This is a genomic window from Azohydromonas australica DSM 1124 (genome assembly GCF_000430725.1).
Lineage (GTDB): Bacteria > Pseudomonadota > Gammaproteobacteria > Burkholderiales > Burkholderiaceae_C > Azohydromonas > Azohydromonas australica.
Genome location: NZ_KE387214.1, coordinates 111,382 through 168,178 on the forward strand (window position 1 = coordinate 111,382; position 56,797 = coordinate 168,178).

Here is a 56,797-nt window from a genome sequence, read left to right on the forward strand (position 1 = left end):
ATGCCGCGCTTGCCCTCGATGCTCTCCAGCATCGCCGTCTCCTCGCCGCAGACGTAGGCACCGGCGGCCTTGCGCGTCTCCAGGTGGAAGCGCCGGCCGCTGCCCAGCACGTCGTCGCCCAGGAACCCGGCCGCCGTGGCGCGTGCGATGGCCTCGTCCATCGTCGCCAGCGCATGCGGGTACTCCGAGCGGATGTAGATGTAGCCCTGGCTCGCGCCCACGGCCAGCGCGGCGATCGCCATGCCCTCGATGAGCATGTACGGGTCGCCTTCCATCGTCATGCGGTCGGAGAAGGTGCCCGAGTCGCCCTCGTCGGCATTGCACACCACGTACTTCTGAGCTGCTTGCGCCTGCAGCACCGTGCGCCACTTGATGCCCGCCGGGAAGGCCGCGCCGCCGCGGCCGCGCAGGCCCGAGTCCAGCACCGCCTGCACGACGGCCGCGGCGTCCAGGTCCAGCGCCCGGCGCAGGCCGGCCCAGCCGCCGTGCGCGGCGTAGTCCTCCAGCGACACGGGGTCGGTCACGCCCATGCGCGCGAAGGTCAGGCGCTCCTGGCGCGCGAGGTACGGAATGCGTTCCGTGAGCCCGTGGCACAGCGCATGGGCGCCGCCTTCGGGCAGCCCGGCATCGAGCAGCGCGGGCACGTCCTCCTCGCCGACCGGGCCGTAGGCCACGCGGCCGGCGGGTGTTTCCACCTCCACCAGCGGCTCCAGCCAGAACAGGCCGCGCGAGCCGTTGCGCACAATCTCGACGGCCTGCCCGCGGCGCGCGCATTCGGACAACAGCGCGGCGGCCACCTCGTCGGCGCCGGCGGCCAGCGCGGCCGAGTCGCGCGGCACGTAGAGCTTCACCGGCTTCATCGCGCGATCTCCAGGGCTTGCGCCAGGCGCTGCAGCTTGGCGGGCGTGACGCGTGCGTGCAGCTTCTCGCCGATCTGCACCGCCGGCGAGGACGCGCACAGCCCCAGGCAGTACACCGGCTCCAGCGTGACGGCGCCGTCGCTACGCGTCGAATGCGACTTGCAGCCCAGCAGCGCTTCGGCCTGCGCCAGCAGCTCGTCGGCGCCGCAGGCCTGGCAGGCCTCGGCGCGGCAGACCTGCACCACGTGGCGCCCGGCCGGCTCGCTGCGGAAGTGGTGGTAGTAGCTGACGACGCCATGCACCTCGGCGCGCGAGAGGTTCAGCGCGGCGGCGATGCGCGGCACGGTATCGGCCGGGATGCAGCCCAGCGCGTCCTGCACCGCGTGCAGCAGCGGCAGCAGCGCGCCGGGCCGGTGCCGGTGCGCCTCGATCAGCGCGTCGATGCGCGCCGCATCGGTCTTATCGGGAGATGGAGTCGTGTTCATGAGCCCGCCATGGCCTGTCAGCGCCTGCCTCTCTCGGCAGGCCGCGGTGCGTCGCTCCCTGGTTGAAAGCGCATCCGTACCGCTGTTGGGAGCGCATGGTCCCGGCTCTTCGTTACGCTCGCAATATGAGGCGAGACGCCCTATGCATCGGAGCTTCGCCTCCTAAGCACGGACCCTTATGAAAGACATTGCAATACGTCCCGCGTGGACGATCCAGGATGCCGACGGTGTGGCGCTGTCCATGCGGCTGATCGAACTGCTGGTGCAGGTGCATGCCCAGGGCAGCCTGCTCATGGCCGCCAAGCGGCTGGGCTTGTCCTACCGGCATGCGTGGGACCTGGTGCGGCAAGGCGAGGCGCAGTTCGGCGCCCCGCTGCTGCACATGGAGCGCGGCAAGGGCTCCACGCTCACGGAGCTGGGCGAGAAGATCGTCTGGGCCGACCACCGCATCCACGCCCGGCTCAAGCCCTCGCTGGACACGCTGGCCTCGGAGCTGGCGGCCGAGCTGGGCCGTGCGCTGCGCGAGTCCACGCCACTGCTGCGCCTGCATGCCAGCCATGGCTTCGCGGTGGAGCGGCTGGTGGAGCGGCTGCGCGTGGACGGGCTGCGCACCGAGCTGACCTACGGCAACTGCTCGACGGCCGCGGCGGCGGTGCACGACGGCGAGTGCGACCTCGCGGGCTTCCACCTGCCCATCGGGCCGATGCAGGACGTGGTGCTGGCGCACTACGCGCAGTGGCTGGGCGGCGAGGACCTGGCCGTGATCGACATCGCCACGCGGCGCCAGGGCCTGATGGTGCGCGCCGGCAATCCCAAGGAAGTCTTCTCGCTGGCGGACCTGCAGCGCGAGGACGTGCGCTTCATCAACCGCCAGGCGGGCTCGGGCACGCGGCTGCTGCTGGAGGCGCTGCTCAAGGCGGGCGGCTTCCCCACGGCGGCCATCGCCGGCTTCGAGCATGGCGAGTACACGCACGCCGCGGTGGCGGCCTACGTGGCCAGCGGCATGGCCGACGTGGGCTTTGGCGTGGAAACGCCGGCGCGCCAGTTCAAGCTGGACTTCGTGCCGCTGGCCAGCGAGCGCTACTTCCTGCTGTGCCGCAGCCCGCTGGTGGACACGCCGGCGGTGCAGCAGGTGCTCGCCGCGCTGCGCGACCCGGCTTTCAGGCAACTGCTGGACGCGCTGCCGGGCTACGACGCGGCCATCGCCGGACAGGTGCTGAAGCTGGAGGAGGCGTTTGCGGCGTTGAACGGGCCGGGCTTTGGTGAGGGGACGCTGGCATCAGGGATTCGGCAAGCGAATCGCGGCGCCTGAGCGCCGGCAAAGCGCGGCCTTGGCCTATCCCCAGTGCACCGCCATGTCCGCCACGACCTTCCCGTCCGCGGCACGCCGCACTTGCGTCCAGCTCCAGTGCCCGCGCCCGCGCCCGGCCGGCCGGTGTGCCAGCAGCCGCAGCTCCAGCGTCTCGCCGACGTTGAGGTTGCCGTGGAAGACGATCTGCCGCTCCCGCACGGAGGCGCGCCCGTCCGCCAGTCCCCATGCCCCGTGCGCGCGGTCCGCCAGCGCCTGGAAGCTGGCGAAGTACAGCAGCCCGGCACCGTTGAAATCGCCATACGGGCACGGCCGCACCGCCTGCACCGCCAGCGCCTCAGCCTCGGGCCCGACGCCAAAGCGCTCGCTCCACGTCCCGCCGCGCACCGCGCGCGCGGCCTCGGCACAGGCCGCGGCCTCCTCTGAGAAGGCCGCGTCGGCAGCGCCGCCGGCCTCGGCCATGGGCACCCGCACCACGGAATGGTTGTCGCCCGCGCGCTCGCGCACCACGAACACCGACAGCAGCTCCAGCCGCGCCAGGCTGCCCTCGGGCCCCATCAGTGCCAACCGGCTGTAGTGCTGCGAGCGGCCCACCGGCGTGCCGCGCAGCTGGAATTGCAGCCGCTGGTCCTCCCGCGCCAGCGGCAGCCGCGCGTCGCGCAGGTGTACTTGCGTGAAGGCGGCATAGACGCGGCGCCCGGCGGCGTCGCGCAGGTCGCCGGGCCGGCTGCCCAGGCGGGCCGCCAGGTGGCGCCAGTGCCGGTCGCCGGCTTCCTTGAGCAGCCAGTTCTCCGACAGGCCCAGGCTGTTCATCTGCGGCATGCCGACCACGACCTCCGCCGGCGCCAACGCGCACGCGGCGGCCGCGGCCGGCCACTGGAGAGCGATCGCGCTGCCCGTCATGGCGGCCCCCGCCTCAGGCCGCCACCGCCTGCGCGGCCTCGGTGTTCACGCCCTCCCGCGCGTCGCCCAGCCGCTGCCGGATCACGTCCACCAGGTGCCGTGCGTCGTCCGCCACGCCCAGGAAGCGCCCTGAACCCCAGGTGTTCAGCCACGGCAGCCCCAGGAAATACAGCCCCGGCACGGGCGACACGCCGCGCGTGAAGCGCGGGTGGCCCCGGCCGTCGAAGGCGGGCAGGTCGATCCAGCGGTAGTCGGCGCGGAAGCCGATGGCCCAGACGATGCTCGTGATGCCCGCGGCCTGCAGGTCCAGCTGCTCCGGATCGCCCTGCGGCACCCACGCCTTGTGGAACGGCGCTTCCTCGGGTGCCTCGATGCCCGCGCGCGCGATGTAGGCGTCGATGTCGCGCCGGATGCTGCAGTACACCTCGTCGGCCTCGTCGAGGTTGCGCGTGAGGTCGGCCTTGAAGCCCACCACGCCGCCGCGGATGTCGGCGAGCGTGCCGTAGAGCTTCACGCCTTCGAGCGCGAAGCGGCGCAGGTCGATCTCGTGCCCGCCGTCGCGGCCCGTCATGTAGTGGTTCGTCTTGTGGCGCGCCTCGTCGCCCAGCGGATGCCGGTCCACGGTCAGCTCGTAGAAGCCCATCTCGTGCAGCCACTCGGTGGCCTCGCGCCCGCGGTACACGCGCGGCGAGCGCGGCGCCGAACCGACCGCCAGGTGCACCTTGCGCCCGGCCAGGTGCAGGTCTTCCATGATCTGCACGCCCGACTGTCCCGAGCCCACCACCAGCACCTCCCCCGGCGGCAGCTGTGCCGGGTTGCGGTAGGCCACCGAGTGCACCTGCGTGATGCTGTCCGGCAGCCCGTGGGCGCAGGGCGGCACGATGGGGATGTCATAGCCGCCGGTGGCCACCACCACGTGGTCCGCCAGGCAGCGGCCGATGGAGGTGTCCACCTCGAAGGCGCCCGACACGTGGCGGCTCACGCGCGTCACGGCCACGCCCTCGATCAGCGGCGGCTGCACCCGGGCGGCGAAGGCCTCCAGGTAGGCCACGATCTGGTCGCGCAGCATGAAGCCCTGGGGCTCCGGGCCGGCGTAGGGGAAGTCGGGCAGCCGGCACTGCCAGTTGGGCGTCACCAGGCAGAAGCTGTCCCAACGCTCGCTGCGCCAGGAATGCCCGACGCGGCGCTTCTCCAGCACGACGTGCGCGATGCCTTGCTGCTTGAGGTAGTGGCTGGTGGACAGGCCGGCCTGCCCGCCGCCGACCACGACGACGGGGTAGTGCGGGGCCAGCTCGGCCGGGGCGGGGGAAGGGGTGGTGCTCATGGTTGCGGTCTCGGTTGCGGACTCGGAAACGGGAAAACGGGAGAGGGAGGAGCGTCAGTGCGCCGGGCCGAAGGCGAGGACCGCGACGCGGGCGTCCTCGTGGCTGGTCCAGCGCCGCACCTGGTCTTCGAGCAAGGCCAGCTGGTCGCCGGCGCGCGAGCACACGAAGCCGAACTTCGCCTGCACGCGCTCGTTGGCGATGGCTGTGGCCTCGCGCAGGCGCTGGATGAAGTCGTCCAGGGGGTAGGCCTGGCCGACCTGGAAGTAGTCCTGGATCACCAGCGAGGGCGAGTAGCAGGTGCTTTCGCTGGCGTCGGGCCAGCGCAGCGTGTAGTGCATGGCGGGCATGCGCGTCCTTTCAGGAGGTGGAGAGAGCGGGGAGGAGGTCGGCGGGCGCTGCAGCTCCGGCCAGCACCTCGCGGTACCAGGCCTCGTGCAGCGCGGCGCTGCGGGCCCAGGCGTGGTCCAGGCACACCGGCGGCGGCGTGGCGGGACGCGGCAGGGCCGCCGCCTGGCGCAGGCCCTGGGCGATGGAGAGCTCGTCTTCCGGGTCGCACCAGGCCACGGCCGGGCAGCCGGCCAGGTGCTCGGTGAAAGGCGGGCGGCGCGACACCAGCACCGGCGTGCCGCAGGCCAGCGCCTCCAGCGCCACCAGTCCGAAGCCCTCGACCAGCGATGGCATGGCGAGCACCTGCGCGCGGCGCATGAGCGCGGGCAGGGTTGCATCCGGCAGCGGGCCTGTGCGCCACACCGCCGCGCCGGGGCCCTCGTCCAGGCCCAGCTCGCGCAGGGCGGTGCTCCAGCCGCGCAGCGCTGGGCCGTGGTCCAGCAGGCTGGCGCCGCCGGCCATCACGAGCCGGGCCTCGGCCCAGTCCGGGTGCGACGACCGCAGCCGCGCGAAGGCGCGCAGCAGGCGTGGGCTGTTCTTGCGCTGCTCGATGCCGCCCACGGCCAGGCACAGCGGCGCGCCGTCGCCGGGCAGCCCCAGCGCCTGGAGCGCGCGGGCGTCCTCCGGCGTGGCCTGCGGATGGAAGCGCTGCAGGTTCACGCCGTTGAACACGCGCCGGGCGACCGCGCCGTGCTCGCGCCGCAGTCGCTCGCACCAGGTGTCGCTCACGCAGGCGACGGCGTGCGCGGCGCGCCACGCGCGCGCCTGCCAGGCGGCGAGCTGCGGCTGCGTGAAATCGTCCAGGTGGTGCACGGTGCGCACCCAGGGCGGCAGGCCGGCGTCGCGCGACGCCAGCGTGGCCAGCGCGTTGCCGCTGAGGCTGTCCTGCGCGTGCAGCAGGTCGAAGCGGCCGGCCGCCAGCAGCGCGGGCAGGCCCGACTCCAGGCCGGCGATGCGCTGCGCCACCTGCGCCACCAGGTCGCCCGAGACGGGTTGCAGCGGCACTAGCGCCACCGGGCAGGCGACGCGGCGAAAGAGCTGCTGGCCAGGCTCGGCCGGCGCGATGACGGTGACGGCGTGGCCGCGCGCGGCCAGCGCCTCGGCCAGCTCCAGCGTGTGCACCACGCCGCCGCGCGGCAGCACCGAGTGCGTCAGCAGGGCGATGCGCAGCACAGCGCTCATGCCGCCCTCCGCCCGGTCATGAAGCCCTCGCCGGCCAGGTTCCACAGCTCGGCCTCGCGCGGCGCGCTGCCTGCAGGATCGGCCAGGGACAGCAGCACGCGCCGGCTTGCGGTGACCTCACCGACGTCCTCGCAGGCGATGCCGCGCTCGGTAAAACGCCGGGCCACCGCGGCGGCGTGTTCCGGCCGCACGCTCAGCAGGTAGCCGAAGCTGGGAAAGGCGCTCAGCCAGCGCAGCCGCGCCCCCTCAGCCGCTTCGCCGCCGGCGCGCCAGGGCGGCACCTCGGCCGGGCGCGGCAGCCGGTCCAGTGCGATGCGCGCCCCGACGCCGGAGCACTCCAGCAGCATCAGCGCGGTGCCGAGCGCGCCGGCCATGCTGATGTCCTTGCCGGCGTCGCACAGGCCGTCCTCGGCCAGGGCGGGCAGCAGGGCCAGGTCCTCGCGCAGGCGGATAGGCGGGGCTTCGGTGGAGGCGTTCCAGAAGGGATACGCGCCGTGCCAGTGGCCGCGCAGGTCCACCGCCATCAGCAGCCGGTCGCCGGGGCGGGCGGCGAAGCTGGAGATCAGCCGGCGCGCGTGGCCCAGCACGGCGACCGCCAGCTGCGCGCCGGTGCTGCGCAGGTTGGTGTGGCCGCCCACCAGCGGCACGGCGTAGCGCTCGCAGGCGGCGCGCATGCCGGCGATGACGTCGGCGGCCTGCGCTTCGTCGCTGCTCCACAGCGCATCCACGACAGCCACGGGGCGCCCGCCCATGGCCGCCACGTCGCTGAGGTTGACCATCACGGCGCTGTAGCCGGCGAACCAGGGCGAGGCCTGGACGAAGTCCTGCACCAGGCCCTCGATGGCCAGCAGCTGGTAGCCGCCGGCGCCGTCGGGCAGCACGGCGCAGTCGTCGCCGTTGGGCACGGTGGTGGGTGCGCCGGGGGTGGGCTGCTCCAGCCGGCGCAGTACGGCAGCGATGTCGCCCTTGTGCTGGAAGCCGCGGCTGGCGCGCAGGGCGGCGACCAGGGCCTGGAGCTCAGCCATGCCGCGCTCCCCGGATGGCGCCCTGCGCCAGCACGAAGCCCGCGTAGGGCGTGGCGCAGGGCGGGTAGTGCGCGAGGTCCGCGCGCATGAGCGCGTGGGCGCAGCCGTGCAGCGTCAGCTCCTCCCGCACCTGCCAGCGCAGCCGGCGGAACAGGGGGACGTTCTGGGCCTGCACGTGGGCCAGGAACTCGCTGCAGCCGCAGGCGTGCGCGCTGCTGACCGCCAGGCGGATGAGCGTGCTGCCCAAGGCCCCGTGCCGGCGCCAGTCGTGCCGCACCGCCAGGCGCGAGCCCCACCAGCGGCCCGGCGCTTCCTCGTGGATGCGCACCGTGCCGACCACCTCGTCGGGCTGCCCGCCCCAGCACGAGAGCGCCACCAGCAGCCGCGCGCTGCGCTCGTGCAGGTCGATGGCGTCCAGGTCGTCGCCGCTGAACAGGCGCTGCTCCTCGCAGAACACCTGGCGCCGCAGCGCCAGCGCCTGGGCCTGCATCCAGGGCCCGCTGGCCCACTGGACGCGGAACTCCTGCGGCTCGAAGGCGGTGGGCAGTTCGCACCAGGGCGGCAGCGCCGCGGCGGCGGGAGCGGGGAACGTGGCGAGGCTCATGCACGTGCTCCCGGTTCAGGCCGCCAGCGGCGCCTCGTAGCGCGACAGCGTGGAGCAGGCGGCGCAGCGCCCGCAGCCGGCCTTGATGTCGCCGGCGCTCAGGCCCGCCTCCGCCACCAGGCGGCCCAGCGGCTCCAGCACGCTGCGCATAAACTCGGCCGGTGGCGCGGGGTAGTCCTCCAGCGGCGTGCCGCTGATGGGCACGAACGGCACCACGAAGGGATAGACGCCCAGCTTCAGCAACCGCTCGCTGGTGGCCAGCAGCGTCTCGGCCGAGTCGCCCAGGCCGGCGAGCAGGTACGTGGACACCTGCCCGCGCCCGAACACCGCCACGGCCGCCTCGAAGGCGTCCCAGTAGCGCTGCAGCGGCACCTCGGCCTTGCCGGGCATCAGGCGCTGGCGCAGGGCTTCGCCGACGACCTCCAGGTGCATGCCCAGCGTGTCCACGCCCGCGTCCTTCAGGCGCTGGAACCAGGCGTCGGTGTCGGGCGGCTCGCACTGGGCCTGCAGCGGCAGCTCCACCGCGGCCTTCACCGCCTGCGCGCTCTCGCACAGCACGCGCGCGCCGCGGTCCGGCGTGGGCGGCGTGCCGGTGGTCATCACCATGTGCTTCACGCCGTCCAGCTCCACGGCCGCCTGGGCGACCTCGGCCAGCTGCTGCGGCGTCTTGCGGGCGATGGTGCGTCCCGCCGCCAGCGACTGGCCGATGGCGCAGAAGCGGCAGGCCTTGCGCCGGCTCTCGTAGCGGATGCAGGTCTGCAGCACCGTGGTGGCGAGCACGTCGGCGCCGTGCAGCGTGGCGATGTGGCTGTACGGAATGCCGTCGGCCGTGCTGCGGGCGTAGAAGCGCGGCAACGTGGGGAAGGCGATGCTGGCGATCGGGATGTGGCCGCGGCGCAGGGTGCTGCGTCCGTCGGGCCCGGGCGCGTCGGCGACGAAGGGAGACGAGAACGCGGTGGCGGTGTGCACCGGCACCATGAGCGTCACGCCGTCCACCGTGACGGCCTTGTGGTCCGAAGGCCCGGCGCCGCCGCGGCGGCTGGGCGCGCCGCTGCCCGGATCGAGCAGCCGCAGGCCCTGCGACTGCAGTTCCGTCATCAGGCGGCGCGTGGCGGCAGGGTCCTGGGGGGCGGCGGGCGTGACAAGGGCGAGCTCGGTCATGGCGAGTCCTTGGGTGTCGGTGGGGAGTCAGGCCACCCGCCGCAGCGCGTCGGCCGGGGCGAGGGGCAGGGCGGAAGGCGATTCATCCGGCGCCGTTGCGCCCACAACCTGGGGCGTCGGCGGATGCAGCGGCTGCGTGGTGGCGGCCGGCTCGCGGTGGATGGCCAGGCTCAGCAGCTCGGGGCGGGCGTAGTGGCCCACCGAGTCCATCATCCGCTTGCGCTTGGCGATGAGCGCCAGGTCCAGGTCGGCGATCACCAGCCCCTCGCCCTCGGTCAGCGGTTCGGCCAGGTACTTGCCTTCGGGCGAGACGATGGCGCTGTGGCAGCCGCCGCGCAGCGCGCCCTGCAGCTTCTCGTCCGGCGTGATGGCGCGCACCTGGTCGTCGCGCAGCCAGCCCGTGGCGTTGACCACGAAACAGCCCGACTCCAGCGCGTGGTGCCGGATCGTCACACCCATCTGGTCCGCAAAGATCGGGCCGACGAGGGAGCCCGGGAACTGCGCGCAGTGGATCTCCTCGTGCTCGGCCATGAGCGCGTAGCGCGCCAGCGGGTTGTAGTGCTCCCAGCAGGCCAGCGCGCCCACGCGGCCCACGCGCGTGTCCACGGCCTTGAGCCCGCTGCCGTCGCCCTGGCCCCAGACCATGCGCTCGTGGTAGGTGGGCGTGAGCTTGCGGCGCTTGAGCAGCAGCGCGCCGTCGGCGTCGAAGACCAGCTGCGTGTTGTAGAGGCTGCCGTGGTCGCGCTCGTTCACGCCCAGCACCACCACCATGCCGGCCTCGCGCGCGGCGGCCGAGACGGCATCCGCCATCGGCCCCGGCACGGTGGGCGCGCGCTCCATCAGTTGCAGGTGCGCCGGGCCCTGCAGCACGGGCGGCCACACGAAGGAGAAGTAGGGGTAGTAGGGGACGAAGGTCTCGGGGAAGACGATCAGCTCCACCCCCTGGCGCGCGGCGTCGCGGAGGGTCTCCAGCACGCGCGCGGTGGTTCCGTCGGCGCTGTCCAGGTCGGGGGCGATCTGGGCCGCGGCGGCCCGCACCGACTTGCGCTTCGTGTCAGCCATGCCGGTGCTCCGCTTACAGGGTCCAGGTGTCGAGGATGAAGGCGCCGGCCTTGCGATGCAGCAGCACCAGGTCCAGCACGTCCAGCGGGTTGATGGGGCGGATGCCCTCGATCAGCGCACCCTCGCCGTGGCCGTACAGCGCCTGCAGCGCGAAGCGGCAGGCGTAGACCTTGCCGCCCTCGGCGATGAACTTCGTGATCTGGTTGTTGAAGTTCTGGTGGCCGGGGAAGGCCTCGTCGCCCAGCTTCGGGAAGCCGCGCTTGACCCCCAGCGTCACGCCCGGGCCGTAGAGGAGGACGGATGTCTCGAAGCCCTTGCGCTGCAGCCGCGTGGCTTGCAGGAGGTTCACCAGGCCGATGGAGCCCTCGAAGGCCACGGTGTGGAAGGTCACCAGCGCCTTCTCGCCGGGCTCGGCCTTCACGTCCTCGAACACCTTCTCTTCGTAATCGACCAGGAAATCGCCCTTCTGGGCGGCGGGATGGGTGACCTTGGGCATGGTGTTCCTCGTTGGGTTGTGAACCGGGTGGCGGGCCGGACATCGGCCTCTTCCCGTCGTGCCCGGCGCGGGCCGGACGCTGGAACCCATTGCGACGCGCATGCCACGGCCGGCGGCGCGCATGCAACCAAGGTGCAATCAACACGGGGAAACGGCGCCGGCGCGGTCCGACCGGCGCACCGGGCCCGCCGCGGGCGCGCGCACCAGGAGCGGACGCGCGCCGATGCAATCAATGCATCCGATCAAGGGCGCGCATGCACCGCGATTGACCAGCCTCAAGGCGGGCCGGCGCTGCGATCAGGCGCTGCAACCGGCATGCTTCCTGCGGATATGAAGTCCCGCCCATCCGGCCCGCGCGGCCCTGTCGTCATGCCGTTCACCCATTGGCTTGCGCGCCTGCGGGGCAGCACGCTGCCCGCCTACCAACTCATTCCGGAGCTGATTGCCGAGGACCTGCAGCAGGGCCGGCTGGCGCCGCGCGAGCGGCTGCCGCCGCTGCGCGACCTGGCGCTGAAGCTGGAGCTCAACTACACGACCGTGGTGCGCGGCTTCGCCGAGGCGCGCCAGCGCGGGCTGGTCGCCTCGCGGCCTGGGCTGGGCTCCTACGTGCGCGGCTCCTTCATCGGGCTGCCGCTGCGCGCGGGCACCGGCGCCGAGATGACGATGAACCTGCCGCCGGAGATCGAGGAGCACCCGGCGTTGCGGGCGCTGCAGGACAGCGCCGCCGCCGCCATCGCCGCCACGCCGCTGCACGACCTGATGCGCTACCAGGACTTCGGCGGCACGGCGCGCGACCGCTCGCTGGCCGCGGCGTGGCTGCGCCAGTGGGTGCCCGAGGCCGCGGCCGAGCGCGTGCTGGTGGCGCCGGGCATCCATGCGGTGCTGCTGGCGCTGGTGTCGCTGCTGGTGAAGAAGGGGCAGAGCCTGTGCGTGGAGCCGCTGGTCTATCCGGGGCTGAAGGCCATCGCGGCGCACCTCAACGTGCAGCTGCACCCGCTGGAGATGGACGAGCAGGGCCTGCGCCCCGAGTCCTTCGAGGCCGCCTGCCGCAGCGCGCCGGTGGGGGCGCTGTACCTGTGCCCGAACCTGCACAACCCCACCACCGCGACGCTGCCCATCCGCCGCCGCGAGCGGCTGGCCGACATCGCGCTGCGCTACAGCGTGCCGGTGATCGAGGACGACGCCTACGGCATGCTGCCCGCGGCCACGCCGCCGCCGCTGGCCGAGCTGGCGCCGGAACTCACGTACTACATCAGCGGCTTCTCGAAGTGGCTGGGAGCCGGGCTGCGCACGGCGCAGGTGCTCGCGCCCACGGTGGCGACGGCGCAGCGCCTGGCCGGCGCGCTGCGCGCCACCACGGTGATGGCCTCGCCCTTCATCAACGCGGTGGTGGCCGACTGGCTGGAGCAGGGGCATGGCGCGGAGGTGCTGCTGGCGATCCGCGCCGAGTGCGCGTGGCGCAGTGCGCTGATGCGCGAGCGGCTGGGCGCGCTGGGCGTGTGCACGCAGCCCAACGGCTTTCACGCCTGGCTGCCGCTGGCACCGGCCGAGGACGGCCGCTGCGTCGCGGCGGGGCTGGCGGCCTCGCTGCAGTCGCTGGGCGTGGCGGCGGTGGCGGCCAGCGCCTTCTCCACCGACCGCCAGCCACCCGAGGGACTGCGGCTGTGCCTGGGCGGCGCGCTCACGCGCGACGACTGCGGGCGGGCGCTGCAGGCGGTGGCGGAGGCGGTTCAAGCCGATGCCTGAATATTCCCGCTGCCGTCGCGAGCCTGCCGGGCGACAACCGGCTCAACCGCCGGATGGACATCAACGACCGGCGCGGGATGGCGCTTTGCGCGATGGCCGCCGCGGTTATGAAAGTCGCGCGGATCGGGAATATCAAGGCGCTTGCGTCAGGAAATAATTGGATTGTTACCAGGGCGCTCGGTGGATTAATCGTCCTCGATTCCGCCCTGCCAGCTAATGCAGGTGGCCGAGGAGGCGCCGCACGACTCCGTGCGCGAAATGTTGTTGGGCAGACGTTGCATGTGGTTGTCCGCCTCGCCAATGGCCGGCCCATGATTTCCTTGCCCGTACGCGCAAGGCCAATGGGTACGGTTCATTTTTACCAGCCAAGCCACCGGAGAATGCCATGAATGCTCGACACGCCGTGTTGGCCGCAATGGTCATGGTTGCAGCCAATTCCGGCATTTCTTTCGCACAAAAACCTGAGTCACCGGAGCCGCAGGTCTTCGACGTGCCGGCAGGCCTGGGTTGCGAGTTTGAACTGCGGATCGCCCAGACGGGAGGCAACCTGATTCTCAAGGAGTTTTACGACCGGGATGGAAACAAGCTCAGGATTTTGCAGGCCGGCAAGGGATTCGACCTGGTTTTAACGAACCTGGATACGGGCAAGCGGCTCACGCTGCCCACGCCCGGGTCCGTCATGTCCACCAGATTGAACGCGGATGGCACCCAGACCGTGAGCTCGACCGGGCACAACCTGGTCGTGCTGTTTCCGACCGACGTGCCTGCCGGGCCCTCGACAGTGCTGTATATCGGCAGGCTCGTATATCTCGTCAATACCTCGGGCGCATTCATCGTCCAAAGCTTCAACGGGAGGACCAGGGATATTTGTGCCGAATTGAGGGGGTGATGCAAAAGGCCAATTCAACAGGCCGACGGCTGCCACTTTTCCATGCGGCGCGGCGCCTTCACGCCAACTCCATGCGATGGGGAGTTCGCCGCCATGGGCGCGCCAGGCCCCGGCGCCGCGCTCCCGCGCGGCCCGGGGCGCCGGTCAGGTCAGCGCAGCAGTCCCTGCACCTGGCAGCTGACCGTGTTGGCCTTGTAGGGGTAGCTCAGGTCGGAGTCGACGCTGCGCGTCTGGCGGCCGACGTTGCAGCCCAGCGAGACGTTGTGGGTGACGGCCCAGTTCACGCCGACGCTGGCCAGGCGGGTCTTGTCGCTGCCGGTGCGGGTCTGCGGCGTTCCCACGGCGCTGAGCACGGGGTTGACCAGCTTGCGGTCGCTGTAGCGGTAGTTCGCGTTGAGGCTGACCTTGGCGGTGGCGTTCCAGGTGCCTTCCAGGAGCAGCGAGTTCGTGACGCGCGAGCCCGCGGCTGTCAGGTCGGTGCCGGTGGCCGGGAGCAGGCGGTCCGTGTCGTCCGCGTCGCGCACCAGCGAGGTGGTGAACATCAGCTTGCCCGTGGGCTGCCAGCGCCAGCGCAGCAGGCCGTTGAAGCCGTTGAAATCGGGCCGCGAGCCCGCGTCGTAGCTTCGCTTCTCGTAGCCGAGGCGGCCGTTGAGGCTGCTGGCGCCGCTGATCGTCCAGTCGCCCAGCAGGTCGATGCCGTGGCTCTTGTACTCGTCGGAGCCGATCACGCCGCCTGGCAGGAAGGAGTTCGGGTACTTGCCCCGGGCCTCGGCCAGCGCCACGCCCAGCATCAGCCGGTCGCTGGGACGCCAGCGCAAGCCGGCGCGCAGGCCATGGCGGGTGTTGTCGCGGAACTGGAAGGCCGTGGCCGAGTAGTCGGTGTTGCGGTAGGTGTAGGCGGCGAAGGGCTGCAGCGTGTTGGCCATCGTGCCGCGCTGCGCGCTGAGCTCGAAGGTGCGCTCCTTGAGGATGTTGCGCTGGCGCTGCACGGTGGGGTCCGTGACGAAGGGCGAGCCGTAGCTGGCCAGCGACTTCTCGGCGCCGAACTTCAGGTTGCCCGACATCTGCCCGACCGTTTCCCAGTCCACGCCGGCATTGACGCCGTAGCCGTTGTTGTCCAGCTCGGACAGGTGCTGGAAGTCCTGCCTGCGCAGCGCCACGTCGGCGAACAGGCGCTGGCGGCCGATGGGCTGGTCCAGGCCGGCCAGGAGGCTGGCCGTGGTGTAGGAATCGCTCACCGGCCCCAGCGCCTCGGGCAGGCGGTAGACGTTGGAGTCATGCGCCCGGGCCAGCGAGGCGCCGAGGTACCAGGGCGAGGAGAACTCCGAGTTCGGGCCGGTGCCATTGGGTTGCGCCTGGGCCGCTGAAGCGACCGACAACAGCGCAAAACCGGCCATGCGCAAATACGGCCCTTGCGAGGTGCGAGGCATCACGAATCTCCCTCTGTGGATGCTTGCGGCACGAACCTTCGATGGAGTGAGGTTCAGATGCCGCGTGACTTGAGTGGTCCGTGCCAACGACGGTAAGGCCGATCGTAGAACACCCGCGCGGGCCAACCGGCGCGGGTGTCGCTTTCGCGCCGCGACGCGGCCGGCCCGGGAGGCCTCGCGGGCGCCCTTCGCGGCGCGCCACTCATGAGCGGAAACGGCGGCACGGCAGGGAGCGGCCGTGGCGCGGTGCGGGCCAGGTAACGATTCGTCGTCAAGCGCAACGATCGCTTTGCAACGGCCCGGTTCGACGGGCGCCTGGGCCCGGCGCGGGGCCCGCTTATCGGCGCAGGCCGGTGCCGGGCAGGGGCGGCGCGTTCCAGTCGCGCCGCTGCTCCGGCAGGGCGCGTGCCGTAGCGCCCGGCCAGACGACGGGTTGCTTGAGCGGGCGGGGCGGAACCTGAGGCTCCGGCGCTTTCTTCCAGCGCCCGTAGTCCGCATCCAGCGGCCGGTAGAAGTGGGTGGGCAACTGGCTGAGTTCCGCGGATGCCGCGATGGCTTCAACCTGGGACTGGGGAGATACGAGCTGCGCGAAAGGGTTCACAGGCTTGCTCTCGTAGATGCAACTTCCTGAATGTATCTACCGCAAGCAAAGTTTCCGCGAACACACCCCGATTCGAAGGGTCGGCGGCGCCGCCCAGAGGCCGCCGGGCCACGGCGCGAGACCCGTGCCGTGGACGGCGGGAGTAGCGTTCAGCCCTGGGCGGCGGCCTCGCTCGCCGGTGCCGTCAAGCGGGTTGCCAGCGCGCGCAACAGTGCGCCGGCGTCGCCGTGCCAGGCGCTGCCGTGCATGCAGGCCAGCGTGTGCGGCATCTGGTCCGCCAGCCGCTGCAGCGTCGTGGCGGTCTGGGGCGCATGGGCGAAGTAGTCCATGGCCTGCCGGAAGGCTTCGCTGGGGCCGAGGATGTCGCTCTCGCACAGCGGCAGGTCGCCCGTGCCGGGCTGGGTGAAGAGGTCGCCGCAGAAGAAGGTGCGGGTGGTGGTGTCGAGCATCAGGCCGCATTCCCAGCCGTGGGGCGTGTGCGGGGTGTCGAACCAGCGCACGGCGTGCCGGCCCAGCGACAGCGTCTCGCCATCGGCCAGCGCGTGTGCCGGCCGGTCCGCCAGGTCGTTCACGGACACGAGGGCCGCCACCTGGCCGCACAGCGGCGTGGCCTGGGGTGCCGCCGCAAGGAACTCGTTCATGGCCCCGCACTCGTCGGCTTCGACGTGCGACAGGCCGATCCAGCGCAGCCGCTGCAGCGGCAGCACGCGGGCGATGGCTTCGCTGACCAGCGGGAACATCTTGCGCGGCCCGGTGTGGAACAGCAGCGCGTCGTCGTCCACCAGCAGGTACTGGTTGAAGCTGAAGGCTTGCCCGCCGGGCAGCTGGACCGGCGTGTGGATGCGGTAGATGTCCGGCGCGATCTCGTCGATGCGGGTGCCTTGCTGGGAATCGGTGACCATGGGGCCTCCTGTGAGTGACTGCAGGAAGTGGCGCGAGGCGGGCGGACGTTACACCCTCTTTTGAGGGGGCCGTGCGCTCGCTATGCTGGCCTTCATGGACGCACGGGAGCACGAAGACGGCGTCGAGGCGCTGCTGGCGCGGCAGATTGCCGCGTCGCCGCCGGGCGCGGCGGCGCAGGCGGAGGGCGAACTCTACCGCCGGCTGGCGCCGCGGGTGCGCCGCTACGGGCTGCGCCACCTGCGTGACGACCACGCCGCGGCGGACCTGATGCAGCACGTGATGGCGCTGACCATCGAGCAGTTGCGCGGGGGTGCGGTGCGCGAGCCCGAGCGCGTGGTGTCCTTCGTGCTCGGCGCGTGCCGCATGACGGTGCTGGAGCTGCGCCGCGGCACGCACCGGCGCGAGCAGCTGCTGCAGCGCCACGGCGCGGAGCTGGAGATCGCCGACATCGCCGAGGCGCCGCGCCTGGACCAGGAACGCCTGGCCGACTGCCTGCAGCGGCTGGCCGAGCGCGAGCGCGCCGTGCTGCTGCTGAGCTTCTACGAGGAGCGGCCCGCGCAGGAGGTGGGGGCGCAGCTGGGTCTGAGCGCGGGCAACGTGCGCGTGATCCGCCATCGCGGCATCGGCCGGCTGCGCGCCTGCGTCGAAGCCGGCAGGAGCGCGGCATGACGGCTTCGAATCCGGCCGGCGCCCACCCGGGCCTGGAGCGGCTGCTCGACTACTGGTTCGGCGACACGGACGACGCGGCCACGGACGCCATCGACGCGCACCTGCTGCGCTGCGACGCCTGCGGTGAGGCACTCGACGGCGTCGTGGCCCTGGTGCGCGGCGTGCGCGGGCTGTTCGCCGGCGGGCAGGTCGGCGCCGTGGTGGGGGCCGGCTTCGTCGACCGGCTCGTCGAGAAGGGGCTGCGGGTGCGCCGCTACGAGGTGCCGTGCAACGGCAGCGTCGCGTGCAGCGTCGCGCCGGAGGACGAGGTGCTGGTGGGCACGCTGCGGGCACCGCTGGCGGGCGTGCCGCAGCTGGACCTGGCGGCGGACTTCAGCTTCGGCGGCGACACCCTCTGGCTGCGCGACGTGCCTTTCGATCCCGGCAGCGGCGTCGTGGTGTGGGTGTCGCCGGTGGCCGCCGTGCGCCGGCTGCCGACGCACCGCATGCGCGTGCGGCTGCTGGCCGTGCAGGGCGAGGACGCGCGGGAGATCGGCCATTACACCTTCCATCACAGCGCCGCCGGGGACGCGGCGGGCGCCTGAGGCCCGGCTGCACGCCGGTCGCTATCCAGTGGGCCCGCCTGGGTCTTGGCGAGGGCGACTTACACTTCCGCCCCCGGGTTTCCACGCCCGGTGTCGTTCACATCCGAGGCGCCGACAGGCGCCTCGTCAATTTCCACATCCCATTTCCGCATGAATTCCGCACTCAAGCTTTCCGCCGTGGCCGCGCTGGCCTGTGTCGCCCAGGCCACGCTGGCCCAGGATCTGGTGGTCAAGATCGGCCACGTGGCCGCCACCAGCGGCCCCGCCGCCCACCTGGGCAAGGACAACGAGAACGGCGTGCGCATGGCGATCGACGAGCTCAACGCCAAGGGCGTGAGCATCGGCGGCAAGAAGGCCCGCTTCGAGCTGCTGGCCGAGGACGACGCCGGCGATCCCAAGCAGGGCACCGCCGCGGCGCAGAAGCTGGTGGACTCCAAGGTCAACGGCGTGGTGGGCCACCTCAACTCCGGCACGGCGATCCCCGCGTCCCGCATCTACAGCGATGCCGGCATCCCGCAGATCGCCCCGTCGGTGACCAACCCCCGCTACACCGCCCAGGGCTACAAGACCGCCTTCCGCGTGGTGGCCAACGACGCGCAGCTCGGCGGCACGCTGGGCCGCTACGCGGTGGAGCAGCTCAAGGCCAAGACCATCGTCGTGATCGACGACCGCACCGCCTATGGCCAGGGCGTGGCCAACGAGTTCGAGAAGAGCGCCAAGGCGGCCGGCGCCAACATCGCCAAGCACGAGTTCACCAACGACAAGGCCACCGACTTCACCGCCATCCTGACCTCCGTCAAGGCGGCCAAGCCGGACGTGGTCTTCTTCGGCGGCATGGACGCGGTGGGCGGCCCGATGCTGCGCCAGATGAAGCAGTTGGGCATCAACGCCAAGTTCATGGGCGGCGACGGCGTGTGCACCGCCGAGCTGCCCAAGCTGGCCGCCGGCTCGCTGGGCGACAACGTGGTGACCTGCGCCGTCGCCGGCGGCGTGGACGCTTCGCAGAAGGCGACCATGGACAAGTTCCGCGCCGACTACAAGAAGAAGTTCGGCACCGAGGTGCAGATCTACGCGCCCTACACCTATGACGCCACGATGGTGATGGCCGAAGCCATGGTCAAGGCCGGCTCGGCTGAGCCGGCCAAGTACCTGCCGGTGCTGGCGGGCATCTCTCACAAGGGCGTGACCGGCAACATCGCCTTCGACGCCAAGGGCGACGTCAAGAACGGCGCGCTGACGCTTTACACCTACCGCGGCGGCGAGCGCGCCGAGCTGGGCGTGGTGCGCTGACAGCAGGACGGGACCGCGCCGGAGATCGACCGCCGGCGCGGTCATTTTTCCCGCGCAGGGTCCTGTCGCTGTTGGCGCTTCAATAACACTTATGTCAACTGATGGCGACGGGCGTGTGACGTTGCTTCCTGTGCCTGTGGGCTGGACGCCGCGTCTTTGAAGGCGCCCACGGCGGTACGGCGTCCCGGTCTCGAATTGAATGCGGCCGCCCGGCCGGCGGCATACCAGTAGGGCACCGGGAAGCTGGAAAACAACATACGCGATTCGTCCAGAACGGTCCGCACAAGCGCACTCCTCCGTTCTTGCCACGCGGTATTTCTGGATCTTCCTAGATCCCATCTCCCGTTCCCTTCCACGGCGCGCCCCAGAAAAAACGCCCCGCATAGGCAGGGCGATCAAACGAAGCGGAGAGCACTCGGAGAATCGTTGGGATCGCGTATGTTGTACCGCGATGCCAACGAAGAGACGCGGAGCCGTGCGCGGCTTGGCCCCGCGTCAACGACTTCAGAACGAGTGGCGCATGCCCACCATGAAGGCGTTCTGCGAGCCGCCGGCCAGCGGGTTGCTGCCGGGCTGGCCGGAGCTCACCGAGATGGCCAGCCGCGCGCCGTTGCTGATGTGCGCCGCCTGCACGTAGGCCATGGTGCGCTTGGAGAAGCTGTAGGAGCCGCGCAGCGCGGTCAGCGTGGACTGGTCGCCGCCGTTCTTGAAGTCCAGGCGCTGGATCTGGCCGTCCAGCACGAAGGCCTGCGAGAAGCTGTAGGCGCCGCCGATCCAGTACAGGTTGCTGCGCGCGCTCGCGCCGTTGACGGCCGACAGCGGCGCCGCGCCGTCGTTGTCGCGCCGGATCACGCCGGCCGTGACCTTCACCGGGCCAAACTTCGCGTAGCCGTTGAGGGTGACGCGCTGGTCCTTGAACGCGCTGTTGGTCAGCCCGGCGAAGGCGCCGGCGCCGCCACGCAGCTCGTCGGCCGCCAGCGCCACGCCCCACACCGGCGAGTCGTACTTGACCATCGCCGACCACTCGCGGCAGGCGCTCTTGTCCGCGGCGTTCTCGCCCGCGCAGTTGGTGCCCGCGGGGCTCGGCCCGGCGTTGACCGTGTCGCGGCCCAGGCTGTAGCCCGCTCCCACCGACACGCCGCTGAAGCTGCCGCGGTAGGTGATGGCGTTGTCGGTGCGCGCGTTGGGGATGTAGCTGTCCAGCGAGCCCAGGCCGTAGACGTTGGGGCCGAGCTGGTCGGCGTCCAGCAGCGACCAGAACAGCATCGTGTACTGCCGGCCCAGCGAGACCGTGCCCCAGCCGCCGGACAGGCCCACCAGCGCCTGGCGGCCGAACAGCCGCCCGCCCTGCCCGGACGCGCCGTTGTCCGGCCCGAAGCCGGACTCCAGCGTGAACACCGCGCGCAGCCCGCCGCCCAGGTCCTCGTTGCCGCGCAGGCCCCAGCGCGAGGGCAGCGTGCCGGAGATGTTGGGCATGCGCGTGAGGCTGCCGCCGGTGGCGCCGACGTTGGTGATGCGCTCCACGCCGGTGTCGATCAGGCCGTAGAGCTGCACGCTGGGTGCGGGAGCCTGCGCGTGGGCCACGCCGGCGGCCGCGAGGGCCGCGGCGATCAAGGTCTTCTTCATGTTGATGTCTCCTCCTGAGGGACCGCGCCGGGCGGACGTCTTGCCCGGCGCGTGATGGACGGTGCCTGGCAACGCAGGCACCGTGTCGTTCACTTGCAGCTGAAGCTGTCGGCCGACTCCAGGCTGCCGCTGCCGTTGTAGCGGGCGACCTGCGGATACGGGCACAGCGGACGGGTGCGGTTCGGCGCCCAAGTCGTGGGCACGTCGGCGTTGACGCCGCCCGCGTTGCCCGCGCCGCGGGCCGAGGCCACGATGCGCTCGGGCGCCTGGCCCTTTTCCACCCAGTTGACGATGGCCGAGAGCGCATCGAACTGGTCCGTGGCGGGGCCGCCGCGCGAGTGGCCCATGCCCGGGACGCGGAAGAAGCGGGTGAACTCGGCGGCCCTGCCGCCGTACTGCGTGTTCAGGCCCTCGTACCACGCGGTCGTGTCATCCACCGAGAACACCGGATCCGAGTTGCCGTGGATGACGATCATCTTGGCGCCGCGGTCGCGCAGGGTGTCGAGCTTCGTCGGGTTGGGCGGCGTCATGAACGACATCGCGCTCTCGGCGTACACGCCGCTGGTGGCGAAGATCTTCGGCGCGTCCGTGTCCATGTTGAAGTTCAGCGCGTAGCTCAGCGTGTCGCTGAGCACGCTCGGGCTCGCGGGCGGCGAGGAGAAGATGAACGCCACGGCCAACGGGTCGCGCGTGTTGCCCACCGAGTTGCGGAACTTCCAGTCCGCCCAGCCCGTGGCAGCCATGCCGGGGTCGAAGGGCCAGCGCGAATACAGCGCCTCACCCTTGCTGTTGCGCGCCCCCGCATACACGCTTTGCACCGCGGACTTCTGCGCCGGCGTGAGGCAGGTGCCGTCGCGCGCGGCGATGCAGGTCGGCACGTCGCGCACCACGTCGAAGGCCGTGCGGCACGCCTCCACGTCCTGCACCAGCCCGTCGGCGGCACCGTCGAGCGCGTCGCACTTGGCCAGGATCGCGTTGGCGACCAGCTGGCGCTCGTTCTGCGGCAGCGCCGTTTCCAGGTTCTTGACGTCGGTCGCCACCTTGGCCCACTGCTGCGCACCGTAGAGCTGCGCCACGGCGGCCTTGGGCAAGTTGAAGCCGGGCGACAGCGCCACGAAGCCGTCGTACTGGTCCGCATAGCGCGCGGCGGCCACCATGGTGTGCCGCCCGCCGTTGGACGTGCCGCCGATGTAGGAGCGGTCCGGTCCCTTGCCGTAGGCCGCCTTGATGAGCGCCTTGGCCATCGGCGTGAGCGCGCCCACGGCCTGGTAGCCGTAGTCCAGCCGGGCCTGGGGATCGAGGCCGAACAGCACCTGGGAGCCGTTGTGCCCGGCATCGGAGCTGATCACGGCGAAGCCCTGCTGCAGCCCGTTCTGCAGCGGGCCGCCGCCGCTGAAGCCGCCGACGGCCGGCGCCACCGCCCCGTCGGTACCGCCATTGCCCTGGTAGAGGAAGCGTCCGCTCCAGTCCTTGGGCAGGCGCATCTCGAAGCCGATGGCGTAGGTCTGCCCATCCACGGCGCTGACGCGCTCGTTCATCTTGCCGGTCACGACGCAGTGCTCGCCCACGGGGCTGCCGGCGTTGGTGAGCGTGCCCACGGGCGCCACCGTGGCACCGGTGATCGTGGTGCCCGGGAAGGAAAAGGCCGTGGCCAGCGCCGTGCACGACTGCAGCGTCGCCGACTGCGCGGCGGACAGTTGTACCGGCGCGGGATCGTCGCCGCCGCCACAGGCGGCCAGCGACAGCAAGGCCAAGGTGCCCAGCCCCAAGGGCAGCGCGGGTCCGGTTGTGAAACGCATGAAGGATGTCTCCTGTACTTCTGGAAGCGCCGTGTGTCCGCCGCGTGGTCCCTCACCACCGCTTCGGACCCCGGCACTTGGTTAATGGTATTAAACGTTTTTCATGTTCAACATCGGGATTGCCCTGAGCCGCATCAAGACGAAACGTGCATCAACGGAGGCACCCGGGAAAACACCAAGGGTCTTCGACCTCTATTTGCTTAATAGTCTTAACCATCAACACGCCCCTCCCAACCATGCAAACCGACTTCACTCCCGCCACCGGCCTGCTGGCCGAACTCGATCTGCTGCGTGTCGAGGTGTCCGGCCCGGTGCTGCACCTGCGCCTGACGCGCCCGGCCAAGCGCAACGCCATCAACGACCCGCTGATCCAGCAGTTGCACACCGCCTTCGTGAACCTGCCGGCCGAGACCCGCGCCGTGGTGGTCAGCGGCGAGGGCGAGCACTTCTGTGCCGGGCTGGACCTGTCGGAGCTGGTGGCGCGCGACATCGGCGACGGCGTGCTGCATTCGCGCATGTGGCATGCCGCCTTCGACGCGGTGCAGTTCGGCCGCGTGCCCGTCATCGCGGCGCTGCACGGCGCGGTGGTGGGCGGCGGGCTGGAGCTGGCGTCCGCCTGCCACATCCGCGTGGCGGAGGACTCGGCCTACTTCGGGCTGCCCGAGGGGCAGCGCGGCATCTTCGTCGGCGGCGGCGGCTCGGTGCGCATCCCGCGCCTGATCGGCGTCTCGCGCATGAGCGACCTGATGCTCACCGGCCGCGTCTACGACGCCGACGAGGGCTTCAATGCCGGCCTGGTGCAGTACCGCGTGCGTGACGGCGAGAGCCTGTCCAAGGCCGTGGAGCTGGCGCGGCGCATCGCCACCAACGCCCCCATGAGCAACTACGCCGTGATGCACGCGCTGCCGCGCATCGCCGACCAGGCGCAGTCCGAGGGCCTGTTCACCGAGAGCCTGATGGCCGCCGTGGCCGAGAGCACGCCCGACGCCCAGGACCGGCTGCGCGCCTTCCTGGAAAAGCGCGCCGGCAAGGTCGTCAAGTCCTGACGTTTTGCGCTGCCACCATCGAGGACACGAGGAGACATTCATGAGCATCCTGGCCAAGTACCGGGCGGCGCGTGTCGGGGGCTGCCTGGCCGCGACGATCGAGGAGGGCTCCGGCGGCGTGCTGGTCATGCACTCCACCGAGGCACTGCAGCCCTACCCGGCGCGACTCACCGACCGCCTGGAGCGCTGGGCCCGCGTGGCCCCGAACCGCACCTTCGTCGCCAAGCGCGATCCGGCCCTCGGCGGCGACTGGCGCCGCATCAGCTACGCGCAGATGCTGGAGCTGGCGCAGCGCGTGGGCCAGGCGCTGGCCACGCGGCCGCTGTCGGTGGACCGCCCCATCGCCATCCTGTCGGACAACGACCTGGAGCACTTCATCCTGACGATGGCCGCGCAGTGGGTAGGCGTGCCCTACGTGCCCATCTCCCCGGCGTACTCGCTGGTGGCCACCGACTACGCCAAGCTGCGCCACATCTTCAACGTCACGACGCCGGGCCTGGTGTTCGCGTCGGACGCGCGCTTCGCCAAGGCCATCGAGGCCGTGGCCGGCCCGGACGTGGAAGTGGTGCTGACCGAGGGCAGCCTGGAAAGCGGCCCCGTGACCTCCTTCGCGGAGCTGGCGGCCACCGAGCCCGGCACCCGCGAAGAAATTGCGCATGCAACGGTCGGCCCGGACACGGTCGTGAAGTTCCTGTTCACCTCGGGCTCGACCAAGGCGCCCAAGGGCGTGGTCAACACCCAGCGCATGATGTGCGCCAACCTGCAGATGGCCACGCAGGCCTACCCGTTCCTGCAGGACGAGCCGCCGGTGCTGGTGGACTGGCTGCCCTGGAACCACACCTTCGGCGGCAACCACAACGTCGGCATCACGCTCTACCACGGCGGCACGCTCTACATCGACGACGGCCGCCCCACGCCGGCGGGCATGGCCGAGACGCTGCGCAACCTGCGCGAGATCTCGCCCACGATCTACTTCAACGTGCCGCGCGGCTTCGACGAGATCGCCGCCGCGATGGACAGCGACGAGCAGCTGCGCAAGACGCTGTTCGCCCGCGTGAAGATGTTCAAGTACGCCGGTGCCGTGCTGTCGCAGGCGACCCTCGACAAGCTGCACGCGCATGCCGAAGCGACCATCGGCGAGCGCATCCTGATGATCACGGGCCTCGGGATGACCGAGACCGCGCCCTCCTGCACCTTCGCGCTCAACAAGGAGCTGCAGACCGGCCACGTCGGCCTGCCCTGCCCCGGCGTGGACGTGAAGCTGGTGCCGGTGGCGGACAAGGTGGAGATCCGCTTCCGCGGCCCCAACGTCATGCCCGGCTACTGGCGCAACCCGGAGCAGACGGCCGAGGCCTTCGACGACGAAGGCTTCTACTGCACCGGCGACGCCGTGAAGTTCGTCGACCCCACCGACCCGCAGAAGGGCCTGCTCTTCGACGGCCGCATCGCCGAGGACTTCAAGCTCAACACCGGCACCTTCGTGAGCGTCGGGCCGCTGCGCACCAAGGTGCTGCTGGCCGGCGCGCCCTGCGTGCAGGACGCGGTGGTGACGGGCATCAACCGCGGCGAGGTCGGGCTGATGGTGTTCCCGCGGCTGGACGAGTGCCGCCGCCTGGCGGGCCTGGCGCCGCGCACGCCCGCGCCCGAGGTGCTGCACCACCCGGCGGTGCGCGAGTTCTTCCAGCAGCTCGCCGACAAGCTCTGGGCCGAGGGCACCGGCAGCGCCAACCGCGTGGCGCGCCTGCACGTGCTGGCCGAGCCGCCCTCGCTGGACAAGGGCGAGGTCACCGACAAGGGCTCCATCAACCAGCGGGCCGTGCTCACCAGCCGAAACGCGCTGGTGGAGGCCATGTACGACGGCTCGGACCCCTGGCTGATCCTGCCGCGTCGCGCCTGAACGCAAGCACACAAGGAAACCGCATGGACATCCACGGACAAGCAGCCCTCGTCACCGGCGGCGGCTCTGGGCTCGGCGAGGCCACCGCGCGCGAGCTGGCGCGGCTGGGCGCGCAGGTGGCGGTGCTGGACGTGAACGAGGCCGGCGCCAAGCGCGTGGCGGCCGAGATCCACGGCCTGGCGCTGCACTGCGACATCACGGACGAGGCCAGCGTCACGAAGGCGCTGACCATGGCGACCGAGGCGTTCGGGCCGGCGCGCATCCTGATGAACGTGGCCGGCATCGGCGGCGCCAAGCGCGTGATCCAGCGCGACGGCTCGCCCGCCCCGCTGGCCGACTTCGAGCGCACGGTGCGCGTGAACCTCATCGGCACCTACAACGTCATCCGCCTCTTCGCCGCGCAGGCCGCGAAGCTGGCGCCGGTGAACGCGGCCGGCGAGCGCGGCGTGATCGTCAACACCGCCAGCGTCGCGGCCTTCGACGGCCAGGTGGGCCAGGAGGCCTACGCCGCCTCCAAGGGCGGCATCACTGCCATGACGCTGCCGCTGGCGCGCGACCTGGCGCAGTGGGGCATCCGCGTGATGACCATCGCGCCGGGGCTGTTCAGCACGCCGCTGCTGCAGGAGCTGCCGGCCGAGGTGCAGCAGTCGCTGGCCGCGGCCATCCCGTTCCCGAAGCAGCTGGGCCAGCCGCAGGAGTTCGCGCAGCTGGCGGCGCACATCGCCAGCAACGGCCACCTCAACGGCGAAGTCATCCGCATCGACGGCGCGCTGCGGCTGGCGCCGCGCTGACGACCTTCCGGTACGCCAAAGATCACACAACACAGGCCGCAGCAGCGGCCGGCAACACCACTCAGGAGACCACCACCATGACGCTCGATCGCAGACAGTTCCTGGCCGCCACCGGCGGCGCGTTCGCCACTTCCAGCCTGTTCGGCGGCTTGGCCGGGCTGCCGGGCCTGGCCTCGGCGCAGACGCTGGTGGAGCAGACGCGCGTGCTGTGCGGCTTCCCGGCCGGCGGCACCACGGACGCCGTGTCGCGCCGCGTGGCGGAGAAGCTGCGCGGCAGCTTCGCCAAGATGGCGCTGGTGGAGAACAAGGCCGGCGTGGGCGGGCGCCTGGCGGTGGAGGAGCTCAAGCGCAGCGCCCCGGACGGCAGCACGCTGCTGATGACGCCGGCGGCCATGATCACGCTCTACCCGCACATCTACCGCAGCATCAACTACGGCATCGAGGACGTCACGCCGGTGTCCACCGCCGCCATCGTGCAGTTCGCGCTGGCCGTGGGCCCGGCGGTGCCGGAGAGCGTGAAGACGCTCAAGGACTTCCTGGCCTGGTGCAAGGCCAACCCGGCCAAGGCCAACTACGCCACGCCGGGCGCGGGCTCGCCGAACCACTTCGTGGCGGCGCTGCTGTCCAAGGAGAGCGGCGTGGAGCTCAACCACGTGCCCTACCGCGGCTCGGCCCCGGGCGTGACGGACCTGGTGGGCGGCCAGATCGCCTCCATGAGCTCGCCCATCGGCGACCACCTCCCGCACCTCAAGAGCGGCAAGGTGCGCGTGCTGGCCACCTCGGGCCCGCAGCGCTCGCGCTTCCTGCCCGACGTGCCGACCTACGCCGAGCAGGGCTTCAAGACGCTGACCATGCAGGAGTGGTACGGCTTCTTCCTGCCGCCCAAGGCGCCGGCGGAGCTGGTCAACCGCGCCGCCGCGGCGATCAAGGCCGCCGTGTCCACGCAGGAGACCGCCGACGCCTTCGCCCAGCTCGGCTTGGAAACCTCGTCCATCGGACCGGCGGAGCTGCAGAAGATGGTGCGCGAGGAGAACGCCGCCTGGGGGCCGATCGTGAAGAAGGTGGGCTTCACGCCGGAGGGCTGAGCCCACGGTGTGAGGGCATCCACGCGCGCCGGGACGCCGCCCGGCCAGCGTGGACACCCGCCTGCGCGGGTGTGACGGATTCCAACGAGAAAGAAAGAGCGCCATGAGCCAGGACGCCCTGCGCGACACCCGCTTCGTGCTGCAGCAGCTGCTGCAGGCCCCCGCCGTGCTGGCCGGCTTGCCGGCCTTTGCCGAGGTCGATGCCGAGCTCATCGACCAGGTGGCCGAGGCGGCCCATGACTTCGCCGAGGGACTGCTGGCGCCGCTCAACGCCGCCGGCGACCGCGAGGGCTGCCGCCTGGTGGACGGCGAGGTGCACGCGCCCACCGGCTTCGCCTGGGCCTGGAGCGAGTTCGTGGAGGGCGGCTGGCCGCTGCTGGCCTGCCATCCGGAGGACGGCGGCCAGGGCCTGCCGCACGTGGTGGACGCCGTGCTGCACGAGGCCATCAGCGCCGCCAACCCGGGCTGGGGCATGTACTTCGGCATCCTGCACGGCGGCTACGCCTGCCTGCGCGCGCACGGCAGCGACGACCTCAAGGCCCGCTACCTCGGCGACCTGGCCAGCGGCAAGTCGCTGGTCACGATGGCGCTGACCGAGCCCCAGGCCGGCAGCGACCTCGGCGGCTGCCGCACCCGCGCCACGCCGCGCGGCGACGGCAGCGTGGCGGTCGAGGGCACCAAGATCTTCATCTCCGGCGGCGACCACGACCTCACGCACCAGATCGTGCACCTGGTGCTGGCGCGGCTGCCCGACGCGCCGGCGGGCTCGCGCGGGCTGTCGCTGTTCCTGGTGCCCAAGTGGCTGCCCGACGGCGCGCGCAACGCGGTGGTGGTCGAGCGCCTGGAAGAGAAGATGGGCCTGCACGCCAGTCCCACCTGCGTGCTGCGCTTCGACGGCGCCACGGGCTGGCTGATCGGCGAGCCCGGACGCGGCCTCAACGCCATGTTTGTGATGATGAACGCGGCGCGCATCAACGTCGGCCTGCAGGGCGTGGGCGCGGCTGCCGCCGCGCTGGCGCAAGCGCAGGACTACGCGGCCGAGCGCATCCAGGGCGGCGCGCCGATCCTGCGCCACGCGCCCGTGCAGCGGCTGCTGGCCCACACGCGCGCCTGGACCGAGGGCGGGCGCATGCTGGCCCTCTGGACCGCGCTGCGACTGGACGAGGCGCACGCGCATCCGGACACGGCCGAGCGCGAGCGCGCGCTGCGCGAGGCCTCGCTGCTGACGCCGATCGTCAAGGCGCTGCTGACGGCGCAGGGCTTCGACTCGGTCAGCGACGCGCTGCAGGTCTTCGGCGGCCACGGCTACGTGGGCGAATGGGGCATCGAGCAGCGGCTGCGCGACCTGCGCGTGTCGATGCTGTACGAGGGCACCAACGAGATCCAGGCGCTGGACCTGTGGCAGCGCAAGCTGCTGCCCGACCACGCGCAGGTCCTGGCGCGGCTGCTGGCACGCCTGCTCGACGGCGTGGACTCGCCCTGGACGGCGCCCGCCGCGCAGGCCGCCGAGCGGCTGCTGGGCGGCCTGCGCGGCGCGATGGACGCCGACACGCCCGCCGGCCTGGCCGCGCCGGCCGCGCTGCGCGCCTGCGGGCTGGTGCTGCTGGCCGCGCTGTGGGCCCGCGCCGACGCGGCGGCGGGCATCGCCGATGCCGACGACTTCACCCGCCGCAAGCGCGCCACCGCGGCGGTGTACTTCACGCGGCTGCTGCCGGAGCTGGAAGCGCTGCTGGCGCAGCTCGACACGCTGCGCCGCGACCCGCGCGAGGCGGCCGGGCTGCTGGCGCAGGCCGCCGGGCTGCCGGAGCCGGCCATGGCAGAGTAAGCGCCGCAGTGCCCCCGGCCGGTCGGGGTGAGAGGAGACAAGCGACATGCAGGCATGGACCCTGGGCGCCCCGCGCCCGACCCCGGCGCAGGCCGCGCTGGACAGCGTGATCGGCGCCGTCGCCCGCCCGCACTTCGCCGCCGCCGCGCTGGCGGCGCTGGAGGGCGCCGTGGGCGCCGCCTCCTGGGCCGTGTACCGGCTGCGCCCGCAACGCCCGCCCACCATGCACCTGTCGGCCAGCCGCGGCGTGCCCGACACCACCGGCGAGTGCTTCGCCATCTACCGCGACGCGGGCCTCTACCACCGCGACCGCAGCTTCGACGCCGTGCGCGCCCACGGCGGCCCGGGCAGCGCGGTGATGCTGCGCATGCATGCCGACGAGGCTCCCAGCGCCGACCATCGCCAGGCCATCTACCTGCGCCACGGCATGGTGGAGCGGCTGTCGGTGGCGCGGCTGGAAAGCGACGGCTCGCTGCTGGCCGTCAACCTGTACCGCCACGCGCCCCAGGGCCGCTTCGGCGACGCGCAGCTCGACCACTTCGGCCAGCTCGCGCAGCCGCTGCTGGCCGCGGTGGCGCGCCACGCCGAGTGGCAGCAGGAGCAGGCGGCGCCCTCCCCTGCACCCTCGGACCACCGCCAGGCGCTGCGCCGGCGCTGTGACGCGCTGACCGAGCGCGAGCTCGACGTGCTGGAGCGGCTGCTTCGCGGCATGACCTACGACGGCATCGCCGCCGACCTGGGCTTGAGCCTGGCGACCGTCAAGACCTACCGCGCCCGCGCCTTCGAGCGGCTGGACATCCGCTTCAAGAGCGAGCTGTTCGCGGCGTTCATGCCCGGCGCCAGCTGTACGCCCCAGCCGCAGGCCCTGCCGGGCATACCGGATTTCGCGCCGACGCAGCGGTGAGGCCGCGCTTCGGCGCCGTGGCGGGCGGCACGCCGCGCTGCCCGTCCCGCGGCGCTGAGCCGGCCCGCGGCCTGCCCAGGCCCGCCCCCCATGCCGAATGACCTGACCCCGGGCCTGGCCCCCGGCGAAGCCGCCGAGCGGCTGCGCCGGGACGGTCCCAACGAGCTGGGCACCAGCCGGCGCCGCACGCTGCCGGACATCGTGGGCGAGGTCGTGCGCGAGCCGATGTTCCTGCTGCTGCTGGGCGCCGGCGGCATCTACGCCGTCATGGGCGACACGCGCGAGGCGCTGGTGCTGCTGGGCTTCGTGCTCGTCATCATGGCCGTGACGGTGCTGCAGGAGCGCCGCACCGACCGGGCGCTGGACGCGCTGCGCGACCTCTCCAGCCCGCGGGCGCTGGCCCTGCGCGGCGGCACCGCGGTGCGCATCCCCGGGCGTGAGGTGGTGCGCGGCGACGTGCTGCTGCTGGCCGAGGGCGACCGCATCCCGGCCGACGGCGTGCTGCTGCAGGCACACGAGCTGGCCACCGACGAGTCCATGCTGACGGGGGAGTCGGAGGCGGTGCCCAAGCCCGCCGGCGGCGAGCGGGTGTTCGCCGGCACGCTGGTGGTCAGCGGCCAGGGTGCGATGCGGGTCGAGGCCACCGGCCGGCACACGGAGCTTGGGCGCATCGGCGCCTCGCTGCAGGACATCGGGCTGCAGGCCTCGCCGCTGCGCGACGACGTGGCGCGGCTGACACGGCGGCTGCTGGTCGTGGGCCTGGCGCTGTGCGCGCTGCTGGTGGCCCTGTTCCGGCTGTCGCGCGGCGGCTGGCTGGAAGCCCTGCTGGCCGGGATCACGCTGGCCATGGGCGTGCTGCCGCAGGAGTTCCCAGTCGTCATGATCGTGTTCCTGGCGCTGGCGGCCCGGCGCCTGGCGGCGCAGCGGGTGCTCACCCGCCGGCTGGGCGCCATCGAGACGCTGGGCCAGACCACCGTGCTGGCCGTGGACAAGACCGGCACGCTGACGCTCAACCGCATGGCCGTGGCCACGCTGTCGGCCGGCGGCGAGGCGCTGGACGTGCGCGACCTCCCCGACGCCGCGCTGCCGCAGCGCTTCCACGAGCTGCTGGAATACGCGGTGCTCGCCAGCGAGACCGAGCCGCACGACCCGATGGAGCAGGCCTTCCACCGCCTCGGGGCCACGCAGCTCGCGCACACCGGGCGGCTGCACCCGTCCTGGACGCTGGCGCGCGAGTACGAGCTGGCCCCGGAGCTGCTGGCGATGAGCCACCTGTGGCGCGAGCACGGAGGCCGCCACGACACGGTCGCGTCCAAGGGCGCGCCGGAGGCCATCGCCGAGCTGTGCCATCTGGACGCCGCAGCGCTGTCCGCGGTGATGGCGCAGGCCGCGGCACTGGCCGACCAGGGGCTGCGGGTGCTGGCCGTCGCCAAGGCCCGCCACCCGGTCCAGCAGGCGTGGCCGGCCGCGCAGCACGACTTCGACTTCGAGTGGCTGGGACTGGTGGCGCTGGCCGATCCGCTGCGCCCCGAGGTGCCGCAGGCGGTGGCGACCTGCCGCGGTGCCGGCATCCGGGTGCTGATGATCACGGGCGACCACCCGCGCACCGCCCGGGCCATTGCCCGCCAGGCCGGACTCGACGCCGCCCGGGTGGTCACCGGCCAGGAGCTGGCGGCCCTGGACGCCACCGGGCTGGCGCGCCTGGCGGGCGAGGCCAGCGTGTTCGCGCGCATGCGGCCGCAGCAGAAGCTGGCCCTGGTCGAAGCCCTGAAGTCCCGCGGCGAGGTGGTGGCGATGACGGGCGACGGCGTCAACGACGCCCCCGCGCTCAAGGCCGCCCACATCGGCATCGCCATGGGCCAGCGCGGCACCGACGTGGCCCGCGAGGCGGCGTCCCTCGTGCTGCTGCAGGACGACTTCGCCTCCATCGTCACGGCCATCCGACGGGGCCGCCAGACCTACACCAACCTGCGCCGGGCCCTGACCTACACCGTCGCGGTGCACGTGCCGATCGTCGGGCTGGCGCTGCTGCCGGTCATGCTGGGGCTGCCCGTGGTGCTGGCGCCCATGCACATCGCCTTCCTGGAGCTGGTGATCGACCCGGCCTGCTCGCTGGTGTTCGAGGCCGAGGACAGCGATGGCGACCTCATGCGCCAGCCGCCCCGGCGGCGCGCCGAGTCGCTGCTGCCGCGGGCCTCGGTCCTGCAGTCACTGCTCCAGGGCGCGATGGCCACCGCGCTCGTCATGGGCCTGTACGCGGGCATGCTCTCCAGCGCGGCGCTGGCGCCCCTGGCGCCGGCCACGGCCTTCACGGCGCTGGTGGCGGCCAACGCCGCGCTGATCCTCCCCAGCCGCGCCGGCGGCCGGGGCTGGTCGCGACTGTTCACCGGCATGACCCGCGTCAGCCGCCTCGTCGTCACCCTCACGTTCGCGGCCCTGGCCATCGCCACCGGCGTGCCCGCCGTGGCAGCGCTGTTCGGCTTCACCGCGCTGCCGCCCTGGCTCTGGCTGGGCTGCGCCGTGGCAGGCTTGCTGATGGCGGTGCCGTTCGAGCTGGCCCGGCGCTGGCTCAGCCCCGGCAGCCGCGGCGGTGCCGAGGCCGAACCCGCGTGACCCTGGAGCCCCAGGCGTCAGCGGGCCGCCCGGGGCCGCCTCATCCATCAAGGGAGATACGTGTCGTGAAGATCCTGGTTGCGGTGGACGACAGCGAATGCTGCAAGCGCATGCTGGCCGGCCTGGTGTCGCAAGCGTTCTGGACCGGCGGCGGGCACGACTGGACCGTCTTCCACGGCGTCCCGCCGCTGCCGCACCGCGCGGCGGCCCTGGCCGATCCCTCGACCGTCGAGGACTACTACGCCGCCGATGCCGAGCGCGTGCTGCGGCCGGTGCGCGCTTTCCTCGGCCGGCACGGCATCCAGCCCAGGTTCGTGCACAAGATCTGCCCGCCGGCCCGCGAGATCGCCCGCCTGGCCAACTCGGGCCGCTTCGACCTGGTCGTCATGGGCAGCCATGGCCGCAGCGCGCTGGGCGCCGCCGCACTGGGCTCCGTGGCGCAGAAGGTGCTGGCCGGGACGAAGACACCGGTGCTGGTCTTCCGCTGAGCTCGCGGCGCTCGCGGTGAGCGGGCCGCCGCTCGGCGTCCGTCCAGCCCTGCCGCCGAAGGAGCCGTGGCATGCACGTGCTGATTATCGAAGACAACCCCGACATCGTCGCCAACCTGTACGCCTTCCTGGAGCCGCTGGGGTACGTGCTGGACAACGCGCGCAGCGGACCGGCCGGGCTGGAAGCCGCCAGGACGGGCTCGCATGACGCCATCGTGCTGGACCTCTCGCTGCCGGGCCTGGACGGCGTGGAGCTGTGCCGCCGGCTCAGGCGCGAGCTGCGCAAGGCCACGCCCGTGCTCATGCTGACCGCCCGGGACACGATCCAGGACAAGGCGGCGGGCTTCGAAAGCGGCGCTGACGACTACCTGGTCAAGCCCTTCCTGCTGGCGGAGCTCGACCTGCGGCTCAAGGCCCTGGTGCGCCGCGCGCGGGCCGGGCACGTGGAGACTCAACTGCGGGTCGGCGACCTGTGCTTCGACACCGCCGCGCTCACGGTGACGCGCGCAGGCCGGCGCATCGAGCTCACGCCCACGGGTTACAAGCTGCTGGCCCGCCTGATGCAGGCCGGCGGCGGCCTGGTCCCGCGCGAGGTGCTGGAGCGCGAGGTCTGGGGCGACGAGCCGCCGGACAGCGACGCCTTGCGCACCCACATCTACGCCCTGCGGCGGGCCATCGACAAGCCCTTCGACCAGCCGCTGCTCAAGACCGTGCCCGGCCTGGGATACCGCCTGGAGGCCGCGGGCCCGCTCGCCGGAGGCGCGTCCCATGAAGCGTGAAGGCTCGCTGCGCGGACGCGTCGTGGCAGCGTTCACGCTGGTGGCGATCGCCGTCGGTGTCTTCTTCGCGTTCGTGGGCTTCCACACGGTGGAACAGGTCGAGAGCCGGCTCATCGGGGCCCGGCTCGGTGAACTGGCGCAGTGGCAGCTGCAGCGCCTGCGCGCCGGCCAGGAGCCGGCGCTGCCCCCGGGCCTGAGGCTCTACCTGGGAGAGCAGGTGCCCCAGGCGCTGCGGCAGCTGCCGCCGGGCTTCCACGACATCGACGGTCCGGCAACGACCCTGGATGCGTTCGCCGGCACCACGGACGACGGCCGGCCCTACGTGCTGGTGGACGAGGAGAGCGACTTCGAGACCATCGAGCAGGAGCTGGTGTCGCGGCTGGCGACCGGTCTGCTGGCCGCGGTGGCGCTGGCGGCTGCGCTGGGCTGGGCCGTCGCCGGGCGCGAAATCGCGCCGTTGACGGCGCTGGCCGAGGCCGTGCGGCACAAGCGGCTGGACGCCGCCGCGCCGGCCCTGGCCCGCGACGACGAGATCGGCGTGCTCGGCCGTGCACTGGCCGCGCATACCGCGGAGCTGCAGGAGTTCCTGCACCGGGAGCGGCTATTCACCGGCGACGTCAGCCACGAGCTGCGCACGCCCCTGACCGTGATCCTGGGCGCGGCCGAAGTCCTGGGCGCGCAGTGCGCGGACCGTCCGGCGCTCCTGGCCACCGTGGAGCGCATCCACCGCACCGCGCAGGACACGGCCGACCGGGTCGGGGCCCTGCTGCTGCTGTCGCGCGCGCCGCAGGCCATCAGCGCGCCGCGCATCGCGCTGCGCCCGCTGGTGGAGCGCGAGATGGAACGCTGCCGGCCCCTGCTGCGCGGACGCGGCGTCGAGCTCGCGCTCGATGCGCCCGGCGAGGTGTGGGTGTTCGCGCAACCCGAGCTGGCCGCCATGGCCATCGGCAACCTGCTGCGCAACGCCTGCCTCTACACCGAGCACGGACGCATCGACATCCGCCTGGCGCCGGTCGGGCTGGACGTGGTGGACACCGGGCCGGGCCTGCCGCCGGCCGTGCGGGCGCAGCTCTTCGAACGCTTCGTGCGCGGCGATGCGCAGGCGACCAGCGGCGCGGGCTTGGGCCTGGCGCTGGTCAAGCGCATCACGGAGCACCTGGGCTGGAGCGTCGAGCTGGTCGCCTCGGACGCCGGCGGCAGCCACTTCAGGCTGCGCTTTCCGGGCTGAGCGCGGGCGCACGCACCGTCTTGACGTTCTCTTAACGCGCCGGACCCTAAGGTCCGGACCGTGGACACGCCCGCGCAACACGCCCAGCCCTTCACCCGCTACACCCTGGCCGGCGGCGCGGCCACCGCCGTCCATTACGCATTGCTGTCCGCGCTGGTGGAGGGCTTGCGCATGGACGCCGCGCCGGCCGCGGCGCTGGGGGCGCTGGCCGGCGCGCTGGTGGCCTATGCCGCCAACCGGCGCTTCACCTTCAAGCACCGCGGCCGTGCCGGGCACCGCCGGGCGCTGCCGCGCTTCCTGCTGGTGGCGGCGACGACGATGGCGCTGAGCGCGTCGATCGTGCGCCTGGGCACCGCGGCCTGGGGCCTGCACTACCTGCTGGCGCAGGCGCTGGCCACGGGCATGGGGCTGGTCCTCGGCTACGGCCTGAACAGGCACTGGACTTTCAGATGAACGCTTCCTTGATGCGCCCGCACACGGGCTGCGCCTGCACGCTCAGCGTCGTGATCCCCGTCTTCAACGAGGAGGCGGCACTGCCCGCGCTGCACCGGCGGCTGCTGGACGCCGTGCAGGAGCTGCACGGCGGGGTCGAGATCGTCTACGTGGACGACGGCAGCACCGACGGCTCGGCACGGCTGCTGGGCGCGCTGCACGCGAGCTGCCCGCTGGTGAGCGTGGTGCGCCTGAGCCGCAACTTCGGCAAGGAGCAGGCGATGACGGCGGGGCTGCAGTTCGCGCGCGGCGCGGCCGTGGTGGTGATGGACGCGGACCTGCAGCACCCGCCCGAGATGATCCCGGCCATGGTGGCCGCGTGGCGCGCCGGCGCCGACGTGGTGAACATGCGCCGGCGCAGCCGCCGCGACGAGCCCCGGTTGCGCCGACTGGCCGCGCACGCCTTCTACCGCCTGCTCAACCGGCTCAGCGACATCCCCATTCCCGAGGACGTCGGCGACTTCAGGCTGCTGAGCCGCCGCGCCGTGGAGGCGCTCAACCAGTTTCCGGAGCGCAACCGCTTCATGAAGGGCCTGTTCGCCTGGGTCGGCTTCCGGCAGGCCACCATCGAGTTCGACGTGGCCGAGCGCGCGGCCGGACACAGCAAGTGGCGTCCGCACCAGCTCTGGGCCCTGGCCGTGGAGGGCATCACGGCCTTCTCCATCGAGCCGCTGAAGCTGGCCTCCAAGGTGGGGCTGCTCAGCGCCGCGCTGGCCTTCTGCATGGGCGTCTACTTCTTCTTCCGCACGCTGATGTACGGCGATCCGGTGGCCGGCTTCCCGACGCTGGTGATCGTGCTGCTGATGCTGGGCGGGCTGCAGCTGCTGGCCATCGGCGTGCTGGGCGAATACCTGGGCCGGCTGTGGCTGGAGAGCAAGCGCCGTCCGATCTACCTGGTGCAGGACTACGAGGCGGCCACCGGCGTGGAAGAGAAGCCGCTGTACGCGCAGCCGCTCGCGAGGTCGTGATGGAGAAGAAGCACGGTTTCACGCTGCGCCACCTCGTGCTGCTGCTGATCGCCGCCCTGGTGCTGGCCCGACTGGCGAGCATGGCCGCGCTGCCGCTGATGGACACGACCGAGGCGCGCTACGGCGAAATCGGCCGCAAGATGGCCGCGCTGGGCGACTGGGTGACCCCCTGGCACGACGACGGCGTGCCCTTCTGGGGCAAGCCGCCGCTGTCGTTCTGGCTGACCGCGGCCAGCTTCAGGCTGCTGGGCGTGAACGAGTTCGCGGCCCGGCTGCCGCACGCGCTCTGTGCCCTGGCCATCGCCGGGCTGGTCTGGGGCCTGGCACGCCGGCACGACCCGCGGGAGGCACTGCCCGCGCTGGCGCTGCTCACGGGCTCGACCCTATTCTTCGTTTCCGCCGGCGCGGTCATGACCGACGGCGCGCTGGTGCTGGGCACGACGCTGGCGATGCACGGCTTCTGGCAGGCACTGCACGCGCCCACGCACGGACAGCGGCAACGAGCCGGGTGGAGCTTCTTCATCGGCCTGGCCATCGGGCTGCTGGCCAAGGGACCGCTGGCGCTGGTGCTGGCGGGCACCCCGCTGCTGGCATGGCTCGCATGGGCGCGGCGCTGGCGCGACGCGTGGCGCGCGCTGCCGTGGCTGCGCGGCACCGTGCTGGCGCTGGCGCTGGCGCTGCCCTGGTACGTGCTGGCGGAGCGCCGAACGCCGGGCTTCCTGCAGTACTTCATCGCGGGAGAGCACTGGCACCGGTTCGTCACGCCGGGCTGGCAGGGCGATCTCTACGGCACGGCACACCGCTTCGCGCCGGGCACCATCTGGCTCTTCGCGGCGGCCGGGTTGCTGCCCTGGACCGTCGTGCTGCCGCTGGCCGCCTGGCATTCACGCCGGCACTCGGTTGACGCCGCATCGGCGACACCCGCCGAGCGGCAGTGGCTGGCCTACCTGCTGCTGTGGAGTGCGGCGCCGCTGCTGTTCTTCACGGCCTCGCGCAACATCATCTGGACCTATCCGCTGCCGGGGCTGCCCGCCGGGGCGCTGCTGGGCGCGGCCTGGCTGGTGCGGCGGCGGCTGCGGGTGGAGGCCTGGCTCGCCGCCGGCCTGTCGCTGGCGCTGGCGCTGAGCGGCGTGGCCTGGGCCCAGGCCGCGCACTCGGGCGCGATCGGGCGGGCGACGGCGAAGTCCGCCGTGCAGGCATGGCGCCGGTTGGGCATCGCCGATCAGCCGCTGGTGGTCGTGGGCGGACCGCTGTTCTCCGCCGCCTTCTACAGCCGCGACCAGGCGCATCGCGTGCAGCAGGTCGCGCAGATCCAGCCGCAATGGGTGCGCGACGGGGCCTTCGTGGCCGTGTCCGGCGGGCGCCAGGACCAGTTCCGGCCGGCGGGCTTCGACATCGAGCGGAACCTGGGCCGCTTCGGCAGCTATGAGCTGTTCAAGCTGCGGCTTGCGGAGCCGGCGCCTGCCACGGGCCACGGCACGGCACCTTGAACTCCGGGCAGGCCTGCACGGCCACGCCCATCGGCGTGTGCGTGGACGACTACGGCTGCAACGAGGCGGTGGACGAGGCGGCACTGGCACTGGCTGCGCGCGGTCGCGCCAGCGCCATCGCCTGCATGACGCGTTCGCCGCGCTGGCCCGCGGCCGCCAGGGCGCTGGATCCGGTCCGCGCGCAAGCGGACCTGGGCTTGCACCTGGACCTCACCGAATGGGCCGACGCCAGCGTGCGCCGGCCGCTGGGCCGCCTGATCCTGGCCGCGTATGCAGGACGGCTGGACCCGGCGGCGCTGCGCGAGGAGATCCGCGCCCAGCTTGACGCCTTCGAGGCGGCGCTGGGTGCCGCGCCCGCCTTCGTCGACGGGCACCAGCACGTGCATCAGCTGCCCGGCGTGCGCGAAGCCCTGCTGGCGGAGCTGGCGCGCCGCGGCACGGGCCGCCGGCCCTGGCTGCGCTGCACCCGGCCACCGCCGCGGCCCAAGGCGGCAGCGCCGAGGGACGGCAGCGCGCTCAAGCACCTCGTCATCGCCGCCCTGGGTTCGCGCCAGCTCGCCGCGCGGGCCCGCGCCGGCGGACATGCCTTGAATGCGCACCTGCTCGGGGTGTACGGCTTCGATGGCGACGAGGCGGGCTACGCCCGCCGCCTGCAGGGCTGGCTGGCGCAAGCCGGCGCGGCAGACCTGCTGATGTGCCACCCGGCCACGCGGGCCTTGCCGGACGACCCGATCGGGGCGGCACGGAGGGCGGAGTTCACCGTGCTGTCGGAACCGCGCTGGGACGGGCTGCTGCAGCGGCACGGGCTGCACGTCGAACGGCTGTCGCGCGTGCTGGACGGCTGCGGTGGAACACGGACGCAGGAGGCCAGGCCGCTCTGATCAAGCGCAGCGGCGCGGGCCTCACCGGCAAGTCCGCCTGCCCAATGAAAAAGGCCGGCCACCGGAATCCCCGGTGGCCGGCCCCTTGAGCCGGCGCGCAACCGTCAGGCGATGACCAGGTCGCTGTGCTGCGTGGTCGACGTACCCGTCAGCGCCTCCACCACCAGCTCGCTGAAGTCGGCGAGCTTCTCCACGCTCCAGATGCTGGCCAGGTCGTAGCCGGCGACCTTGTCGAAGCTCACCTTCTCCGCCGCCACCAGGTCGGCGATGTCCACGCTGGCGATCTGCTGGCCCGCGGTGTCGAACAGCGTCAGGTCCTGCACGTTCACCGAGGCCTCGTCGGCGATGGTGATGCGGCCGTAGCTCACGCCGTCCTGCACGAAGCTGATCACCAGGTCGTCGCCGTCCATCGCCGTGACGATGGAGCTGGCCGACAGGGTGAAATCCTCGTCCCACAGGCGGCTGGCGTGGACCTCGATGTGGTCGTTGCCGCCGGCGACCTCGTAGATCGTGTCGCGGCCGTCGCCGACGTAGAACACGTAGGTGTCGGTGCCGCTGCCGCCGCGCAGGTCGTCGTCGCCCATGCCGCTGTAGAGCGTGTCGTTGCCGGCACCGGCGGTCAGGTCGTTGTTGCCCGAGTACGAGTAGGTGAGATAGCCCATCAGCGCCGACAGGCCCACGGTGAAGCCGGTGCTGTCGTCGGCATTGCCGATCACGTCGCCCAGGTCGGCGGCGGCGCCGCCGATCCACTTGAAGGCGTCGGCCAGCCAGCCGTCGTCGGTCCAGCCCTCCACGGTGGTGTCGAGCGAGTCCATCGCGCCGGTGAGCCAGTCGATGCTGGTGTCCATCGCGCTGTCCACGCCGCCGGCCACGTCGAAGTCCAGGTCCAGCCCGGTGACGGCCTTCAGGCTGCCCAGGCCCTTGTCGAGCAGGCCGTCCACGCTGCCGGCCACGTCGGAGACGATGTCCGCCACGTCCTCGGCGGCGTCCACCACCTTGTCGGTCATGCCGCCGAAGGCCGAGGCGATCTTGCCCAGGAGCGATTCCGACAGGTAGAACTGCACGTTGCCCAGCGCGTCGGCCAGGCCGTCCACGGCGCCGCTGATGTCCTTGGTGTGGGTGCTGAGCAGGTGGTCGATCAGGCCCCAGCCGAAGCCCATCATCACGTCGTCGCCGCTGCCGCCGCCCACGTAGCTGCCGGCCGAGGAGGCGAACACCACGTCGTTGCCGTCGCCGGCGTCGATGATGTTGCCGATCGCGTAGACGCTGGAGAGGTTGCCGCTGTAGGCCGCCTTGGCCTGCTTGATGATGGAGAACAGCGCCATGCCGCCGCTCATGCCGTCACCCAGCGTGGCGAAGTCGTTCTCGGCGAAAGACTCGATCGAGTCGAAGATGGTCGCGGGCGCAATGGCGATGATCGTGTCGTCGCCCGCGCCGGTGACGACGATGTTGGCGCTGTCGGAGAGCGACACCACCGTGTCGTTGCCCGCGCCGGTGACGGCCACCGTCTGCACGCCCTTGAGCACCGCGGTGTCGTCGCCGTCGCCGGTGATCACCACGTTGAAGCCGGTGTCGATGTTGAACGCGGACTTGTCGGTGCTTGTCGTGCCGTCGTCCTTGACCGTCTCGGTCTTGGTCTCGGTCTTGAAGCTGCTGCTGCTGCCCCACACCACCACGGTGTCGTCGCCGCCGGCCGACAGCAGCACGTTGTGCTGGCCGTAGATCACCGCGATGTCGTCGCCGCCGCCGGTGTAGGCCGCGTTGACCGAGGTGTCGTAGCTGGTCTTGGTGTTGCTGGTGCCGCCGCCTTCCTCCTCCACCGTGCTGCTGCTCGACGTGCCGGAGCCGAAGTTGACCAGCGTGACGATGTCCCGGCCGTTGCCGGTCACGGCCAGGTTCTCGGCGCCCACCTGCGTCACGATGTTGTCGCCGTCGCCGGCGTACAGCGCGTTGTAGCTGAGGTCCGCGCTCTTGGTGCTGCCGGTCTCGGTCTTGGTGGTGGTGGAGCCGCTGAGCGAGACGCTGGTGAGGATGTCATCGCCGTCGCCGGCGATCACCGCATTGCCCTTGCCCAGCAGCGTGACGACGTTGTCGCCGGCGCCGGCCACCACCTCGCTGTACTTGCCCACGGCGGTGACGATGTCGCTGCCCGCGCCGCCGACCACGACGTTGTAGCTGCCGATGGTGGTGATGACGTCGTCGCCGGCGCCGCCGATGACGCCGTTCTTGCTGCCCAGCACCGTGATGACGTTGCCGCCGCTGCCGCCGATCACGGCGTTGTTGCTGCCCACCACCGTGGCGACGTCGCTGCCGTGCTGGCCCGTGCCGGCCTTGTCCAGGCCCAGGGCCTGCACGTAGTCGGTGGCGACGATGCCGGCGGTGACGGCGTCCACCACGCCCACCAGCGAGGCGCCGGTCTCGACCGCGCTGCCCAGCACCACCACGTTGTTGGAGCCGATGGCCGTCACCACGTCGGCGTCGGCACCGGCCCACACCACGTTGGTGCTGCCGATGGCGGTGACCAGGTCATCGCCGCCGGAGGTGACGACCACGTTGGTGGAGCCGATGCTGGTGACGATGTCCCTGCCCGCGTCGTCGGCGACGTTGGCCGCCAGGAACTTCTTGAACGCCGCGGAGCCGGCCGTGCCGGCGGCCTCGTCGATGAGCGACGCGACCTCGTTGAGGTCCTGCCCGATGCCGGTGAGCGTGATGTTGTTCTGGCCGATCGCGGTGACGACGTTGTCGCCCGCGGTGTTGACCACCACGTTGTTCTGGCCCACGGCGGTGACGATGTTGTCGCCGCCGTTGGTCAGCGTGATGTTGTTCTGGCCCGCGACCGTGATCACGTCGTTGCCCGCGCCGGTGTAGACCACGTTGAGCGCGCCGATGGCCACCACGGTGTCGTCGCCGTGGCCGGTCTTGATGTAGTCGGCGACGGCCTTGTCGATGGCCTGGTCCATCGTCTTGGCGGCGCTGTCGCCGACCAGGTCCGAGAAGTAGTCCGACAGGGCCGAGGCGCTCACGTCGCCCAGGTCTTCCAGCATGCCGCCGAGCTCGGTGGCGACGATGTTGGAGCCGCCCAGCGCCACGATGGTGTTGTCGCCCTCGGTGCTGAGCACGAGGTTCGTGCCGCCCGCGGCCACCAGGGTGCTGTCGCCGCCGTTGACCAGCATGGCGTTGCCCATGCCCACGCCGGCCAGGATGTTGTCGCCCTTGGTGGTCGCGAGCACGTTGTACATGCCCACCGCCGCGACGATGTTGTCGCTGCCGTTGACGGCCACCACGTTGGCCGCGCCGGCGGCGATGGCGAGGCTGTTGTCGCCGTTGGCCACCACCACGTTCAGGCCGCCGCCGGCCAGCAGCAGGTCGTTGCCGTCGGAGGTGTAGAGACCGTTGGCGCCGCCCAGCGCCAGCACGCTGTCCTGGCCCTTGCCGGCCACGACCACGTTGGCGCCGCCGTAGGCGTCGATGTCGTCGTTGCCGCTGCCGGTGGTCACGGCGTTGGCGCCGCCATAGGCCGCCACGGTGTTGTTGCCGTCGCCGGCCAGCACCACGTTGACGCCGCCGCCCACGGTGATCTTGTCGTTGCCGCTGCCGGTGGTCACGCCGTTGCCGCCGCCCCAGGCGGTGACGGTGTTGGCGCCGTCGCCGAGCTTGATGACGTTGGCCGCGCCCGCGGCGGTGACGACGTCGTTGCCGCCCTCGGCGCTGATGACGTTGGCGCCGCCGTAGGCGGTGACGGTGTTGTTGCCGCTGCCGGCCTTGATGACGTTGCTGGCGGCGTTGGCGGTGATGCTGTCGTTGCCCGCGCCGGTGTCGAGCACGTTGCTGGCGCCATTGAGCGTGACGGTGTCGTCGCCGTCGCCGGTGCCGATGACGTTGCTCGCGCCGTTGGCGGTCACGACGTCGTTGCCGCCGTTGGTGTAGACGACGTTGGACGCGCCCGCAACCGTGACCTGGTCCTTGCCCGCACCGGCATTGACCTGGTTGCCGCCACCCTCGGCGACCACGGTGTTGTCGCCGTCGCCGGCCGTGATCTTGTTGTAGCCGCCGTAGGCCTTGAGCGTGTCGTTGCCCGCGCCGGCCGTGACCTGGTTGTAGCCGCCGCTGGCCGTGACGCTGTTGTTGCCTTCGCCGGCCTTGATGATGTTGCTGGCGGCGTTGGCGATGACGGTGTCGTTGCCGGCACCGGTGTCGAGCACGTTGCTGGCGCCGTTGAGCGTCGCGGTGTCGTCGCCGTCGCCGGTCTCGATGGTGTTGCTCGCGCCGTTGGCGGTCACGCTGTCATTGCCGGCATACGTGTAGACGAAGTTGGCCGCGCCGGCGACCGTCACCGTGTCCTTGCCGGAGCCGCCCCAGACCTTGTTGGCGCCGCCTTCGGCCACCACGGTGTTGTCGCCGTCGCCGGCCGTGATCTCGTTGTAGCCGCCGTAGCCCTTGAGCACGTCGTTGCCGGCGCCGGCGCTGATCTTGTTGTAGCCGCCGGCCGCGTTGACGCTGTTGCTGCCCTCGCCGACCTTGATGGTGTTGTAGCCGCCGGCGGCGGTGACGCTGTCGCTGTCGTCGCTGACCAGCGACGGTAGTGGTGCTGGTCGGGATCTTGATGGTCTGCTTGAAGATGCCGAAGCCCACCGTCATGGTGGTGTAGTTCGTGACGGTCTCGTAGACGGCGCTGCCGCTGGTGTCGATGACGTTCCAGGCGCCGGCGGCCGTCACGGTGTCGTTGCCGCTGCCCGTGGTGATGGTGTTCTTGCCGCCGATGGCCGAGACCGTGTCGTTGCCGTCGCCGGTGTCCACCGTGTTGTCGGCCGCCAGCACGTCCACCTTGTCGTTGCCGGCATAGGTCATGACCTTGTTGCTGGCCCCATCCACGCTGAAGGTGTCGATGCCCGAGCCGCCGGTGACCTTGTTGGAGCCGCCCAGGGCGGTGACGGTGTTGTCGCCGTCGCCGGCCGTGATGGTGTTGGCGCCGCCGTAGGCCTTGATGCTGTCGTTGCCGCTGCCCGCGGTGATGGTGTTGGCGCCGCCCCAAGCCTCGGCGCTGTTGTTGCCGTTGCCCAGCGCGATGCTGTTGTAGCCGCCCACGGCCGAGACGGTGTCGTTGCCGTCGCCGGTGTCCACGCTGTTGCGCGCGGCCAGCACGCTCACGCTGTCGTCGCCGGCGTAGGTGACGACGGTGTTGCTGGCGCCGTCCACGCTGAAGTTGTCGCGGCCCGAACCGCCGGTGACCTTGTTGGAGCCGCCCACGGCGGAAACGGTGTTGTCGCCGTCCCCGGCCGTGATGGTGTTGGCGCCGCCGTAGGCCTTGATGCTGTCGTTGCCGCTGCCCGCGGTGATGGTGTTGGCGCCGCCCCAGGCCTCGACCGTGTTGTTGCCGTTGCCGACGTTGATGCTGTTGTAGCCGCCGACGGCCGAGACGGTGTCGTTGCCGTCGCCGGTGTCCACGCTGTTGCGCGCGGCCAGCACGCTGACCTTGTCGTCGCCGGCGTAGGTGGCGACGGTGTTGCTGACGCCGTCCACGCTGAAGGTGTCCCGGCCCGATCCGCCGGTGACCTTGTTGGAGCCGCCCCAGGCCTCGACGGTGTTGTCGCCGTCGCCGGCGGCGATGGTGTTGGAGCCGCCCCAGGCCTTGATCGTGTCGTTGCCGCCGTAGGCCGTGATGCTGTTGGAGCCGCCGGTGGCGCTGACGCTGTTGTTGCCCCAGCCGGCGTTGATGGTGTTCTTGGCGCCCAGCACGCTGATGGTGTCGTTGCCGTTGCCGCCGTCCACCTCGGCCACCGCGCCGGCGGACACCGTGATGGTGTCGTCGCCGTCGCCGCCGTAGAGCTCGTTGTAGACGCCGGCGCTCACCGAGATCTTGTCGTTGCCGCTGCCGCCGTCGATCTTGTTGTAGCCGCCGACGGTGATGCTCAGCGTGTCGTTGCCGTCGCCGCCCTTGAGCACGTTGTAGGCGCCGGCGGTCACCGTGAGGTTGTCGTCACCGCCGTTGCCGTTGAGGATGTTGGCGCCCAGCGACCACGAGGTGTAGTTGTCGTTGCCGTTGCCGAAGTCCTTCTTGGTGTAGCCGAGCTTGGCGATGTCCTCGGCCAGGCTCTTGATGTCGTTGCCCAGCTCCTTGAACTCGTTGCCCAGGTCCTTCAGCCCGTCGCCAAGGTCGCTGACGGCGGTTTCAACCGTTTTGGCCCAGCTGCTGACCGTGCTCGACACATCGTTCCAGGCCTTCTTGGCCCAGCTGAACATTCCCATGGTGATCCCTCCTGTCCTGCGTTTGACGTCTTCGCGGGCGCACTGCCCCCAGCCCACCGTGCGTTTTACGCAGCGAATGTGGAGCAATGTGGGAGAACCGCCGCCGGCGTGCGGCATGGGCGCGCGGCGCTGCCGCCGGGGCGGACAATGCTCGGGCGCGCGGGAAGAACGCTGCTGGAGCGGGCCGCGCGCGCGATGAGACGAGGGAAGCCGCAGCGATGAGCCCGAGAAAGAAAGCCCTGCTGGTCGATGACGACCCGGCAGTCACCGACTACCTGCAGATCAAGCTGGGGGCGCGCTACGACGTGGTCGCCGTCAACGACCCGACCCGCGTGCTGGACGTGGCGCGCGGCGAGCATCCGGACTTCATCGTCTGCGACATCGACATGCCGGTGATGGACGGTGGCGCGGTGTGCCGCGCGCTGGCGGAGGCGCCGGACACGCGCGACATTCCCTTCCTCTACCTGACCTCCATCGTCTCGCGCAGCGAGTCGGCGCAGCTCGATGGCGTCATCGGCGGGCGCCCGGGCGTGTCCAAGCACGCGCCCATCGGCGACATCCTGGCGCGCATCCGCGCCGTGGTCGGCACCTGAGCCGTCGCCGGCGGCCAAGGCCGCGGGCCAGAAGCAAAGAGTTCTGAACCCCGTGACCCGCGCACAGACGCGGGCCGCCCGGCAGGGGCCGGGCGACACGGGATGCTGGGAGGGAATGGATGGACGAGTCCAGGCAGCCGCCACGGGTGCTGGTGGTGGAAGACGACGAGCACGTCGCTGCGGTGCAGCTGGAACACCTGCGGCAGGCGGGGCTGCGCACCGAGCACCTGACGCGCGGCGACGCGGTGGTGGCGCACGTGCGCACCCATGCGCCGGACCTGGTGCTGCTGGACGTCATGCTGCCCGGCGCCGACGGCACCGAGGTCTGCCGCGCGCTGCGCGCCTTCAGCGACGTGCCCATCGTGATGGTGTCCGCCCGCGGCGACGAGATGGACCGGCTGCTGGGCTTCGACCTCGGCGCCGACGACTACCTCTGCAAGCCCTTCAGCCCGCGCGAGCTGGTGGCGCGGGTGCAGGCGCTGCTGCGCCGGCTGGGACGGCTGCCGCAGCCGGTGCCGAGGCCGGACCAGGCACCGCCGCCGGCGCCACGCCTGCTGGAGCTGGACGCCACGGCGCAGCGCGCGCGGTGGCAGGACCGGGCGCTGGACCTCACGCCGCAGGAGTACCGGCTGCTGTCGGTGCTGGCCGGGCAGCCGGGGCGGGTGTTCTCGCGCGCGCAGCTCATCGAGCTGGCCTACGACGGCAGCACCGAAGTGTTCGACCGCGCGGTGGACAGCCACGTCAAGAACCTGCGGCGCAAGCTCGCCGCCGCGGCGCCGGGGCACGGCTTCATCCATTCCGTCTACGGCGTGGGCTACCGCTTCGAGATCAAGGCGCAGGAGCCCGCCGCGGAGCGCGCGCCGGCGCCGGAGGCGGAGTCCCCCGTGCTGGTGCCCGAAGACCTGCGCGAGCGGCTGCCGGATTTCCTGGCCTCGCGCCGTGTGCTGATCGAGGAGGCGCGGCACGCGCTGGCCCGCGGCGAGCTGGACGCGGTGCGGCGCGTGGCGCACCGGCTGGCCGGCAGCTTCGCGCTCTACGGCTACACCTGGGCGGCACAGGGTTGCCTGCGCATCGAGAACGCGGCGGCGCTGGAGCCGGCGCAGGTGGCGTACTGGCTGGACTCGCTGGGCCGCCACCTTGACGGCGCGCCGGTGCGCTTCGTGGCGGCCTCGTGAAGGCCGCCGCCTGGACCGGCGCCATGGCGCACCTGGCACGCTGGCTGATGCTGCTGTGCGCGCTGCTGGGCAATGCCGGCGCCTTCGCCAACCCGGCGCCGCTGGTGCGGCTCAAGGCCGAGCTGCTGGCGCTGGATGCGGGGGTGGACGCGGTCGAGGCGGCGCGCCAGGCACCGGCAGTGGCGTCCGACCCGCTGCACCTGAAGCTGCCCTTCCGCGACCACGGCAGCTGGCTGCGCATCACGCCCTCGATGCTGCCGGTGCAGTCGGTGCTGGTGGTCGAGGGCAACGTGTCCGAGCCGCTGACGCTGGTGCTGCCCTACGGCGCGCGCGAGACCCGCTCGAAGCTGCGGCCGCAACCCGACAGCCCGGTCACGGCCTATGCGCAGGTCTTCGCGCTGCCCGACACGCTGGCGCGGGGCGCGCCGCTGCTGCTGCACGTCGCGCACGAGCACCGCGCCACCGTCCGGGTCAAGCTGATGGATGCCCAGGCCTGGCGCGACGTGGAGCGCCGGCGGCTGCTCGCCGCGGCGATCTTCTACGTCGCCGTCATCACCTTTGCCGTTATCGCCGCCTGCTACTGGGCGGTGCTGTGCGAGCGCATGCTGGGCGAGTACACGCTGTACCTGCTGGCGCTGGTGCTGTTCACGGCCTGCAACGCCGGCTACCTCTACGCGTGGCCCGGCGGCGCGCTGTGGGCCCGCCTGGGCATCGACGGCCAGTGGCTGCTCGCGGCGCTGGCCCTGGGGCTCTCGCTGGGCTTCACGCACGGCTTCCTGGGCTTGCCGCGCCAGGTGCCGCGCCTGGCGCGCCTGTACGAGCAGCTGCGGCTGGCGGGCCTGGCCGTGGCGGCGCTGCTGCTGTTGTCGCCGGTGCACCTGTCCTTCGGCGGCGTGGCGCTGTCGTTCGTCACGCCGCCCATCTTCCTGCTGCAGCTGGGCACCGGCATCGTGCTGGCGGCGCGGGGCAACCGCTACGCCCTGTACTACGTCGTCGGCTGGGCGCCGCTGACGGTGTCGGCGCTGCTGCGCTCGCTGCAAGGCCTGGGCTACCCCGTGCCCTTCGAAGGCGAGATCGTCTACGGCGTGTCGATGGTGTGGCAGGCGCTGGTGCTGACCATCGGCGTGGCGGAGCAGGTGCTGTCCGCGCGGCGCGAGCGCGACCTCGCGCGCCAGGCCGCCGCGCAGGCGGCGCAACTGGAGGTGCAGAACGCGACCCTGAAGGAGAACGTGCGGCTGCGCGAGGAGGTCGAGCGCATGAGCCGCCACGACCTGAAGACGCCGCTGGCCAGCATCGTGGCGCTGCCGCGCCTGGTGCGCGAGGCCGGTCCGCTCAACGAGGACCAGTCCGAGCTGCTGGTGCTGGTCGAGCGCGCCGGCTACCGCGTGCTCAACATGATCAACCTCTCGCTGGACCTGCTGAAGATGGAGCAGGGCCGCTACCGCTTCGAGCCCGCGGCGGTGGACCTGGCGCCGCTGCTGCACAAGGTGATGGCCGACCTGGGCTCGCTGGCCGCCGCGCGCCGGGTGGCGGTGTGCGTGCGCGCCGGCGCCGAGCCGGATGCGCCGCTGCTGGCGCTGGCGGAGGAGACGCTGTGCTACTCCATCCTGGCCAACCTGCTGAAGAACGCGATCGAGGCCGCGCCCGAGGGCAGCGCGGTGACCATCCGGCTGGAGCCGGGCGATCCGCTGTGGGTGCACATCCACAACCTGGGCGCGGTGCCTGAGGCGGTGCGCGGGCGCTTCTTCGAGAAGTACGCCACCGCGGGCAAGAGCGGCGGCTCGGGCTTCGGCACCTACTCGGCGCGGCTGATGGCGCGCATCCAGGAAGGCGAGCTGGACATGCGCACCGCCGAGGACGAGGGCACGACGCTGAGCCTGCGGCTGCGCTCGGCGGCCGGGCATGGCGCGGCGCCGGCCTGCCCGGCGGACGTGGCCCCGCCGGACGCCGCGCGCCACGAGGCGCCGCTGCCGCGGCTGAACGTGCTGATCGTGGACGACGACGAGCACAACCTGCTGGTGATGCGCCGCAGCCTGCCGAGCCCGCCGCTGCAACTGCGCACCGCCACCAGCGGCGGCGCGGCGCTGCAGGCGCACGCGGCGCAGCCCGCGGACGTGATCTTCATGGACCTGGAGATGCCGGCGATGAGCGGCATCGAGGCGGTGCAGGCGCTGCGCGCGCGCGAGAAGGAAAGCCGCTGCCGGCCCACGCTGGTGATCGCGCTGACCTCGCACGAGGACGAGGCCACGCGCAGCCGCTGCCTGCAGGCGGGCTTCGACCTGTACCTGAGCAAGCCCGTGGGCCGCGAGGAGCTGCTGCGCGCGCTGCGCGGCGCGGGCGGCGTGCCGGGCGAGCCGCCGCCCGTGCCGCCGCCGGTGCCCCTGCCAGGCCCGGAAGCGACGCTGGAGCTGGACCCGGACCTGCGCGACACCCTGCCCGGCTTCCTGGCCTCACGCCGGCAGGCGCTGGAGGAGATGGCGCAGGCGCTGCAGGCCTGCGACGGCGCCGCGCTGCGCCGCATCGCGCACCGGCTCGCGGGCAGCTTCGCGCTGCACGGCTTCCGCTGGGCGGCGCACTGCTGCCAGCAGATCGAGCACGCGCCGGCGGATGCCGACCCGCTTCAACTGGAGGCGCAGCTGGCAGCGTTGCGAAGGCACCTGGAAACGGTGCGCATCACGTTTGGGGAAGTGGAGGCGTAGCTCACCCCAGCCGATACAAATCCAGCACCACCCGCCGCGCCTCGCGCTGCCCCACGGCAATCGCCATCATCTTGTTGAGATGCACCCAGGCCGGTGCCCCGGTGGTGAAGCGCACGAGGGTGCGGAAGAAGTACTCGTGCGACCCGACGGCCTCGCCGCGCGCCAGGCGCGCCATGACTTCCGCCGGGCCGTGGCGCAGGCCGTTGCTCTGCACCTCCACCAGGCTGCCGTCCGCCAGGCGCAGCACGTAGTGCGCGGCGATCTCCAGCACGCCGTCCTTGCGCTGCACCTGCCAGTCCACCCCGCCCGGCACCAGCGTGCCGTTGAGCTCCGGCCCCTCCACCGTGCCGCCGCCCAACGGCACGTAGCGCCGCTCGCCACAGGGCGCCTCGCCCAGCGACACCAGCGCATCCACCTCGCAGGTGATGCGGCACAGGGGAACGAGCTCGGGAGCGGGAGGCAGTGCGGACATGGCGATGCGGTTGCAATGGTTGAGCACCCATCTTGACCGGCCACCCCGCCCGGCGCAGTCCACCCAGAGGACGACAGGCCTCAGCTGCCGGCACTCGCGCCGCGGCGCCCGATGCCGCGGTGCCGGTCGGCGCGCACCTCCGTGGCGAAACTGCCGTTGATGCGGCCCGCCTGCGCCTCCAGCCGCTGCAGCGCCGCGTCCAGGCCGGCCAATAGCGTGTCGTCCAGCGCCTCCAGCAGCTGCCGGTTCAGCTCCGCCACCTGCGGGAACAGCTCGGCATGCAGCGCCTCGCCCTTCTCGCTCAAGCCCACCCGCGCACGGCGCCGGTCGCCCGGCAGCGCCACGCGCTCCACCAGCTGCTTGTCCACCAGCCCGCCGATGGCGCGCGAGGTGCGGGCGCGGTCCAGCGCGATCTGCTCGGCCAGCGCCGACGGCGACACCGGCCCCTGCACCGCCAGGTGCGCCAGCACGCGCCACTCGCGCCGCGAGATGCCGTAGCGCCCTTCGCACAGCCGGATCACCGGCGCGCCGCTGAGCGCAATGAGCCGCGTCAGGCGGTAGTTCATCAACTCGTCGAGGCGCTCGGCGCGACGGCTCAGGGTCATTGCGTAGGTCGGTTGATTTCAACAATCGATTGTCGCGTTCCTAGAGTTGAGCCATGTCAAGCACGCGCAACATCCTCTTCATCATGGCCGACCAGCTGCGCTGGGACCACCTGGGCTGCAGCGGCCATCCGTACCTGCGCACGCCCAACCTGGACGCGCTGGCCGCGCGCGGCGTGCGCTTCGCCAACGCCTTCGTCAACAGCGGCGTGTGCGGCCCCAGCCGCATGAGCTACTACACCGGCCGCTACCCCATCAGCCACGGCGCGACCTGGAACCGCGTGCCGCTGCCCGTGGGCGAGGTGACGCTGGGCGAGTACCTCAAGGGCGCCGGCCGCACGCTGGCGCTGGCCGGCAAGACCCACGTCATGCCCGACCACGAAGGGCTGGCCCGCCTAGCGCTGGACGGGCAGTCGGAGCTGGGCACCTTCCTGGAGCGCGGCGGCTTCGAGGAGATCGACCGCTACGACGGGCACCACACGCCCGGCGACGAGAGCGGCTACCCCGGCTTCCTGCGTGCGCAGGGCTACGACAGCGCCGACCCGTGGAGCGACTACGTCATCTCCGGCGTGGACGCCGAGGGCCGCGTGGTCAGCGGCTGGCACATGCGCAACGTGCACCTGCCGGCGCGCGTGCGCGAGGAGCATTCCGAGACCGCGTTCATGACCGACCAGGCCATCGGCTTCATGGACCGCATGGGCCAGCAGCCTTGGGTGCTGCACCTGAGCTACGTGAAGCCGCACTGGCCCTACATGGCGCCCGCGCCCTATCACGCGATGTACACGCCCGACCAGTGCCTGCCCGTGGTGCGCAGCGCCGCCGAGCGCGAGGACGAGCACCCGGTGGTGGCGGCCTACCGGCAGAGCGAGGAAAGCCTGAGCTTCCAGCGCGAGGACTGCATCCGCACCGTGCGCCCGGCCTACCAGGGCCTGGTCTCGCAGCTCGACGCGCACCTGGGCCGCCTGTTCGAGCACATGGAGGCGCGCGGCCTGATGCAGGACACGCTGATCGTCTTCACCGCCGACCACGGCGACTACCTGGGCGACCACTGGCTGGGCGAGAAGGAGCTGTTCCACGACACGGTGCAGAAGGTGCCCTTCATCGTGGTCGATCCCCGCCGCGAGGCCGACGCCACGCGCGGCCGCGTCGAGGAGCGCTTCGTCGAGGCCGTGGACGTGGTGCCCACCATCCTGGACGCGCTGGGGCTGGCGCAGCCCACGCACCGCGTCGAGGGCCGCAGCCTGCGCCCGCTGCTGCACGGCGAGGCGGTCCCGGCGTGGCGCGACTTCGTCTACTCCGAGCTGGACTACAGCTTCAAGCAGGCGCGGCTGCTGGTGGGCCAGGGGCCGCAGGAGGCGCGCGCCTTCTCGATCCGCACGGCGCGCTGGCGCTACGTGTACTGGCTCAACGCGCCCGAGCAGCTCTACGACCTGCAGGCCGACCCGCAGGAGTTCCAGGACCTGGGCCGCAGCGCCAGCCACGCCGGCGTGCGCGAGACGCTGCGCCAGCAGCTGCTGGACTTCCTGGCCCGGCGCAAGCACCGCACCACCGTGACCGACGCCTTCGTCGAGTCCCGCACCAACCGCCACAAGCAGGCGGGCGTGTTCTTCGGGCAGTGGTGAGCCGAGCCCTGCCCGCCACCCGCAACACATCCACTCGCCGCCCATGATCCGTCCGCCCGCCTGGTGGCCGCCCACCCCTGACAGCCTGCGCGCCGATGCGCTGGCCGGGCTGCTGGGCGCCGTGCTGGTGCTGCCGCAAGGCATCGCCTTCGCCACGCTGGCCGGGCTGCCGCCGCAGTACGGGCTGTACTCGGCCGTGGTGCCATGCATCGTCGCGGCGGTGGCGGGCTCCAGCCGCCACGTGGTGTCCGGGCCCACCAACGCCAATTCGCTGGCGCTGTTCGCCATGCTCACGCCGCTGGCCGCCGTGGGCAGCGGGCCTTACGTGGAATTGGCGCTGGCAGTGACGGTGCTGGTCGGGCTGCTGCAGTTCGCCACCGGCGCGCTGCGGCTGGGGGCGATTGCCAACTTCATCTCCCCGACCGCCCTGCTGGGCTTCACCACCGGCGCGGCGCTGCTGATCGTGGTGCACGCGCTCAAGGACGCGCTGGGCCTGGCGCTGCCGCCGGGCACCGCCGCGGCCGGCGTGCTCAAGGAAGCGTTCACGCAGGCGCCGCAGCCCGGCGCGCTGCTGGTGGCGGCCGCGACGCTGGGCGTGGCCGCCGGGCTGCGCTGCTGGCGGCGCGGCTCGCCTTTCATGCTGGCGGCGCTGGCCGTGGGCACGCTGCTGGCGTGGGCGCTGCAGCACGGGGCGCCCCCGGCCTGGCAGCTGCGGCTGCTCGGCGCCCTGCCCTCGGCGCTGCCGCCGCTGCACCTGCCGCGCGTGGAATGGCAGCAGCTGCCGCAGTTGCTGGGCATCGCCGCGGCGCTGACGGTGGTGGCGCTGGCGCAGTCCATCGCTATCGCCAAGGCCGTGGCGGCGCGCTCGGGCCAGCGCATCGACGCCAACCGCGAGTTCCTGGGCCAGGGCCTGTCCAACCTGGTGGGCGGCCTGTGCTCCAGCTACGTCTCCTGCGGCTCGCTCAACCGCTCGCTGCCCAACCTGGAAGCCGGCGCGCGCAGCCCGTTGGCGGCCGTGATGTCGGCGCTGCTGGTCGTGCCGCTGGTCGCGCTGAGCGCGCCGCTGCTGGCGCTGATCCCCTTCGCCGCGATCGCGGGCCTGCTGGTACTGGTGGGCTGGACGCTGCTGGACCTGCCGCGCTGGCGCCACCTGGCCCGCTCCAGCCGCCAGGAGCTGGCCGTGGCGCTGATCACCTGCGCCGCCACGCTGACGCTGCGGCTGGAAGTGGCGGTGCTCATCGGCAGCGCGCTGTCGCTGGGCCTGTACCTGCACCGCACCTCGCGCCCGGCCCTGCGCAGCATGGGTTTCAACGGCGACCCCTCGCCGCACCGCCCCTTCGTGGTGCTGACGCACACGGCCGACCCGCGGCCGGAGTGCCCGCAGCTGAAGCTGCTGCGCATGGAGGGCTCGGTGTACTTCGGCGCCACCGCGCATGTGTCGGACCGGCTGCAGGCGCTGCGCGACCAGCCCGCGCCCCAGCGCCACCTGCTGGTCATGGCCAAGAGCATGAACTTCATCGACGTGGCCGGCGCCGAGCTCTGGCGCCAGGAGCTGCGCGCGCGCCGCGCCCAGGGCGGCGACCTGTATTTCCACCGCCCGCGCCCCGGCGTGCTGGCGCAGTGGCGACGCGACGGCTTCCTGGACGAGCTGGGTGCCGACCACGTGTTCCCCGACAAGCGCCGCGCCATCGCCGCGATCACCCGGCGCCTGGACCGCGAGGCCTGCCACGGCTGCACGGCGCGCGTGTTCGAGGAGTGCGGCGCGCCCCAGGCGGGCTGAAGCGCCCGGCCACGACGCCCCACCCGGCAGCGACCTGCCGGGCAAGACGAACCACAACCACCAGGAGACCCCTGCATGAACAAATCCGTCCTCAGCGCCGCCGCGCTGGCCGCCTGCGCCGGCGCCGCATCGGCGCAAACGGGCGTCACCCTCTTCGGCCTCGTCGATGCCTACGTCGAATCGGCACGGATTTCGGGGCGGGAGACAGTGAACCGCGTCTCCAGCGGCGGCAGCGCCGCCTCGCGCTGGGGCCTGCGCGGGCGCGAGGACCTGGGCGGCGGCCTCAGCGGCAACTTTGTGATCGAGAACGGCTTCGCTCCCGACACCGGCATGGCCCTGCAGGGCGGACGGCTGTTCGGCCGCCAGGCCTGGGTCGGGCTGGCCTCGGCCACCGCCGGCGAGATCCGCCTCGGCCGCCAGTACGCGCCCATGCACTTCTCGATGCAGTCCAGCGACATCGACGCCTTCTCCGCCTTCTCGCCGGTGTTCGCCATGTACCTCTCCAACGGCGAGCAGAGCCGCCAGGACAACCAGGTGAGCTACTGGACGCCCAAGCTCGGCGGCTTCTCCGGCGCCGTGTCGGTGGCCGCCGGCGAGGGCGCCGCCGTCGCGCCCGGTCCCACCACCGGCTGGATTCCCGCGGCAGGCACTGCCAAGCGCAGCCTGGGCGCGCTGCTGCGCTACCAGGCCGGCGCCCTCGACGCCAGCGCCGGCTTCCACCAGGGCGGCCAACGGCTGGCGGCCGGCGAGGCCCAGCAGCGGGCCTTCAACCTGGGCGCCACGTACCGCTTCGGCAGCGCGCAGCTGGGCGGCAACTACTGGGAACACCGCAACGAGCTGCCCACCGCAACGACGGCGCGCACACGCGGCTTCGCGCTGGGCGTGCGCGTGCCCGTGGCCGGCGCGCTCAGCGTCGTGGCCCAGGTGGGCCAGGTGCGCGACAACGGCCGCGCCTATGCCACCGGCGCCGTCAAGGCCGATGGCCGAACCACGCACGTCAACGTCGGCGCCAACTACACCCTGTCCAAGCGCACCGAGCTGTACCTGCGCTATGCGCGCGTGGAGGACCGCGACGCGGGCTACAACGGCCGGGCCACCGCCGCCCTGTTCGGCGCCTTCGGTGCCAACAACGCCCTGCCCGTCAGCGGCTCGGCCCGCACCCTCGGCGTGGGCCTGCGCCACAGCTTCTGAATTCCCCGGCCTGAGCACACAAGGAGACGACGATGCAAACCCACGCCCAAACCCGAGCCCCGTCCCGTTTCGCCCTGCCCGCGTTGGCGCTCGCGCTCGCCGCGGCACTGCCGCTGGGCGTTCAAGCCCAGGCGGCCTGGCCCGCGAAGCCGATCCGCGTGATCGTGCCGCTGCCGCCGGGCGGGCCCAGCGACATCGTGCTGCGCATGGCAGCCGAGAAAGTGCAGTCGCAGCTCAAGCAGCCGGTGGTGATCGACAACAAGCCCGGCGCGGCCGGCAACCTCGGCGCCTCGGAGGCCGCGCGCTCCGCACCCGACGGCTACACCTGGCTGTGGACCACCGACACGCTCATGACGGTGAACCCGCACGTCTACCAGCGCCTGAGCTTCAAGCCCGAGGACCTGCAGCCAGTGATGCGCGCCAGCAGCTTCAGCCAGACCCTGGTGTGCCATCCGGGCGTGGGCGTGAAGACGGTGCCGGAGCTGGTGCGCCGCGCCAAGGACAAGCCCATGAGCTACGGGTCCGGCGGCGCCGGCTCGCCGGGGCACCTGGCGACGGAGCTGTTCAGTTCGGTGGCGGGCGTCTCGATGTCGCACGTGCCCTACAAGGGACCGGCCCCGGCGATGCAGGACATCATCGGCGGCGTGGTGGACTGCGGCTTCCTGGCCGCGCCCACGGTGCTGCCGCACGTGCGCTCCGGGCGCCTGGTGGCCCTGGCCGTCTCCGGCGCCAAGCGCTCGCCGCTGCTGCCGGAGGTGCCGACGGTGGCCGAATCGGGCTACCCCGGCTTCGACGCCACCTTCTCGCTGGTGCTGTTCGCGCCGCGCGGCACGCCGGAGCCCATCGTCAACGCCATGCACGCCGCCCTGACCAAGGGGCTCAACAGCCCCGACGTGGTCGAGAAGCTGCACCTGACGGACCAGGACGTCGTGGCCGCCACCCCGGCGCAAACCGCGCAGCGCCTGGCCGCGGACAGCAAGACCTGGGGCGCGGTGGCGAAGCGGATCGGGTTGCGGCAGGACTGAGAGGGCCTCCTGTCAGGCGGCGGTCCCATCCCGGCGGGGACGATTCGCTCCGGTGGCCGTCACGACGCCGCCTGATCGCCCTCCCCACTCGCTTGCCCACCGCGCGCACGCCACCCGCGCCCATCCCCCGGCGTCCCCAAGCGCCGAGCGCCCTTCCACCGCCTCAGCAACAGCGCATTGCTGCCCACGTCCGCCAGCCAGGAGACGGAGCGGCTCTCGGCAGCGGGTGCTCGCTGTGGGCCTGCATCGCGGCGGCGAGGGACAGCAGCGCGGCGGCGTCGCCGTCCACGGCCTCATGCGCCTCCAGCTTCGGCTTGCCTTCCGCGAGGGTGCCGGTCTTGTCGAAGGCGGCGGTGCGCACGCCGTGGGCCACCTGCCGTGGCTTCGGGGGATGACCACGGCACTTTCGACCCTGACATCGTGGGGAGGCCAGGCGCCTTTCGCGGGATGACGAACCAGGATGCGAAACGCGGCAGCTCGCTGGAGACGGCAAGCCGCGTTTTCAGGCGGCTTGGGTCCATTGCCCAATTGAATTCCCAAAAGCAAAACGCCCCGACCATATTCTGGTC

At 72.0% G+C, this 56,797-nt stretch carries 47 protein-coding genes and 2 pseudogenes; 27 read left to right on the forward strand and 22 right to left on the reverse strand.

Annotated features, from left to right (window positions below; genetic code table 11):
• Both H537_RS53920 and H537_RS47565 read right to left on the reverse strand, forming a co-directional pair.
• Positions 1–860: formate dehydrogenase beta subunit (locus tag H537_RS53920; RefSeq protein ID WP_502527951.1), on the reverse strand; the 860-nt coding region annotated here is incomplete at its 3' end.
• On the reverse strand, positions 857–1,345 hold the full coding sequence (locus H537_RS47565; protein ID WP_043461609.1) for a formate dehydrogenase subunit gamma: 489 nt from the start codon (positions 1,343–1,345) through the stop codon (positions 857–859). The genes H537_RS47565 and H537_RS53920, both read right to left, overlap by 4 nt.
• A 178-nt stretch (positions 1,346–1,523) precedes the next feature.
• On the opposite strand from H537_RS47565, the gene H537_RS47570 reads away from it, so the two are divergent.
• Complete coding sequence (locus tag H537_RS47570; protein ID WP_051244393.1) at positions 1,524–2,657, forward strand: substrate-binding domain-containing protein; 1,134 nt, start codon at positions 1,524–1,526, stop codon at positions 2,655–2,657.
• A gap of 24 nt (positions 2,658–2,681) precedes the next feature.
• On the opposite strand, the gene H537_RS0135860 is transcribed toward H537_RS47570, so the two are convergent.
• From H537_RS0135860 to H537_RS0135900, 9 genes are all read right to left on the reverse strand, one after another.
• Positions 2,682–3,557, reverse strand: coding sequence for a Pnap_2097 family protein (locus H537_RS0135860; RefSeq protein ID WP_051244396.1), 876 nt, complete (start codon positions 3,555–3,557; stop codon positions 2,682–2,684).
• Between the two features lie 13 nt (positions 3,558–3,570).
• Complete coding sequence (locus tag H537_RS47575; RefSeq protein ID WP_051244399.1) at positions 3,571–4,881, reverse strand: MSMEG_0569 family flavin-dependent oxidoreductase; 1,311 nt, start codon at positions 4,879–4,881, stop codon at positions 3,571–3,573.
• A 54-nt stretch (positions 4,882–4,935) separates the two neighbouring features.
• The gene (locus tag H537_RS0135870; protein ID WP_029001719.1) at positions 4,936–5,229 is read right to left on the reverse strand and encodes an MSMEG_0570 family nitrogen starvation response protein; all 294 of its coding nucleotides are present in this window, start codon (positions 5,227–5,229) and stop codon (positions 4,936–4,938) included.
• A gap of 10 nt (positions 5,230–5,239) precedes the next feature.
• On the reverse strand, positions 5,240–6,451 hold the full coding sequence (locus H537_RS0135875; RefSeq protein WP_029001720.1) for an MSMEG_0565 family glycosyltransferase: 1,212 nt from the start codon (positions 6,449–6,451) through the stop codon (positions 5,240–5,242).
• Complete coding sequence (locus H537_RS0135880) at positions 6,448–7,476, reverse strand: sll0787 family AIR synthase-like protein (protein ID WP_029001721.1); 1,029 nt, start codon at positions 7,474–7,476, stop codon at positions 6,448–6,450. Before H537_RS0135880 ends, H537_RS0135875 begins: the two co-directional genes overlap by 4 nt.
• Positions 7,469–8,080, reverse strand: a complete 612-nt coding sequence (locus H537_RS0135885) for an MSMEG_0567/Sll0786 family nitrogen starvation N-acetyltransferase (RefSeq protein WP_051244403.1) — start codon at positions 8,078–8,080, stop codon at positions 7,469–7,471. Before H537_RS0135885 ends, H537_RS0135880 begins: the two co-directional genes overlap by 8 nt.
• Positions 8,081–8,095: 15 nt before the next feature.
• On the reverse strand, positions 8,096–9,178 hold the full coding sequence (locus H537_RS0135890) for an MSMEG_0568 family radical SAM protein (protein ID WP_029001723.1): 1,083 nt from the start codon (positions 9,176–9,178) through the stop codon (positions 8,096–8,098).
• A 90-nt stretch (positions 9,179–9,268) separates the two neighbouring features.
• Complete coding sequence (locus H537_RS0135895) at positions 9,269–10,303, reverse strand: Nit6803 family nitrilase (protein WP_029001724.1); 1,035 nt, start codon at positions 10,301–10,303, stop codon at positions 9,269–9,271.
• 13 nt (positions 10,304–10,316) lie between these two features.
• The gene (locus H537_RS0135900) at positions 10,317–10,799 is read right to left on the reverse strand and encodes an MSMEG_0572/Sll0783 family nitrogen starvation response protein (protein WP_029001725.1); all 483 of its coding nucleotides are present in this window, start codon (positions 10,797–10,799) and stop codon (positions 10,317–10,319) included.
• Positions 10,800–11,168: 369 nt separating this feature from the next.
• Between H537_RS0135900 and H537_RS0135905 the strand changes: the two genes are divergently transcribed.
• Positions 11,169–12,545 (forward strand): aminotransferase-like domain-containing protein, encoded by a 1,377-nt coding sequence (locus H537_RS0135905; RefSeq protein WP_029001726.1) that lies wholly within the window; start codon positions 11,169–11,171, stop codon positions 12,543–12,545.
• Positions 12,546–12,930: 385 nt separating this feature from the next.
• Entirely contained in the window at positions 12,931–13,434 is a 504-nt protein-coding gene (locus tag H537_RS0135915) for a hypothetical protein (RefSeq protein ID WP_156902164.1), read from the forward strand.
• Between the two features lie 149 nt (positions 13,435–13,583).
• Here the strand turns inward: H537_RS0135915 and H537_RS0135920 are convergent, their stop codons facing one another.
• The 3 genes from H537_RS0135920 to H537_RS0135930 all read right to left on the reverse strand — a co-directional run bounded on the left by H537_RS0135920 (position 13,584) and on the right by H537_RS0135930 (position 16,367).
• On the reverse strand, positions 13,584–14,864 hold the full coding sequence (locus tag H537_RS0135920) for a porin family protein (protein WP_169517162.1): 1,281 nt from the start codon (positions 14,862–14,864) through the stop codon (positions 13,584–13,586).
• Positions 14,865–15,201: 337 nt separating this feature from the next.
• Positions 15,202–15,465, reverse strand: coding sequence for a hypothetical protein (locus tag H537_RS54760; RefSeq protein ID WP_169517163.1), 264 nt, complete (start codon positions 15,463–15,465; stop codon positions 15,202–15,204).
• A 149-nt stretch (positions 15,466–15,614) separates the two neighbouring features.
• Positions 15,615–16,367 carry an MBL fold metallo-hydrolase gene (locus tag H537_RS0135930; protein ID WP_029001729.1) on the reverse strand — a complete coding sequence of 251 codons (753 nt, stop codon included), beginning with the start codon at positions 16,365–16,367 and terminating at the stop codon, positions 15,615–15,617.
• 94 nt (positions 16,368–16,461) lie between these two features.
• Here H537_RS0135930 and H537_RS47585 point away from each other — a divergent pair, with 94 nt between their 5' ends.
• From H537_RS47585 to H537_RS0135945, 3 genes are all read left to right on the forward strand, one after another.
• On the forward strand, positions 16,462–17,037 hold the full coding sequence (locus H537_RS47585) for an RNA polymerase sigma factor (protein WP_169517164.1): 576 nt from the start codon (positions 16,462–16,464) through the stop codon (positions 17,035–17,037).
• Positions 17,034–17,621, forward strand: a complete 588-nt coding sequence (locus H537_RS0135940; protein ID WP_029001730.1) for a hypothetical protein — start codon at positions 17,034–17,036, stop codon at positions 17,619–17,621. The genes H537_RS47585 and H537_RS0135940 overlap by 4 nt, the downstream gene beginning before the upstream one ends.
• A 150-nt stretch (positions 17,622–17,771) precedes the next feature.
• A complete protein-coding gene (locus H537_RS0135945) occupies positions 17,772–18,911 on the forward strand; it encodes a branched-chain amino acid ABC transporter substrate-binding protein (RefSeq protein ID WP_029001731.1) in 1,140 nt (379 codons plus the stop codon).
• 504 nt (positions 18,912–19,415) lie between these two features.
• On the opposite strand, the gene H537_RS0135950 is transcribed toward H537_RS0135945, so the two are convergent.
• Both H537_RS0135950 and H537_RS0135955 read right to left on the reverse strand, forming a co-directional pair.
• Positions 19,416–20,537 carry a porin gene (locus H537_RS0135950; RefSeq protein WP_029001732.1) on the reverse strand — a complete coding sequence of 374 codons (1,122 nt, stop codon included), beginning with the start codon at positions 20,535–20,537 and terminating at the stop codon, positions 19,416–19,418.
• 89 nt (positions 20,538–20,626) lie between these two features.
• The gene (locus H537_RS0135955) at positions 20,627–22,336 is read right to left on the reverse strand and encodes a tannase/feruloyl esterase family alpha/beta hydrolase (RefSeq protein ID WP_043461614.1); all 1,710 of its coding nucleotides are present in this window, start codon (positions 22,334–22,336) and stop codon (positions 20,627–20,629) included.
• Between the two features lie 236 nt (positions 22,337–22,572).
• Here H537_RS0135955 and H537_RS0135960 point away from each other — a divergent pair, with 236 nt between their 5' ends.
• The 14 genes from H537_RS0135960 to H537_RS47615 all read left to right on the forward strand — a co-directional run bounded on the left by H537_RS0135960 (position 22,573) and on the right by H537_RS47615 (position 38,823).
• Positions 22,573–23,382 carry a crotonase/enoyl-CoA hydratase family protein gene (locus H537_RS0135960; RefSeq protein ID WP_029001734.1) on the forward strand — a complete coding sequence of 270 codons (810 nt, stop codon included), beginning with the start codon at positions 22,573–22,575 and terminating at the stop codon, positions 23,380–23,382.
• Between the two features lie 40 nt (positions 23,383–23,422).
• Positions 23,423–25,279 (forward strand): feruloyl-CoA synthase, encoded by a 1,857-nt coding sequence (locus H537_RS0135965; RefSeq protein WP_029001735.1) that lies wholly within the window; start codon positions 23,423–23,425, stop codon positions 25,277–25,279.
• A gap of 23 nt (positions 25,280–25,302) precedes the next feature.
• On the forward strand, positions 25,303–26,070 hold the full coding sequence (locus H537_RS0135970; protein WP_029001736.1) for an SDR family NAD(P)-dependent oxidoreductase: 768 nt from the start codon (positions 25,303–25,305) through the stop codon (positions 26,068–26,070).
• Between the two features lie 77 nt (positions 26,071–26,147).
• On the forward strand, positions 26,148–27,155 hold the full coding sequence (locus tag H537_RS0135975) for a Bug family tripartite tricarboxylate transporter substrate binding protein (protein WP_029001737.1): 1,008 nt from the start codon (positions 26,148–26,150) through the stop codon (positions 27,153–27,155).
• A 103-nt stretch (positions 27,156–27,258) separates the two neighbouring features.
• The gene (locus H537_RS47590) at positions 27,259–28,980 is read left to right on the forward strand and encodes an acyl-CoA dehydrogenase family protein (protein ID WP_064736111.1); all 1,722 of its coding nucleotides are present in this window, start codon (positions 27,259–27,261) and stop codon (positions 28,978–28,980) included.
• A 46-nt stretch (positions 28,981–29,026) separates the two neighbouring features.
• Positions 29,027–29,884, forward strand: coding sequence for a helix-turn-helix domain-containing protein (locus tag H537_RS47595; protein WP_051244407.1), 858 nt, complete (start codon positions 29,027–29,029; stop codon positions 29,882–29,884).
• 90 nt (positions 29,885–29,974) lie between these two features.
• Positions 29,975–32,497: a cation-translocating P-type ATPase gene (locus H537_RS47600; RefSeq protein WP_043461617.1), complete on the forward strand. Its 2,523-nt coding sequence runs from the start codon at positions 29,975–29,977 to the stop codon at positions 32,495–32,497.
• A 65-nt stretch (positions 32,498–32,562) separates the two neighbouring features.
• The gene (locus H537_RS0135995; protein ID WP_029001738.1) at positions 32,563–32,985 is read left to right on the forward strand and encodes a universal stress protein; all 423 of its coding nucleotides are present in this window, start codon (positions 32,563–32,565) and stop codon (positions 32,983–32,985) included.
• Positions 32,986–33,056: 71 nt separating this feature from the next.
• Positions 33,057–33,764 carry a response regulator transcription factor gene (locus H537_RS0136000; protein WP_029001739.1) on the forward strand — a complete coding sequence of 236 codons (708 nt, stop codon included), beginning with the start codon at positions 33,057–33,059 and terminating at the stop codon, positions 33,762–33,764.
• Complete coding sequence (locus tag H537_RS0136005; protein WP_029001740.1) at positions 33,754–34,992, forward strand: sensor histidine kinase; 1,239 nt, start codon at positions 33,754–33,756, stop codon at positions 34,990–34,992. The genes H537_RS0136000 and H537_RS0136005 overlap by 11 nt, the downstream gene beginning before the upstream one ends.
• A 60-nt stretch (positions 34,993–35,052) precedes the next feature.
• A complete protein-coding gene (locus H537_RS0136010) occupies positions 35,053–35,445 on the forward strand; it encodes a GtrA family protein (protein WP_169517165.1) in 393 nt (130 codons plus the stop codon).
• The gene (locus H537_RS47605) at positions 35,442–36,452 is read left to right on the forward strand and encodes a glycosyltransferase family 2 protein (protein WP_051244410.1); all 1,011 of its coding nucleotides are present in this window, start codon (positions 35,442–35,444) and stop codon (positions 36,450–36,452) included. Before H537_RS0136010 ends, H537_RS47605 begins: the two co-directional genes overlap by 4 nt.
• Positions 36,452–37,942, forward strand: a complete 1,491-nt coding sequence (locus tag H537_RS47610) for an ArnT family glycosyltransferase (protein ID WP_051244415.1) — start codon at positions 36,452–36,454, stop codon at positions 37,940–37,942. Before H537_RS47605 ends, H537_RS47610 begins: the two co-directional genes overlap by 1 nt.
• Positions 37,939–38,823 carry a ChbG/HpnK family deacetylase gene (locus H537_RS47615; protein WP_051244417.1) on the forward strand — a complete coding sequence of 295 codons (885 nt, stop codon included), beginning with the start codon at positions 37,939–37,941 and terminating at the stop codon, positions 38,821–38,823. Before H537_RS47610 ends, H537_RS47615 begins: the two co-directional genes overlap by 4 nt.
• A 104-nt stretch (positions 38,824–38,927) precedes the next feature.
• Here the strand turns inward: H537_RS47615 and H537_RS47620 are convergent, their stop codons facing one another.
• The 3 genes and pseudogenes from H537_RS47620 to H537_RS56125 all read right to left on the reverse strand — a co-directional run.
• Positions 38,928–43,268 carry a beta strand repeat-containing protein gene (locus H537_RS47620; RefSeq protein ID WP_051244419.1) on the reverse strand — a complete coding sequence of 1,447 codons (4,341 nt, stop codon included), beginning with the start codon at positions 43,266–43,268 and terminating at the stop codon, positions 38,928–38,930.
• 18 nt (positions 43,269–43,286) lie between these two features.
• Positions 43,287–43,397: pseudogene (locus H537_RS57150) on the reverse strand (hypothetical protein); the annotation flags it as partial.
• Positions 43,398–43,713: 316 nt separating this feature from the next.
• A pseudogene (locus H537_RS56125) lies at positions 43,714–45,186 on the reverse strand (calcium-binding protein); the annotation flags it as partial.
• 101 nt (positions 45,187–45,287) lie between these two features.
• Between H537_RS56125 and H537_RS47630 the strand changes: the two are divergent.
• From H537_RS47630 to H537_RS50060, 3 genes are all read left to right on the forward strand, one after another.
• A complete protein-coding gene (locus H537_RS47630) occupies positions 45,288–45,662 on the forward strand; it encodes a response regulator (RefSeq protein ID WP_051244422.1) in 375 nt (124 codons plus the stop codon).
• A gap of 119 nt (positions 45,663–45,781) precedes the next feature.
• The gene (locus H537_RS47635; protein ID WP_169517166.1) at positions 45,782–46,837 is read left to right on the forward strand and encodes a response regulator; all 1,056 of its coding nucleotides are present in this window, start codon (positions 45,782–45,784) and stop codon (positions 46,835–46,837) included.
• Complete coding sequence (locus tag H537_RS50060) at positions 46,834–49,536, forward strand: response regulator (protein WP_051244425.1); 2,703 nt, start codon at positions 46,834–46,836, stop codon at positions 49,534–49,536. Before H537_RS47635 ends, H537_RS50060 begins: the two co-directional genes overlap by 4 nt.
• Position 49,537: 1 nt before the next feature.
• On the opposite strand, the gene H537_RS0136055 is transcribed toward H537_RS50060, so the two are convergent.
• A complete protein-coding gene (locus tag H537_RS0136055) occupies positions 49,538–50,008 on the reverse strand; it encodes a DUF3237 domain-containing protein (RefSeq protein ID WP_029001743.1) in 471 nt (156 codons plus the stop codon).
• A gap of 80 nt (positions 50,009–50,088) precedes the next feature.
• Positions 50,089–50,613 carry a MarR family winged helix-turn-helix transcriptional regulator gene (locus H537_RS56640; RefSeq protein WP_029001744.1) on the reverse strand — a complete coding sequence of 175 codons (525 nt, stop codon included), beginning with the start codon at positions 50,611–50,613 and terminating at the stop codon, positions 50,089–50,091.
• A gap of 53 nt (positions 50,614–50,666) precedes the next feature.
• Between H537_RS56640 and H537_RS0136065 the strand changes: the two genes are divergently transcribed.
• The 4 genes from H537_RS0136065 to H537_RS0136080 all read left to right on the forward strand — a co-directional run bounded on the left by H537_RS0136065 (position 50,667) and on the right by H537_RS0136080 (position 56,228).
• The gene (locus H537_RS0136065; RefSeq protein ID WP_029001745.1) at positions 50,667–52,232 is read left to right on the forward strand and encodes a sulfatase-like hydrolase/transferase; all 1,566 of its coding nucleotides are present in this window, start codon (positions 50,667–50,669) and stop codon (positions 52,230–52,232) included.
• Positions 52,233–52,275: 43 nt separating this feature from the next.
• A complete protein-coding gene (locus H537_RS0136070; RefSeq protein WP_029001746.1) occupies positions 52,276–54,012 on the forward strand; it encodes a SulP family inorganic anion transporter in 1,737 nt (578 codons plus the stop codon).
• Positions 54,013–54,087: 75 nt separating this feature from the next.
• Positions 54,088–55,203 (forward strand): porin, encoded by a 1,116-nt coding sequence (locus tag H537_RS50065; RefSeq protein ID WP_051244428.1) that lies wholly within the window; start codon positions 54,088–54,090, stop codon positions 55,201–55,203.
• Positions 55,204–55,235: 32 nt separating this feature from the next.
• Positions 55,236–56,228, forward strand: a complete 993-nt coding sequence (locus tag H537_RS0136080) for a Bug family tripartite tricarboxylate transporter substrate binding protein (RefSeq protein ID WP_043461620.1) — start codon at positions 55,236–55,238, stop codon at positions 56,226–56,228.
• A 163-nt stretch (positions 56,229–56,391) separates the two neighbouring features.
• Here H537_RS0136080 and H537_RS0136085 read toward each other — a convergent pair whose 3' ends face one another.
• Positions 56,392–56,589, reverse strand: coding sequence for a hypothetical protein (locus H537_RS0136085; protein WP_156902165.1), 198 nt, complete (start codon positions 56,587–56,589; stop codon positions 56,392–56,394).
• Between the last annotated feature and the right edge of the window lie 208 nt (positions 56,590–56,797).

Coding starts and splice junctions, on each gene's coding strand:
- H537_RS0135950 (WP_029001732.1), bottom strand. CDS start 20,537: ATGAAGAAGACCTTGATCGCCGCGGCCCTCGCGGCCGCCGGCGTGGCC.
- H537_RS0135945 (WP_029001731.1), top strand. CDS start 17,772: ATGAATTCCGCACTCAAGCTTTCCGCCGTGGCCGCGCTGGCCTGTGTC.
- H537_RS47585 (WP_169517164.1), top strand. CDS start 16,462: ATGGACGCACGGGAGCACGAAGACGGCGTCGAGGCGCTGCTGGCGCGG.
- H537_RS0135930 (WP_029001729.1), bottom strand. CDS start 16,367: ATGGTCACCGATTCCCAGCAAGGCACCCGCATCGACGAGATCGCGCCG.
- H537_RS0135955 (WP_043461614.1), bottom strand. CDS start 22,336: ATGCGTTTCACAACCGGACCCGCGCTGCCCTTGGGGCTGGGCACCTTG.
- H537_RS47595 (WP_051244407.1), top strand. CDS start 29,027: ATGCAGGCATGGACCCTGGGCGCCCCGCGCCCGACCCCGGCGCAGGCC.
- H537_RS0135895 (WP_029001724.1), bottom strand. CDS start 10,303: ATGGCTGACACGAAGCGCAAGTCGGTGCGGGCCGCCGCGGCCCAGATC.
- H537_RS47565 (WP_043461609.1), bottom strand. CDS start 1,345: ATGAACACGACTCCATCTCCCGATAAGACCGATGCGGCGCGCATCGAC.
- H537_RS47610 (WP_051244415.1), top strand. CDS start 36,452: ATGGAGAAGAAGCACGGTTTCACGCTGCGCCACCTCGTGCTGCTGCTG.
- H537_RS47605 (WP_051244410.1), top strand. CDS start 35,442: ATGAACGCTTCCTTGATGCGCCCGCACACGGGCTGCGCCTGCACGCTC.
- H537_RS0135880 (WP_029001721.1), bottom strand. CDS start 7,476: ATGGCTGAGCTCCAGGCCCTGGTCGCCGCCCTGCGCGCCAGCCGCGGC.
- H537_RS47630 (WP_051244422.1), top strand. CDS start 45,288: ATGAGCCCGAGAAAGAAAGCCCTGCTGGTCGATGACGACCCGGCAGTC.
- H537_RS0136070 (WP_029001746.1), top strand. CDS start 52,276: ATGATCCGTCCGCCCGCCTGGTGGCCGCCCACCCCTGACAGCCTGCGC.
- H537_RS0136005 (WP_029001740.1), top strand. CDS start 33,754: ATGAAGCGTGAAGGCTCGCTGCGCGGACGCGTCGTGGCAGCGTTCACG.
- H537_RS0136080 (WP_043461620.1), top strand. CDS start 55,236: ATGCAAACCCACGCCCAAACCCGAGCCCCGTCCCGTTTCGCCCTGCCC.
- H537_RS0136055 (WP_029001743.1), bottom strand. CDS start 50,008: ATGTCCGCACTGCCTCCCGCTCCCGAGCTCGTTCCCCTGTGCCGCATC.
- H537_RS47635 (WP_169517166.1), top strand. CDS start 45,782: ATGGACGAGTCCAGGCAGCCGCCACGGGTGCTGGTGGTGGAAGACGAC.
- H537_RS47600 (WP_043461617.1), top strand. CDS start 29,975: ATGCCGAATGACCTGACCCCGGGCCTGGCCCCCGGCGAAGCCGCCGAG.
- H537_RS0135900 (WP_029001725.1), bottom strand. CDS start 10,799: ATGCCCAAGGTCACCCATCCCGCCGCCCAGAAGGGCGATTTCCTGGTC.
- H537_RS0135870 (WP_029001719.1), bottom strand. CDS start 5,229: ATGCCCGCCATGCACTACACGCTGCGCTGGCCCGACGCCAGCGAAAGC.
- H537_RS47570 (WP_051244393.1), top strand. CDS start 1,524: ATGAAAGACATTGCAATACGTCCCGCGTGGACGATCCAGGATGCCGAC.
- H537_RS0136000 (WP_029001739.1), top strand. CDS start 33,057: ATGCACGTGCTGATTATCGAAGACAACCCCGACATCGTCGCCAACCTG.
- H537_RS0135915 (WP_156902164.1), top strand. CDS start 12,931: ATGAATGCTCGACACGCCGTGTTGGCCGCAATGGTCATGGTTGCAGCC.
- H537_RS47575 (WP_051244399.1), bottom strand. CDS start 4,881: ATGAGCACCACCCCTTCCCCCGCCCCGGCCGAGCTGGCCCCGCACTAC.
- H537_RS50065 (WP_051244428.1), top strand. CDS start 54,088: ATGAACAAATCCGTCCTCAGCGCCGCCGCGCTGGCCGCCTGCGCCGGC.
- H537_RS0135905 (WP_029001726.1), top strand. CDS start 11,169: ATGCCGTTCACCCATTGGCTTGCGCGCCTGCGGGGCAGCACGCTGCCC.
- H537_RS0135965 (WP_029001735.1), top strand. CDS start 23,423: ATGAGCATCCTGGCCAAGTACCGGGCGGCGCGTGTCGGGGGCTGCCTG.
- H537_RS0135875 (WP_029001720.1), bottom strand. CDS start 6,451: ATGAGCGCTGTGCTGCGCATCGCCCTGCTGACGCACTCGGTGCTGCCG.
- H537_RS0135960 (WP_029001734.1), top strand. CDS start 22,573: ATGCAAACCGACTTCACTCCCGCCACCGGCCTGCTGGCCGAACTCGAT.
- H537_RS47590 (WP_064736111.1), top strand. CDS start 27,259: ATGAGCCAGGACGCCCTGCGCGACACCCGCTTCGTGCTGCAGCAGCTG.
- H537_RS0135890 (WP_029001723.1), bottom strand. CDS start 9,178: ATGACGGAACTGCAGTCGCAGGGCCTGCGGCTGCTCGATCCGGGCAGC.
- H537_RS0135940 (WP_029001730.1), top strand. CDS start 17,034: ATGACGGCTTCGAATCCGGCCGGCGCCCACCCGGGCCTGGAGCGGCTG.
- H537_RS0135885 (WP_051244403.1), bottom strand. CDS start 8,080: ATGAGCCTCGCCACGTTCCCCGCTCCCGCCGCCGCGGCGCTGCCGCCC.
- H537_RS0136065 (WP_029001745.1), top strand. CDS start 50,667: ATGTCAAGCACGCGCAACATCCTCTTCATCATGGCCGACCAGCTGCGC.
- H537_RS56640 (WP_029001744.1), bottom strand. CDS start 50,613: ATGACCCTGAGCCGTCGCGCCGAGCGCCTCGACGAGTTGATGAACTAC.
- H537_RS0135860 (WP_051244396.1), bottom strand. CDS start 3,557: ATGACGGGCAGCGCGATCGCTCTCCAGTGGCCGGCCGCGGCCGCCGCG.
- H537_RS0135920 (WP_169517162.1), bottom strand. CDS start 14,864: ATGCCTCGCACCTCGCAAGGGCCGTATTTGCGCATGGCCGGTTTTGCG.
- H537_RS0135975 (WP_029001737.1), top strand. CDS start 26,148: ATGACGCTCGATCGCAGACAGTTCCTGGCCGCCACCGGCGGCGCGTTC.
- H537_RS0135970 (WP_029001736.1), top strand. CDS start 25,303: ATGGACATCCACGGACAAGCAGCCCTCGTCACCGGCGGCGGCTCTGGG.